At 31.1% G+C, this 57,671-nt stretch carries 42 protein-coding genes (2 of these 42 cut by a window edge); 20 read left to right on the top strand and 22 right to left on the bottom strand.

Annotation, left to right across the window (positions count from 1 at the left end; translation table 11 throughout):
- A protein-coding gene (locus tag ACFQ5N_RS03255; RefSeq protein ID WP_386807711.1) for a LamG-like jellyroll fold domain-containing protein crosses the window boundary here: on the top strand, positions 1-117 show its 3' portion. 5,256 nt of this gene lie to the left of the window's left edge; the window shows 117 of its 5,373 coding nt (coding positions 5,257-5,373); its start codon lies off the left edge, out of view; its stop codon occupies positions 115-117.
- A 14-nt stretch (positions 118-131) separates the two neighbouring features.
- Here ACFQ5N_RS03255 and ACFQ5N_RS03250 read toward each other — a convergent pair whose 3' ends face one another.
- Genes ACFQ5N_RS03250 through ACFQ5N_RS03235 form a run of 4 tightly spaced genes read right to left on the bottom strand, consistent with a single transcriptional unit; the run spans position 132 to position 5,959 of the window.
- Positions 132-1,211 carry a nucleotidyltransferase family protein gene (locus tag ACFQ5N_RS03250; protein WP_386807710.1) on the bottom strand — a complete coding sequence of 360 codons (1,080 nt, stop codon included), beginning with the start codon at positions 1,209-1,211 and terminating at the stop codon, positions 132-134.
- A gap of 48 nt (positions 1,212-1,259) precedes the next feature.
- Positions 1,260-2,402 carry a hypothetical protein gene (locus tag ACFQ5N_RS03245; RefSeq protein WP_386807709.1) on the bottom strand — a complete coding sequence of 381 codons (1,143 nt, stop codon included), beginning with the start codon at positions 2,400-2,402 and terminating at the stop codon, positions 1,260-1,262.
- A 30-nt stretch (positions 2,403-2,432) separates the two neighbouring features.
- A complete protein-coding gene (locus ACFQ5N_RS03240; protein WP_386807707.1) occupies positions 2,433-2,582 on the bottom strand; it encodes a hypothetical protein in 150 nt (49 codons plus the stop codon).
- Between the two features lie 8 nt (positions 2,583-2,590).
- Positions 2,591-5,959 carry a CBM96 family carbohydrate-binding protein gene (locus tag ACFQ5N_RS03235; protein WP_386807706.1) on the bottom strand — a complete coding sequence of 1,123 codons (3,369 nt, stop codon included), beginning with the start codon at positions 5,957-5,959 and terminating at the stop codon, positions 2,591-2,593.
- A 454-nt stretch (positions 5,960-6,413) separates the two neighbouring features.
- On the opposite strand from ACFQ5N_RS03235, the gene ACFQ5N_RS03230 reads away from it, so the two are divergent.
- Complete coding sequence (locus tag ACFQ5N_RS03230) at positions 6,414-11,006, top strand: LamG-like jellyroll fold domain-containing protein (protein ID WP_386807705.1); 4,593 nt, start codon at positions 6,414-6,416, stop codon at positions 11,004-11,006.
- A 100-nt stretch (positions 11,007-11,106) separates the two neighbouring features.
- Here ACFQ5N_RS03230 and ACFQ5N_RS03225 read toward each other — a convergent pair whose 3' ends face one another.
- Positions 11,107-11,691, bottom strand: coding sequence for a MarC family protein (locus ACFQ5N_RS03225; RefSeq protein ID WP_386807704.1), 585 nt, complete (start codon positions 11,689-11,691; stop codon positions 11,107-11,109).
- 91 nt (positions 11,692-11,782) lie between these two features.
- Between ACFQ5N_RS03225 and ACFQ5N_RS03220 the strand changes: the two genes are divergently transcribed.
- From ACFQ5N_RS03220 to ACFQ5N_RS03170, 11 genes are all read left to right on the top strand, one after another.
- Positions 11,783-12,349, top strand: a complete 567-nt coding sequence (locus ACFQ5N_RS03220) for a DUF3109 family protein (RefSeq protein ID WP_386807703.1) — start codon at positions 11,783-11,785, stop codon at positions 12,347-12,349.
- 88 nt (positions 12,350-12,437) lie between these two features.
- Positions 12,438-15,254, top strand: coding sequence for a hybrid sensor histidine kinase/response regulator transcription factor (locus ACFQ5N_RS03215; RefSeq protein ID WP_386807702.1), 2,817 nt, complete (start codon positions 12,438-12,440; stop codon positions 15,252-15,254).
- 169 nt (positions 15,255-15,423) lie between these two features.
- Positions 15,424-17,172 carry an OmpA family protein gene (locus ACFQ5N_RS03210; protein ID WP_386807701.1) on the top strand — a complete coding sequence of 583 codons (1,749 nt, stop codon included), beginning with the start codon at positions 15,424-15,426 and terminating at the stop codon, positions 17,170-17,172.
- A gap of 25 nt (positions 17,173-17,197) precedes the next feature.
- Positions 17,198-17,725 (top strand): hypothetical protein, encoded by a 528-nt coding sequence (locus tag ACFQ5N_RS03205; protein ID WP_386807700.1) that lies wholly within the window; start codon positions 17,198-17,200, stop codon positions 17,723-17,725.
- Between the two features lie 18 nt (positions 17,726-17,743).
- Complete coding sequence (locus ACFQ5N_RS03200) at positions 17,744-18,553, top strand: hypothetical protein (RefSeq protein ID WP_386807698.1); 810 nt, start codon at positions 17,744-17,746, stop codon at positions 18,551-18,553.
- Positions 18,554-18,564: 11 nt separating this feature from the next.
- Complete coding sequence (locus ACFQ5N_RS03195; RefSeq protein ID WP_386807696.1) at positions 18,565-19,743, top strand: hypothetical protein; 1,179 nt, start codon at positions 18,565-18,567, stop codon at positions 19,741-19,743.
- Positions 19,744-19,788: 45 nt separating this feature from the next.
- Positions 19,789-21,513, top strand: coding sequence for an MSCRAMM family protein (locus ACFQ5N_RS03190; RefSeq protein WP_386807694.1), 1,725 nt, complete (start codon positions 19,789-19,791; stop codon positions 21,511-21,513).
- Positions 21,506-22,057, top strand: a complete 552-nt coding sequence (locus tag ACFQ5N_RS03185) for a hypothetical protein (RefSeq protein ID WP_386807693.1) — start codon at positions 21,506-21,508, stop codon at positions 22,055-22,057. Before ACFQ5N_RS03190 ends, ACFQ5N_RS03185 begins: the two co-directional genes overlap by 8 nt.
- Positions 22,058-22,210: 153 nt before the next feature.
- A complete protein-coding gene (locus tag ACFQ5N_RS03180; protein WP_386807691.1) occupies positions 22,211-22,744 on the top strand; it encodes a hypothetical protein in 534 nt (177 codons plus the stop codon).
- 404 nt (positions 22,745-23,148) lie between these two features.
- Positions 23,149-24,123 (top strand): ribonucleotide-diphosphate reductase subunit beta, encoded by a 975-nt coding sequence (locus ACFQ5N_RS03175; RefSeq protein WP_386807689.1) that lies wholly within the window; start codon positions 23,149-23,151, stop codon positions 24,121-24,123.
- Between the two features lie 119 nt (positions 24,124-24,242).
- A complete protein-coding gene (locus ACFQ5N_RS03170) occupies positions 24,243-26,624 on the top strand; it encodes a ribonucleoside-diphosphate reductase subunit alpha (RefSeq protein WP_386807688.1) in 2,382 nt (793 codons plus the stop codon).
- Between the two features lie 79 nt (positions 26,625-26,703).
- On the opposite strand, the gene ACFQ5N_RS03165 is transcribed toward ACFQ5N_RS03170, so the two are convergent.
- On the bottom strand, positions 26,704-28,962 hold the full coding sequence (locus ACFQ5N_RS03165) for an inorganic phosphate transporter (RefSeq protein ID WP_386807687.1): 2,259 nt from the start codon (positions 28,960-28,962) through the stop codon (positions 26,704-26,706).
- A 412-nt stretch (positions 28,963-29,374) separates the two neighbouring features.
- Between ACFQ5N_RS03165 and ACFQ5N_RS03160 the strand changes: the two genes are divergently transcribed.
- On the top strand, positions 29,375-31,144 hold the full coding sequence (locus ACFQ5N_RS03160; protein WP_386807685.1) for a Na/Pi cotransporter family protein: 1,770 nt from the start codon (positions 29,375-29,377) through the stop codon (positions 31,142-31,144).
- Positions 31,145-31,195: 51 nt separating this feature from the next.
- Here the strand turns inward: ACFQ5N_RS03160 and phoU are convergent, their stop codons facing one another.
- From phoU to ACFQ5N_RS03130, 6 genes are all read right to left on the bottom strand, one after another.
- Complete coding sequence (phoU, locus tag ACFQ5N_RS03155) at positions 31,196-31,861, bottom strand: phosphate signaling complex protein PhoU (RefSeq protein WP_386807683.1); 666 nt, start codon at positions 31,859-31,861, stop codon at positions 31,196-31,198.
- A gap of 14 nt (positions 31,862-31,875) precedes the next feature.
- Positions 31,876-32,715 carry a phosphate ABC transporter ATP-binding protein PstB gene (gene pstB, locus ACFQ5N_RS03150; RefSeq protein ID WP_386807681.1) on the bottom strand — a complete coding sequence of 280 codons (840 nt, stop codon included), beginning with the start codon at positions 32,713-32,715 and terminating at the stop codon, positions 31,876-31,878.
- Positions 32,694-33,548 carry a phosphate ABC transporter permease PstA gene (gene pstA / locus ACFQ5N_RS03145; protein WP_386807680.1) on the bottom strand — a complete coding sequence of 285 codons (855 nt, stop codon included), beginning with the start codon at positions 33,546-33,548 and terminating at the stop codon, positions 32,694-32,696. Before pstA ends, pstB begins: the two co-directional genes overlap by 22 nt.
- Complete coding sequence (pstC, locus tag ACFQ5N_RS03140) at positions 33,541-34,419, bottom strand: phosphate ABC transporter permease subunit PstC (protein ID WP_386807678.1); 879 nt, start codon at positions 34,417-34,419, stop codon at positions 33,541-33,543. Before pstC ends, pstA begins: the two co-directional genes overlap by 8 nt.
- 166 nt (positions 34,420-34,585) lie before the next feature.
- Positions 34,586-35,536, bottom strand: coding sequence for a PstS family phosphate ABC transporter substrate-binding protein (locus tag ACFQ5N_RS03135; RefSeq protein WP_386807677.1), 951 nt, complete (start codon positions 35,534-35,536; stop codon positions 34,586-34,588).
- Positions 35,537-35,717: 181 nt separating this feature from the next.
- Positions 35,718-36,908, bottom strand: a complete 1,191-nt coding sequence (locus tag ACFQ5N_RS03130; RefSeq protein ID WP_386807675.1) for a porin — start codon at positions 36,906-36,908, stop codon at positions 35,718-35,720.
- A gap of 495 nt (positions 36,909-37,403) precedes the next feature.
- On the opposite strand from ACFQ5N_RS03130, the gene ACFQ5N_RS03125 reads away from it, so the two are divergent.
- A complete protein-coding gene (locus tag ACFQ5N_RS03125) occupies positions 37,404-37,751 on the top strand; it encodes a hypothetical protein (protein WP_386807674.1) in 348 nt (115 codons plus the stop codon).
- A gap of 71 nt (positions 37,752-37,822) precedes the next feature.
- Here the strand turns inward: ACFQ5N_RS03125 and ACFQ5N_RS03120 are convergent, their stop codons facing one another.
- The 3 genes from ACFQ5N_RS03120 to ACFQ5N_RS03110 all read right to left on the bottom strand — a co-directional run bounded on the left by ACFQ5N_RS03120 (position 37,823) and on the right by ACFQ5N_RS03110 (position 42,389).
- On the bottom strand, positions 37,823-39,022 hold the full coding sequence (locus tag ACFQ5N_RS03120; RefSeq protein ID WP_386807672.1) for a multidrug transporter: 1,200 nt from the start codon (positions 39,020-39,022) through the stop codon (positions 37,823-37,825).
- A gap of 35 nt (positions 39,023-39,057) precedes the next feature.
- Positions 39,058-41,889 (bottom strand): TonB-dependent receptor domain-containing protein, encoded by a 2,832-nt coding sequence (locus ACFQ5N_RS03115; RefSeq protein ID WP_386807670.1) that lies wholly within the window; start codon positions 41,887-41,889, stop codon positions 39,058-39,060.
- A gap of 116 nt (positions 41,890-42,005) precedes the next feature.
- Positions 42,006-42,389: a carboxypeptidase-like regulatory domain-containing protein gene (locus tag ACFQ5N_RS03110; RefSeq protein ID WP_386807668.1), complete on the bottom strand. Its 384-nt coding sequence runs from the start codon at positions 42,387-42,389 to the stop codon at positions 42,006-42,008.
- 160 nt (positions 42,390-42,549) lie between these two features.
- Between ACFQ5N_RS03110 and ACFQ5N_RS03105 the strand changes: the two genes are divergently transcribed.
- Positions 42,550-43,881: a deoxyguanosinetriphosphate triphosphohydrolase gene (locus ACFQ5N_RS03105; RefSeq protein ID WP_386809018.1), complete on the top strand. Its 1,332-nt coding sequence runs from the start codon at positions 42,550-42,552 to the stop codon at positions 43,879-43,881.
- Between the two features lie 3 nt (positions 43,882-43,884).
- Here the strand turns inward: ACFQ5N_RS03105 and dxs are convergent, their stop codons facing one another.
- Entirely contained in the window at positions 43,885-45,660 is a 1,776-nt protein-coding gene (dxs, locus tag ACFQ5N_RS03100) for a 1-deoxy-D-xylulose-5-phosphate synthase (protein WP_386809017.1), read from the bottom strand.
- A 60-nt stretch (positions 45,661-45,720) separates the two neighbouring features.
- Here dxs and ACFQ5N_RS03095 point away from each other — a divergent pair, with 60 nt between their 5' ends.
- Positions 45,721-46,170: a nucleoside deaminase gene (locus ACFQ5N_RS03095; RefSeq protein WP_386807667.1), complete on the top strand. Its 450-nt coding sequence runs from the start codon at positions 45,721-45,723 to the stop codon at positions 46,168-46,170.
- Here the strand turns inward: ACFQ5N_RS03095 and ACFQ5N_RS03090 are convergent, their stop codons facing one another.
- The 4 genes from ACFQ5N_RS03090 to aspS form a co-directional block, all read right to left on the bottom strand.
- Positions 46,171-46,416: a hypothetical protein gene (locus tag ACFQ5N_RS03090; RefSeq protein WP_386807665.1), complete on the bottom strand. Its 246-nt coding sequence runs from the start codon at positions 46,414-46,416 to the stop codon at positions 46,171-46,173.
- A 6-nt stretch (positions 46,417-46,422) separates the two neighbouring features.
- Positions 46,423-48,213: a chloride channel protein gene (locus tag ACFQ5N_RS03085; protein ID WP_386807664.1), complete on the bottom strand. Its 1,791-nt coding sequence runs from the start codon at positions 48,211-48,213 to the stop codon at positions 46,423-46,425.
- 265 nt (positions 48,214-48,478) lie between these two features.
- Positions 48,479-50,248 carry an APC family permease gene (locus ACFQ5N_RS03080; RefSeq protein ID WP_386807663.1) on the bottom strand — a complete coding sequence of 590 codons (1,770 nt, stop codon included), beginning with the start codon at positions 50,246-50,248 and terminating at the stop codon, positions 48,479-48,481.
- 66 nt (positions 50,249-50,314) lie between these two features.
- Positions 50,315-52,066: an aspartate--tRNA ligase gene (gene aspS, locus ACFQ5N_RS03075; protein WP_386807662.1), complete on the bottom strand. Its 1,752-nt coding sequence runs from the start codon at positions 52,064-52,066 to the stop codon at positions 50,315-50,317.
- Positions 52,067-52,412: 346 nt separating this feature from the next.
- Here aspS and ACFQ5N_RS03070 point away from each other — a divergent pair, with 346 nt between their 5' ends.
- Together ACFQ5N_RS03070 and rsmI are read left to right on the top strand one after the other, a co-directional pair.
- A complete protein-coding gene (locus ACFQ5N_RS03070) occupies positions 52,413-54,212 on the top strand; it encodes an AMP-dependent synthetase/ligase (protein WP_386807661.1) in 1,800 nt (599 codons plus the stop codon).
- A 24-nt stretch (positions 54,213-54,236) separates the two neighbouring features.
- Positions 54,237-54,911: a 16S rRNA (cytidine(1402)-2'-O)-methyltransferase gene (gene rsmI, locus ACFQ5N_RS03065; protein WP_386807660.1), complete on the top strand. Its 675-nt coding sequence runs from the start codon at positions 54,237-54,239 to the stop codon at positions 54,909-54,911.
- A gap of 158 nt (positions 54,912-55,069) precedes the next feature.
- On the opposite strand, the gene ACFQ5N_RS03060 is transcribed toward rsmI, so the two are convergent.
- Positions 55,070-56,104 carry a DUF481 domain-containing protein gene (locus ACFQ5N_RS03060; RefSeq protein ID WP_386807659.1) on the bottom strand — a complete coding sequence of 345 codons (1,035 nt, stop codon included), beginning with the start codon at positions 56,102-56,104 and terminating at the stop codon, positions 55,070-55,072.
- 139 nt (positions 56,105-56,243) lie between these two features.
- On the bottom strand, positions 56,244-56,573 hold the full coding sequence (locus tag ACFQ5N_RS03055) for a winged helix-turn-helix transcriptional regulator (protein WP_386807657.1): 330 nt from the start codon (positions 56,571-56,573) through the stop codon (positions 56,244-56,246).
- Between the two features lie 133 nt (positions 56,574-56,706).
- Here ACFQ5N_RS03055 and ACFQ5N_RS03050 point away from each other — a divergent pair, with 133 nt between their 5' ends.
- Positions 56,707-57,671, top strand: the 5' portion of a protein-coding gene (locus ACFQ5N_RS03050) for a YhdH/YhfP family quinone oxidoreductase (protein ID WP_386807656.1). The gene runs 34 nt beyond the window's last position; the window shows 965 of its 999 coding nt (coding positions 1-965); the start codon lies at positions 56,707-56,709; its stop codon lies beyond the right edge, outside the window.

Genomic DNA, 57,671 nt, shown 5'->3' with positions numbered 1-57,671 from the left:
CAATATTTAAATAAAACATATAAAGCATTACCTGTTAACATAAAAGCAACAGGAGTGTATGTTGTTCAACTACAAACTTCTACAGGTGTTATTACTAAAAAAGTATTAATAGAATAATTAAGTATAATTATTTATTTTTTAGCTTTTAACAACGACGTTTTCAAGTCGTTAATAATGCGTTTCCGATATTTAATAACACCATTCCTGTATTCTTTTTTAGTCATAAAATACCAAGATCTATTGATTAATTTTGAGAATAAATAATAATAAAATACAACAATATTCCAGTTTTTTTCATTGCTATGACTCCTTGTTTTAAATTTATATAATTGAAGGTGAACTTTTGATTGAAAGGATGGTTTTTTCAATTCAAAATCGTTAAAGTACAAGGCGTAGATTACAAAATAGTTTTGAAAATAAGACTTTGGGTACGCTTTTTTCAAATTTATAATTGGATTTTTATTTAATAAAACAATTGTATCATAGGCAGTTCTAAAATGCAGATATTTTCTAAAATTAGCACCATCATTAATTTGAAGGTTTAGAATATTATGTTCTAATAAATGTGTTTCACACAAAACAGGGATATTATTTACAAAACGTTTTTTTTGTAATAGAATAGATGGCTGTAAATAGTCAAAATAAGGCTTTTTAAGCACTTTTCTATGAATTTCTACTGCTGCTAACTCAGTTGCTTTAATAAGTCGTGTAAGGTGTTTGTGTTTAGGACCTGTTATAACGCTTCCAAAGGTTGTTTTACCTGGGTTATAACCTTTAGCCATTAATAGCTTATATGCCTGCTCTAATTGATTTTCGCATACCAATACATCAATATCTCCAATCATGCGCTCACAAGGGTCTACATAATAATTGGCAGCTAATAAGGCACTTCCTTTTAAAAAAACATGGTCTATATTATTATTTTTAAAAAGCTGACTTAGCCAAGTAATTTGTTTCAATAGCGTTAGGTTCCTATTTCTATTGATAGTTGCAATTTCTTCAAGAAAAATTGCTAAATCTTTTGGTATAAATTGTAAAAGTTTTTTTTGCTGAAGTTGTGAGTAAATTGCTGGTAATACCAAGTGTTTACTACCTACTTTTACAAGAGCATCCCAATCTATTTCATGATTTTTAATCTTACGCTCTAGTACTACTAAATCACTTTTGAAGCTTAAAATTTCGCCAACAGTTGTTAAAGTAGCTTTTTCCATAATTATTGTAAATAGTTTTGGTTTTAGACCATTTTTAAAACTTGTAGTCTAAAGTAGTTTCATAAATGTTGAAATAGCCTTACTATTATCATTATAAATTAATTCATAATAGGATACATCTTCAAGCCAATTTAAAAACTGTTTCGCATTTTCTTGTTTTGGAGAAATCCACGATTCAGGAATTAATGTTGGTAAAATATTTTTTGGGCTTGATTTAGTTAATTTTGTAACCTTTTTTTTGTCATACTTTACGTAAACAATTTTTGTACAAGGTAAGTGTCTTTTCGATTTTTTTTTGAATTTTTTTGGAGGAATATATTTTAGGAGCCCTTTTTTTGTACCACTTTCAAACGATTTTAAATTTTTGAAATTAGGGTAATAGTCATCCAATATTTCAAAGGCACCTTGTTTAATTGAAATTGCTGAAGGATAGCTGTAAACATGACCGTTTTCTGCAAGTATTGGTGTAATATCATCGGCTATTAAATTTAGTCCTGCAGCCATTAGTAATGCGCTAAATGTGCTTTTACCATTGCCGCTATCACCAACAAGCATTATTGATTCTATGCCGTTTGAAACTGTTGATGCGTGGAATGTACCTAACCAATCATTTTCCTGTTTGTTATACAAAACACACAATAATTCCATTGAAAATCTACCTTGTAATAAATGATAGTTTGATTTTTCAAAAGAAACTACAAAACAGTTGTTTTTAAATAAATAGAAGTTGTTTCCTTTGTCGTAAATATCAAAAATAGTTTCTGCTTTCTTTGTTGATTCAACTGTATTAGCAAGGTGCATTATTTTTGGATGAATCAATTCCTTTATAGCTTCTGAAGCATAATAAATTTCAAGGGTGTGTGTATCTATTTGATATGTTTCGTGGTAATTTCTGAATGAATTTTCAAAAGGAACCTCTTCAACTTCTGTAGAAATATTAGGTGTGTTTTGATCTTCTAAAAAATTAGAAATAGCATTGTAAATGGCTTGTGCTTTTTCAATACCTTCAGAAAATTTTTCACTCTGTGTGATTTCTTGAATAAACTGAATCTTATCCTTAACCTTTGTGAAAATTTCAACAAAGCTCATTAAAAAACCATCAATAATAATATAATTATTGGTTGATTTAAACCACAAAATGTAATTGTCACCAATTGGTTTTGCAAAGGTTGGAGCTAAATTATTTTTCAAAATAAATAAAGGTAAAGGTTAATTATAATTTTACCCCGGATCTTCTGGTGAAGACTCTGCATGTGCTTTTTTAGGGTTTAATATTAAAAAAGTACCCATTGCCGTTAAAGCTGCGTATTTTCCCATTTTTTGCAATGCTTCTTTACGGGTTATTTGGTCGTTGTTAGATTTGTTGTTCATTGTTAAAATTATCTAATAATTACTTTTTGAGTTTTGTAAATGGTATTGCTCTTTAGTTGAACAATATAAATACCTGTGTTAAATTTAGAAACATCAATTTCATTGCTAATTTTACTTTGATCTATTTTTTGTGAAAGTACTTTTCTTCCTTGAATGTCGTAAAGATTTAAAGTAGTTACACCAGTTAATTCACCTTTAACATGAATTGTTTTTGAGGTTGCTGCTGTATATATTTCTAGTTTTTCAGCTACAGCTATTTCTGCATCTATTTCTGAAATTTCATAAGGTTTTAAAGTTAAAAAGAAACGACCAGTGGTTGTTAAATCTTCTGTTGCTGTAAACACGTAACTTTCAGTATTTAATAAAACTACTTTATCTGTAGTTGTATCTTCTAAATATACCAAAACATCTTCAGGAAGCGTAGATTTTGAAATACCTACGGTAACTTCTTCACCAGCAGTTGCGTTAATTCCTAAAGGAATAATAACATCTGAAATACTTTTGTTGCTAAATGACTGAATTCCCATATCACTTCCAACATTATCATTTACCAAATGCGAATAAATTGCAAATTTTGGTGCTTTACTTCCATATACAGCGGCATCATAACCAGGATCTAAACCTAATGTTGAGTTGCTATTAAAGTAAAAATCTGTTTTATAAATTTTTGAATCGCTTGTAATTTGAAGTTTTAAGTTGGCGTTTGTACTGGTGCTTTTTCCTTGTATAATGTCGTCGCTAGTTCCTGTGCTACGCATTTCAGGGGTAAATTGAATATTACCTCCAGCTTCAGTTTTTGATGCAACAATAAAACCTTGTCCAGGTGCTAATAATTCAGTTGTATTTAAATTGTAAATAGTCCAAATTCCACCGTCATCAGTAGCGTTGTAACCGTAAATTGCTACAGTTTCATCTTCAAGTAAATCTTCATTAGCAGTATTGCTAAGGAAACCATTTTCACCGTCGTCTATTTTTAAATAAGAAGGGTAAGGATTTCCTATTAAATTCCATTTTTTACCACCGGCTGGGCTTGTAATTCCAACTAAAACATCTTCAGTATGAACAGTTCCGGTAAATGTAAAAGAACCATTATCTGTAGATCCAGTTCTATACCCAACTCCTGCTGTTAATGCGGTTGTATTTGTTGTTTTATCCCAAGACTCATAAGATGTTGGATTGCTGTTTTTATAAGGCCCAAAACGAACTAAATCTCCAGAAACAATTGCTATGTTAGTGTTTGCAGCTGCAAATTCATTAAAAGCTTGACCAGATAAAGGTGCTGAAATTAAATCGTTACCACGGCCATATGCTTCTGTGGTAGTATTATTTACATGGCGATTATAAGTGATGGTTCCCCAACCGCTAATTGAAGTTGGAATTAAACTTGGATATTGTGTTGAATTAGATACCAAAGAGATAGTTCCATTATTAGTTAATGTTCCATTGTTAGTAAATGAAGCAGTATTGTTTATAGTTAAACTTGATCCATCTTCAATTCCAAAATGTTTATCTGAAGCAATTAAAAGGTTTTGTCCAGTTGTTAAAACAGGGTAATTTGTTAATCCTGCAGGTATTGAAATATTTGTAGTTGGAGATAATCCAGGAGAAACTCCACCAAGCCAATTTGAATCATTTGTCCAGTCGTTATTTGTACTTCCCGTCCAAACAGCTGCTGTTGTTGGTAAAGTTGCACTTTCAGCAACCATAATTAATTCTGGTGGGTTTATGTTCTCAGAAAGACTTCCAAATTTATGCTCAATATCTAGATTTGTTGGTGCAATATCAAAAGCAACACTTATTTCCTGGCTTATGTTTGCTTGTGCATACTCAGTAATATTCCATTCATAGTATTTTCCCGTTTCAGTTAAATGTGTAGTTGTGATTGCATCTCCAAGTACTGGCGCGTTACCTGCATGTATTTCATCTTGTGCCCAATCATTACCTGTTTCATATACTGTTACTGGTCCACCTTTTACTGTTCTATCGATTCCTGTTAAACCTGTATTTCCTGTAAGCGAAGTGGTAGTTTTTAAATATAATCGAACTATAGCGTGTTCTATATTAGTGACTTTTGATAAATCGAATTTCATATAAATAGTTCTATCATCAGTTGAGCCTGCATTAGTTGTAAGGTTAGATAAATTATAAAAAGTACTTGCATTTGTCTTACCCTGTTTTATGTATGTAGCTTCTGTTGCTGTTAATGCAATATTTGTTATTGGTGTTTCATATAACCAAGCAATTCCAAGTCCTTTTTCTCCACTTCCTGAATATACTACATATAATTTTCCGTCAATATCTTCAAAAAAATATGGATCTCTTAGCTGATTTATATCACTCCCTGAACTTGATTCAGAAAAATCTAAATTAAGCTCTCCATCTTCCCAGCCAGGATTTGGTGCTAAAATCTCGTAAGGAGGATAATTAGGTGTCCAATCAGTCCAATCATCTGTTAAATCTATTATTGATAACTGAATTCGCTCTTGAATATCTCCTCTTTGTGAATAAAAAACATGTAAATCATCACCTACTACGCGTACACCAGTATGTCTCGCCCTTATTTCATCACTATCCAACCCTGTAACTGCATCAATTGCACTTTGAAACACACCAGATTTTTTATCCCATAATGTTTTTGTGTAATCATATGTTGTAGGGTCAGTATACCATGGGTTTTCTGCGTCTAAAGCTCTATTGTAATTTGCTCCATTATCTAAAGCATACATATACCCACCATGTTCAAAAACACGAAAATAAGAAACCCCAAAAAAAACTGATTCAATATTGTCGTAAAATTCTAAACCATAGGGAGATGTTGATACCCATGAAAGTTGAGTATTACCTTTATCCTCTGAGCCAATATAAGTAGTTTTTCCAGAATGAAAATACATAATAATACGTTTGTTTTCATGGTCTACATGAACATCTGGAGAAGCCAAATGGTTAAATCCGATTGTTATATCATTATCTAAAAAAATATCACTTTGATTATTATCTAAAACACCTCTGTTTCCTGATATTGCGTAATCATCATATAGAGTATACGGTCCTCCAATATTTGCTGCCCAAGCCATACGTATATATTCACCATCATGATGTGCGAAGTATAAATAATATTTTGCTGTTGGGTCTGCTCGTTCACTTGTTGGAATCCAATCTGGAATACGAATTAAGGATGGACCATTAATATTTTCACCATCTGTTTTAGTAGCGGAACTGAATGAGTCTTCATTAATAATAGGATCTCCATTATTCAATCTTATAGCTTGGTACGGAGAATCTTGAGCTAATGTAACTGTTGAGGTTAATAACAATACAGCAATTAAAGTTGTATGAACTAATCCTAATCCATTAATTAGGTTTTTAATTATTGTCATTTTTTGAGGTTTGAAGTATTAAAAATCTTATGGTTTTTACAAAAAAACTGTTCTTTTACTGCTTTTAATGAACGTAAAAATACATATTTTACAAGATTAAGCAATATTAATGTAATTTTCTAAACTTTTTAAGTTTATAAAAGTTTTTTCAAATCGACTTTTAATAATAAGGGTAAAAAAGATCAAACGCCTTATTATGCTTATAGAAATGAATGATAACACTTATTTTTTTTTTAAGGTATTAATTACTAATATTGTGCTAAACAATAAACCCTAATCTCAAAATACAATCTAAATGTTAATTCCATTGTGTTTAAAATCACAATAAACTGATATTCAACAGTTTAATATTGTTGGTTGTTTGAGAAATTGTTTTAGTGATGTAATAATTGTAGGTGTAAAAAAAGTTGTAAATAATTGAAAAATAGCTTTTTACCTTGTAATTTTAAGAGCTATGGATAAAAAAAAGAAATTTTATAAAAAAAATAGACTATTATTTTTAGTATTAATATTGTTGAATACGTCTGTGTTTTCACAAGTATTTATTGATTATAGTGATTTTGATACGGGAAATTATGGAGTAAAACCAATGTGGAATAGTGGTGGAACGGGAGTAGAAATTTCTTTTGGTAAATCTTATATACACGACAGCACCGAAACCAATCAAACCCAGTCAGTTCGAATAGCAGGGGATGATTCTGATGAATCATTTATATATACGAATCGAATTAATTTAACAAACTTTGAGGATGTTAATATTTATTTTGGTTATCGAGCAAATAATAACTTTTTAGGAGGTGATTTTAAGATTCAAATCTCCAATGATGATGGAATTACTTGGACTTCAATAAGCCCTAGCCCGTATTCACATGGTTCCGAATTTAATGAAAATATGATTATAAGAGATCAAGAAGTGAATATTTCTAATACAGCTTATGGTCCATTTACAAGTGAAACAAGGTTTAGGTTTTTAACAAATATTACATCTAATTCAAGTGGAAAATTATTGTTAGATGACATCACTATTGAGGGAAATTTAAAGCCAGGTGTTGAAACGAACGATTTAGAACTTTGGTTAAAAGCAGATGCAGGTGTTTACTCCAATGCTGGTGGTACAGTTGATGCTTTAGATACAGATGTGGTAGAAGTATGGGGTGATCAAGAAACAACAATTACTACAACAAATGCAACAAAAGCTGGAACAAGTAATAACGCTATGTATGTAAGCAATGGTATTAATTTCAATCCTGCTGTGAATTTTATAAATGGTGATAATGGTTATTTTGACTTAGATTTGGATGATTTAAATAATACTAATTTCAACATCATTGCTATCGTAAAAAGAGCCAGTGATAAATCTAGTAATTATATTTTAGGAACAACAAGTGATGAAGATTTTAAATCCTTGTCATTTGGATATATATATAATGCTTCAGATGGACCAAGAGCTGAGTTGAGTATAGGGTTTAGTTCTTCGAGGGAAAGTGTAGCTGCATATAACTCTCCAGAGCCTTCTGTATCATTATTAAGAGGGGAAACATTGGCAGTAATTGGAGGAAAAAAAACAATTTATGAATTAAGAGATGCTTCCTCAATAAAAAAAACTTTGACTAAAAATAATGCTTTGCAAGGCTACAACCCTGGTGTATTAGGAAGAGGAAATGGAACTAATGGTTTTCAGGGTTATGTATCTGAAGTAATAACTTATAGCACTACCTTAGATGATGCTGAATTACAAAAAATATACTCATACTTAGCATTAAAGTATGGGATGACGTTAGATAATACAGATGATGTTACCAATGGTGATTATATAGATTCTGATGGGGTTGTAATTTGGGAAGGTTCAAATAGGGATATAGATTATCATTACAACGTTACAGGTATTGGTAAAGATGATTTAAATCGTGGTTTATACCAAAAACAATCTACTTCTCAAAACGCAGAAGCAATAGATATTATTGTTGGGTTGGATGAAATAACAGATACAAATATTAATAATGGGGGGGCGTGTGATGACAAGGAATTTTTAATTTGGGGAAATAATGATGGTGACTATACAGAAACAACACCTTTAACAACTCTAAATTTAAGTGAAGGACTTGGTTCTATGGACCCAACAAATGTTGATTTTTTTAGAATTAATCGCATTTGGAAATTTATTGAAACAGGAAGCATTGATGAAACACAGGTCTATGTACCTGCAGAATTATTTCCTGAGACACCTACACTTGCATATTATATGATTGTTTCAAATGACGAAACATTTGACGAAACAGATGATATTATAGAATTATCAGACTATAAAGCTTCATACGATTTTACAGGTACACAATATGTTACTTTTGGCTATACTCCTTATACAGTTGAAAAGCGTTCTATTTATTTTGATGGAATTAATGATTATATTGATATGGGTGATGTGTTAAATTTAAACCCTTTAGCATTTACTATTTCGGCTTGGGTAAGAAGAGATGTTGGTGAATTAAATGGTTCAATTATCTCGAAAAGAGATCAACCATATGAGAATGGATTTGATTTTAGAATTTTCAAAGATAATTCAGGGAAAGTTCGTTTGAGAATGAGATGGGAGATAGCTAATTCTCACCAAAATTTGAACTCAAATACTGAAATTCCTGAAAATGAATGGCATCACGTAGCAGCAATTTATAGCGAAGGAACGTTGTATTTGTATATAGATGGTGTTGAAGATAAATCAGCTCCAAGAACTGCACTGGAAGATAATGATTTTTCATTTTTAATTGGTGCTGCCAATGGTGCTGCCCCAAATAATTTTTTTAAAGGGAATATCGATGAAGTAAGGATTTGGGATGTAGCACTTTCTGTAGGTGAGTTACGTTATATTATGAATCAAGAAATTGAAGCACATTCTGATGATACAGTAAATGGAACTATAATTCCACAGGATATAGAAAAAAATGATGTTAATACACGCAGTTGGACAACGGATTTAGCTGCTTATTACCCAATGTCTACTTATGCATACCCAGGAGTTTTGATTGATGATTCTGAAAATGGAAATAACGGTATTTTTAAAAATGGATTAAATACTGTTGATACACAATCAGCTCCATTACCTTATGTTTCTGAAAATGATGGAGATTGGGATAATGAAGGTACTTGGTTAAATGGTGATGTTCAAACATTTCCAGGTACAACTTCAATAGTTGATAATTCAGAAACGGTAAACTGGAATATTGTTCAAATCTCTCAAAATACAGTTGTTAATTCTAGCAGAGGAGATGGTAGTGAAATAGAAGTACTAGGCTTAATGATTGATGCTAAAAGTAATTCTTCTGATGATGATGCTGAATTAATATTGGAAGGAAATACTGATTCAGATGGTACTGGAGAAGGTCAAGGTTTAACAGTGACACACTATTTAAAATTAGATGGAATTTTAGATTTAGATGGTGAATCACAGTTAATTCAAACAGAAAATAGCACATTAGATGTAGGAGACTCAGGTGTGCTAGAACGAGATCAGCAAGGGACTGCAGATATTTATTCATACAATTATTGGGGGTCTCCAGTAGGTGTTGAAAAAGAGGCTACAGATAATTTAATAAATGATTACACTTATACTTTAGGAGATGTGTTGTATGATGGATCCGATAAGGTGAATTTTACTTCAAACCTTGATGCAAACCCTTTTAGTACTATATTAAGTGTGTCAACACGCTGGTTGTACAAATACAGTGATTTAACAGGAACATATGCTGAATGGCAACATATTGGTAATTTAGGATCATTAAACGCAGGAGAAGGATTCACCATGAAAGGTACAGGTAAAAATGGAGGTGCATTAGCGTCTTTTCAAAACTACACCTTTAAAGGAAAACCAAATAATGGTACTATAACCTTAGAGGTATCAGCAAATAATATTTATTTAGTTGCCAATCCATACCCATCAGCAATTGATGCTTTTTCTTTTATTAGAGAGAATGGTGAAAGTAGTTTTAAGGATGGTGTAATTTATTTTTGGGAGCAATATGCAAGTACAAGCCATGTATTGGCTCAATACCAAGGAGGGTATGCCGCATTGAATCTTGCAGGTGGAGTTACGGCTTCTATTCCGTTTGGTATATCACCTGATACAGATACAGATCAGGCTTCAAAAACACCTAAGCAATACATTCCGGTGTCTCAAGGTTTTTTTGTTAGAAGTGCCGATGAATCAGATGAAATTGAAATTGTATTTAATAATACACAGCGTGTTTTTGTAAAAGAGTCTGATGATGATAATGGAGATGAAGTATCCGTATTTATGAAATCTAGTAGTTCAAAATCAACATCAAAAGGTGATGTAAGTTTTAGTGATACTAGAGGGAAAATTAGATTAGGTTTTGAAGCACCCCAAGTGGCGCACAGGCAGTTGTTATTAACCATAGACGAAGAAGCAACTGATAGCGTAGATTGGGGATATGATGCCAAAATGTTAGGAGTGGTAGAGGATGATATGTTTTGGGACTTGGGTGATGAAAAATATGTGATACAAGCGACAAATAGCATAACTGGGGATAAAGAAATACCTTTAGGTATTTTGATGGGGAAATCAGGTTTAGCAACTATAAAAATTGATAACTTAGAAAATATTGATGCCAATGTTGAATTGTTTATTAAGGATAAAAGCACTTTACGATTCTATAAAATTAATGAAGAACCTTTTGAAATGAATTTAGAAGCAGGAGAATATTTAGATCGTTTTTCACTGACTTTTAAATCGTATAACAAAGATGAAGAAATTACTGAAGACGAAGGCGAAGTAGGAGGAATAGAAGTGGTTGCCAACTTATCTGTGGTTATGGATAATGATGCAAGTGAATTGCAAATTAGAAATACAACCAATTCAGAAATTACAGAAGTAAAACTATTTAATAGTTTAGGGCAATTAGTGGGCGCTTGGAACCAATATTTAAACAATAGCTATAAAGCATTACCTGTAAACATAAAAGTTACTGGCGTATACATTGTGCAGTTAAAAACAACTACAGGTGTAATAACAAAAAAAGTGCTTGTTGAATAAGAGTACTAAACAATAAAAAAAAGACTATTTTCATTGAAAATAGTCTTTTTTTTATGCAGTAATATTGTTAATTAATGTATAAATAGCAGTGTTTTTAGGTTTAGCTAGTAAATAATCCTTGAACGTTTGAAGCAAAAAGTTTTACTGAAATAGCCAATAAAATAACACCAAAAACTTTTCTAATAATTTTAATACCATTCTCACCAATTATTCTTTCAATTTTTGAAGATGTTTTTAAAACTATATACATGAAAATCATATTTAAAAGTATAGCTATGGCTATATTCATTGTTTCATATTCTGCGCGTAATGATAAAATAGTTGTTAAACTTCCTGGACCGGCAATTAAAGGAAATGCCAAAGGAAATACAGATACCGTTACGGCGTTTGTTTCTTCTTCTTTATAAAGCGAAATTCCTAAAATCATTTCTAAGGCTAAAAAAAATAAAATTAAAGCCCCGGCAACCGCAAAAGAATTCACATCAATACCAATAACATTCAAAATACTTTTCCCTAAAAATAAAAAAGCAATCATAATTATTCCTGCAACCAAAGCAGCTTTTTCAGACTGTATATGTCCTGCTTTTTTTCTAAGATCAATAATAATTGGAACATTTCCAATAATATCTATTACCGCAAACAACACCATTGTAGCGGTAAATATTTCTTTAAAATTTAAACCCATAGTACATTGTATTAAAATTTGGTCGGCAAAAGTAGTTAATCATTTGTTGCGTTTAACAAAAGTATATAAAAAAATAGTTTATTTTTGCGGCATGTTTCAATTAGGAAAAACCATAGTTTCAGAAGACATTATTGAAAAAGAATTTGTCTGTAATTTAAATGCCTGTAAAGGTACTTGTTGTATTGATGGAGAAGCTGGAGCTCCGTTAGAAGAAAATGAACTTCAAATACTGCTTGATATATATCCAAAAGTAAAACCTTTTTTAAGAGAAGAGGGTATTGCAGCCATTGAAGATCAAGGGTTGTTTATTACTTCTGATGGTGAATACGAAACTACTTTAATTGATGGAAAAGATTGCGCTTATGTAATTTTTGACGAAAACAACATTACAAAGTGCGGTATTGAAGAAGCTTATAATCAAGGTGTAATTAAATGGAAAAAACCTATATCTTGCCATTTATACCCGGTTAGAATTATGGAGTACAGTGAGTTTTCAGCTGTAAATTACCATAGTTGGCCAATTTGCGATGATGCTTGCGCTTTAGGAAAAGAACTTCAGGTTCCTGTTTATAAGTTTGTAAAAGAAGCTTTAATTAGAAAATTTGGTAAAGATTGGTATGCTGAATTGGAAAAAGTAGCTGAAACTTATAATAAATAATTTTTTTAATTTATTGATGTAAAGGTTGTTTGTCAACTAGTTACTCTTTTGTACTTTTACAAGTAAAGCTATAAAAGAGATTTTCATCATGTTTATAAACAATAAAAGTCTAAGTAGATTTGTCATTTTAAGTATTGCACTACAATTTGGACTTATTTCCTGTAATTTCACACCAAATATTCAATTGAGTAATACCGTTGCGGTATTGCGTGATAGCTCTAGTTCTAGCGAATTTATTTACAATGAGACTCATAAAAAATGGGAGCGTAATGCTATAAAAAATCATAAATTAGATAGTCTTGTAAAGCAAATAGAAGATTTAAACAACAAAGGAAGCGAGTATAGAGATAATGCACGCTTTAAAGATGCTTTAATTGTTCATTTTAACGCCTTACAGCTTGCTGAAGAAATAAATGATACCGTAAGTATAATAAGAGTTTTAAATAGCATAGGAACCGATTTACGTAGAACATCATCAAACATAGAAGCTTCAGAATATCATTACAGGGCTTTTGAGTTGGCAAGCTATAGTAATAAAAACCTAAAATCAAAAGCTATTGCTATGAATGGCTTGGGAAATATTTTTTTAGAATTGCAGAAGCCAAATGAAGCTGCAAAATATTTTGAAAAATCTTTAGCTATTGAAATTGAATTGAATAGTAAATTAGGTCAAGCTATTAACTACGCAAATTTTGGTGAAGTAATGCGAATGAAAGGCGATTTAAATTCGGCTTTAGACTTTTACCAAAAATCATTAGAAGAAAATAAAAGTATTGGTTCAAACATTGGAATTGCTATTTGTAAAAATGCCATTGGCTCAATTTATTTGGCGCAACAAAAAACAACCGAATCCTTAAAATTAATACGCGAAGCCGTTTCAATATTAGAAAATTCTAAAGATGCATTTCATAAGTTAGAAATGCAGGTTTCATTATGCAAGTCGTTAATTAGTTTAAATCAATTAAAAGAATCTAAATTGTTAATGCAGCAAATTTTTGAAACTTCAAAAAGTATAAATTCTTACAGTAGCCAGCAAACAGCTTATGAATTACAAACCTTATTAAGTAAAAAACAACAAGAATATAAAACTGCTTTAGCAGCAAAAGAGTTAGCTATTGCTTACAGAGATAGTACATTAACTTTAAATAATGAAGTTAAAATATTAGAAATTGAAAATAGGTATAAAAACAAAGAAGCAGTTCAACAAATAAAGTTTTTAATAAAAGAAAAAGCGCTTATTGAAAAAACAAATACCAACCAACGCCGAATTTTCATTCTATTTTCTTTATTAATGAGTTTAATTGTGGTGTTTACCTATTTTATGTATCGCAGTAGAAAACGTGTGAATTTAGAATTGAAAAAAGTGAACCAAATGAAATCTCGTTTTTTTGGAAATGTTTCACATGAATTTCGCACACCATTAACTTTAATTAAAGGTCCGTTAGAAAAATTGCTAGCCAGCAAATTAACTAAAAACCAGAAGGAAGATGCCAAAATGATGTATAGAAATACAGAGCGATTGTTGTATTTGGTAAATCAAATTTTAAACCTTTCAAAAATTGATACTGGAAAATTTAAAATTAAGGCGCAAGAAGCTAATTTGGCAAATGAATTAAAGGGAATTTCAGAATCTTTTGAGTACATAGCTCACACAAAAAAAATAGCATATACAGTTGATATTTTAAACAGTGATAATGTTTGGTACGATATTGAAATTGTTGAAATGCTACTTACCAATATGCTCTCAAATGCATTTAAATTTACACCCGAAAATGGACAAATAACAATTAACGGAGTAAAAGAAGCGGGAAATTATAAGTTGAATATTTCAAATACAGTTGATGAAGGCGTGAGCAAAAACATCAATCAATTTTTTGATAGGTTTTATACAAGCGGATCATCATTTCAAGTAGGAACCGGTATAGGATTGTCTTTAGTAAAAGAATTGTGTAGTATGTATAGAGCAAAGGTTTCCGTAGCTCAAAAAGATAAAAATACCATTGAATTTCAATTGATACTACCAATTTTAAAAGAACATTTTAATTCTTCAGAAATAAGTAACGAGCCTGTTTTCTTAAAAAAAGAAACAGCTATTTTAAAAATTAATTCAACTGACGAAACCAGCGTTGATAAGAACTCGAAAGATGAAATAATGTTAATTGTTGAAGATAATGAAGATATGAGAAGTTACATTGCTAGTATTTTTAGCGATTCATATCAAATTATTGAAGCTAAAGATGGAAAAGAAGGTGTAACGTTGGCACAAAATTATATTCCAGATATTATTGTGTCTGATGTAATGATGCCTAAAGTAAATGGAATTGAATTGTGCAATAGTTTAAAAACAAACTCAACCACCAACCACATTCCTATTATTTTACTAACGGCCGCATCTGAAGAAGAAATGATGCTAAAAGGCTTAAATGAAATGGCCGATGATTATATTACAAAGCCATTTGCAATAAAAATTTTAAAAGCAAAAATTCAAAATTTAAGTAAGGTTAGAAAAACGTTGGCTGCAAAATATAGAGAAGAAATTGTGTTGAAGCCAATGAATCAACTATTGAAATGGGGAAATAATTCGTTTTCAGAAACCTTGAAAAGAGTGTTAGAAAATGAAATTACAAATCCAAAGTTTGGAATTGAAGAGTTTTGTACAATTGCTTCTATGAGTCGTACCCAATTACACCGTAAATTAAAGGCAACTACCGGAATGTCTGCCACAGAATTTATAAGAGTTCATAGGGTTAAAAATGCTTCAGAACTGCTAAAAAATAAAGATGTTGTTATTTCTGAAGTTTGTTTTGCTTCTGGTTTTGAAAGTACCTCATACTTCTCAAAACAATTTAAAATTGTATTTGGATGCTCTCCTTCTGAGTATCAGAAAAAAATTCAAAACAGTTAAATTAAGAGTAAAAAGTATTTTTTATTCATTTATAAAATACTGTATTACAGTATTTTATATTTCAATACACATATGAACGTGCATTTGGAACATTTGGTATAGTACTATTTTTAAACCTAGCATACCTTTAATCTTGAAGATTTAAACAATTTTTAAAATTAAAGATGCCATGAAAACAAACACCAATTTTTACATTAAACTTTTTATTATTGGCTTTCTATTTTGTGCTCCGCAACAAATAGAAGCTCAATTTTTAAAAAAATTGCAAAAACACGCTGAAGAAAAAATTGAAAGAGAAGCACAAAAAAGAGCTGAAAGAAAAGTAGATGAAACTATTGATCAAGGTTTTGATGAAATTGAAGATACAATTGATGGTAAAAACACCTCAATAAATGGAAAAGGAAATTCTGAAAAACAGCAAAATTCTAATACTTCAGCTCCTAATTTTGAGGAAAAATCAACCAATTCATCTGTAAATAATGAAGCGAAAGCTGCAAGTCCGAATGTGGTTTGGAGCCGTTTTGATTTTGTTCCCGGAGATACCGTGATTTTTGAGGATGGACCTAGCATAGACGAAGAAAATGGCGAATTTCCAAGTCGTTGGGATTTATTTCAAGGAGGCGCAGAAATAATGGAAGTTGATAGCGAACCAGTGATAACATTTATTACAGATGTTGGTAATATGCACAGTAAAGGTATTGTACCATATCTAAAAAATTCTAAAGAAGATTATTTACCTGAGGTTTTTACTATTGAATTTGATCTCTTTTTTAATCCTAGTGTATATAATGAGCGTTACTATTTAACTTTTTATGATAGAAAAAATCAACCTAGAAGTGGGACATCTTTAATGACATTTTATGTAAACAAGATATTGTATAAAGCAACTGAAGGATCGTTATCAAATAAAGATAGAACTAATAAAGATGAAGTTGGTGGTTGGCGTCACGTATCAATTGCATATACCAAAGGAAAGTTGAAAGTTTATTTTGAAGATGAGCGTTTAATAAATATACCTCATTTAGAAGGAGATCCTACAGGAATAACATTTTCTGGAGGTTCAGAAAATATGTTTTTCAAGAACTTTCGTATCGCAAATGGTGGTGTAAAGTATTACGATAAAGTGCTTACTGACGGTAAAATTATTGTTAACGGAATTAAATTTGACACCAATAAAGCCACATTAAAACCAGAAAGTATTGGTCCAATAAATAAGATTTTTGAATTAATGCAAAAACAACCTGATCTTAACTTTAGTGTTGAAGGTCATACAGATAGTGATGGTGATGAAGCGCACAATCAAACCTTATCTGAAGAGCGTGGTAAAGCAGTAATGAATCAATTAATTACAATGGGAATTCAGCCTAATAGATTAAAATCTACAGGTTTTGGTGAAAGTAAACCAATAGATAACAACAGTACTCCAGAAGGAAAAGCTAATAATCGTAGAGTTGAGTTTGTTAAATTTTCAGGAAAATCAAACACTACTTCTGCAACTATAAATAGTAGTGAAAATACGGTTTTTGATCAGCTTACTGAAGCAACAATTGAAGCAAAAATGAAAGAATTACCAGATAGTTTTAATATTCCTATTTCCAATAATTCTGGAATTGTAAATGGCAAAGGAACTATTATTTTATACCAAACTTCAGTTGGAGATTATGGAAAATTACAAATTTTAGATGTAGATAAATATACCAATACACTCAACATAAAACATGTGACATATGCCTACAAAGGTGGTGTTAAAAGTAAATCTAACAATCTTCAAATTCAAGGAACTTACACTTGTGATTTAGACAAAGGAACCTCAGAAAATGTTTTACGAAGCGATGAAGACTTTTGGTTTCAAGTTAAAGACAAAAAAAACACGTCTATAAATCCAAAAGAATCAGCAATATTTAAAATTTTAAAATAAGCATTAATCAATTAAAAAAAACGTGATGAAAAAAACAATCAAATTAGTAGCAGCCATTTTATTAGTAAGTTTCACTTTCACATCTTGTGATGATGTAGAAGATCTTATTGATGTAGATTTTAAATCTTCAATTAGCGGAAAATACAACTTGAATTTTGAAGCAGAATCTGAGGAGAAAATTAGCGAATCTTTAACCTTAAATTTAGCTGACAATAGTGATGTTTCAAAATATTTAAGCAAGTTAAAAGAAGTTGAAATAACTAAAATTACCTATGAAATTACAAAGTTTACAGGTGATAATAATGTAGATATGAATGTTGGTTTTTATATGAATGGTAATACCATTGTAGCGCCAACAGAGTATAATTTAAGTAGTGAGTTAGGTGTAGTGTTTGAAATTACAGATAAAACTGTTTTAAACACTGTTTCAAGTACTTTATTAAGTAGTAAAAAAGTTGTTTTAGATCTTAAAGGAGAATATTTAAGTATGGCAGCAGCCACTGCAGAGCTAACTGTTGTAGTTTATTTTAATGCAACTGCAAATCCGCTATAAACATTAAAAACAAAAAAAATGAAAAATATATTTTTATTGGTAGTTGTGTTTCTATTGTCGTTAACATCGTGTTCGCAAAACAGTAAAACAGCTAAAAGTGGTTTTCAAAAATATCCATTTAAATCTGCAGTAATTGAGTATACTATTACAGGAAATTCAACCGGAACAAAAACCATTTATATTGATGATTATGGTTTTAAACAAGCTGAAATCTCTGAAATTACTACTAAAATAATGGGATTTAAAACCAAAGAAAAAGAAGAGGTAATTACCGTTGGATCTGAAATTTTTACAGTAGATCACGAAACAAATAAAGTTGTTAAAACAAACAATCCTTATGCTGAAAAATATGCCGAAAATGTAGGTGAAGATTATATTAAAACAGGTGAAGAGGTGTTAATTAGTTTGGGGTTTGAAAAAATTGGAAACGAAACTATTTTAGGTAAAAATTGTACTATTTGGAAAGGTATGAGTACAATTTGGGCTTGGAAAGGAGTGGTTTTAAAAAGCGAAACAAATTTAATGGGAATGCGTATTGTTGAAACTGCAACAAGTATAAAAACAGCTGTGAATATTGATGCAGATAAGTTTATTGCTCCCACAAATTATGCTGTTGAAGAAATTGAAATGGCAGGCGCAAATAATGTTTTTTCTGAATTTGAAAATGCAAATGAAAGCCTAACAGACGAGGATAAAAAAATGATGAAGGAAGTTCAAAAAATGTCTTTTGAAGATTTTAAAAAAATGATGAAAAAGGAAGATCCTGAAATTTCAGATGAAGAAATTAAGAACGTGTATAGAATGATGAAGACATTTGGAAATAATTAAAAAAGTAATCTATGAAAAACTATAAATTAACTTTCTTATTTCTATTGTTTTCAATAATGTTATGCGTTGCGCAAGAAGATAAAATTATTGGAGAATGGCTTTTAACAAAAGTTGAAGTTGGCGATAAAATTGAGCAACCTTACTATATCACAAACTTCAGTAAAAATGGTCATATGATTGTGATGGGAATGGGTGCCGGTACTTGGGAATTTGATAAAAAAGCGAATAAAATTGTAATGAAATCTGAGCTTGATAAAGATTTTAATGGAGACAATAGTATAATTTCTATTTCAAATAAAGAGCTTGTTGTTACAAAAGATGAAGCTAAATTATATTACCTTAAAGTTGACCAAAAGAACATTGAAAGTGAAAACAAAGCTTCTGGATTTGTTGGTGAGTGGAAATTGATAAATGAAACAAATCAAACGCAATTGCTAAAAATTGAACTTCCTAATTTGTTTACATTTAACGAAATATTAGAAGTTTCATCAACTACAACTACGGGAACTTGGATGTACAATTCAAAAGAAAAAAAGGTGATTTTTATTGGAAGAACACGCCTTTTTGATGGTGAAAGTACGGTGAAAGAAATTTCAGAAAATAAATTTATAATTGACCATAATGGGCTCGAAATAATGGGTGAAAAAAACACTTCAAATGTGACTATTGAGCGTTTAAACTTCACTTTTGAAGATTTACCTGAAGAGTCTACTGAAGATTCACCTTGGACAGATTTTGATGTTTTATTAAATAAATTAAGCAATGTAAAACACTTAAAATACAAACAAGGGCGACTAATAAACGGTACTAATTCTTTTGTTTATTCAACGTTGCTATCAACTGTCAAGGTAAATTCTAATGATAGAAGGGTGCATCTTAATAATTTTAGTATCACTCAAAATGACACATTGCAATACTCAGAAAGTGTTAAAGGATATTTATATAATGAGTATAACAACTTTTTTCCACAGGAAGAACCTTACCCTTTTAAAGTAATAAATACTGAACCAGTTACGGTTGCTGCAGGAACTTTTAACTGTAAAATTGTTGAAGGTTTTGAAGGTGATTCAAAAATTAAATTTTGGATGATTATTGATCAACCTGGTGTGTATGCTAAAATAATTCGAGAAGAGATTGATCCGTTTGGTGATCTAGATTATTTAGTGATTGAATTAGAAGAAATAAAATAAGCAACAAGTTTAGTCGTCCCCATTTAATTTCATTTTAAAAAGCCTATGAAAAAACTAATTTTTATGTTGCTTGCATTTGTTGTATTTCAGCACGAAATTAAATGCCAAGAAACAGCATTGGATTTTGAAATTCCTAAAGAATTTTTCAATGAAATGTTTAGAGATCCTTCAAGTCAGTATTTGGTAGCTTGGCACGGAGGTGTTCGTGCAATTGTTAAAAATCAATCAGGTCAAGAAATTCAAATTGATGGTGTTATTGGTATTGTTGAAGATTATTTAAATGCTGAACTTACCAAATTAAATAGAAGACAATTTAAATTCAATTTACAAACACCCGCTAAAAGAATTACCACGCCTAATGGTACAACTTGGGCAGCACATTGTGGATACAATCCTTACAGCGGAATATCTTATAATGATATTATGAGTGGTTCTCTTGCAGGTTGGCCTGCTGAAATTACTTCAGAAGTTTGGGCGCAAAATGTTTCAAAAAAGCACACAGTAAAAGGAACTTACAAAAATGCATCAACAGGTAAAACTGAAGCTGTTTCAGTGTATTTTAATGCCAATTCTACCTATTATTTTCATGAAATTAAACCACAAAGTTTAAAAGGAGAAATTAATCGTGACGATGATTATAACGCTTGTGGAAAAATTGCAATGAGGCGTTTAGGTCCTGGTAATAAAGATTTCAAAGATGAGACAGATGTGGAAGGGGGAAAATTTGAATTTACCAATCAGCTTTTTATGGGTGATTATCAAGTGCAATTTTTTTGGTTAGATGGAGTGTATCAAGAATTAGAAAGTTATACTGTGTATAACCCTTTTGGAGTGCTTCCTGAAGAGTTTACATATGAGCTTAAAACATTTGTAGGTGAAATTAATGGAACTTTAGTGGATGAGGAAACTAAAGACCCTGTAAAAAATCAAAAAGTAACCTTAAAACCTGCTTGTGAATCGTCTAATTTACCTAAAAAAGAGGCTGTATCTGATAAAGATGGAGAGTTTAAATTTACTGAAGTTCCAAACGGAGTTTATTGGGTGGTTACCAAAGGCGCCAAAGATACACAGGCCGGATTGACAAAAAGTTCAACTTTAAGATTGCCAGAAATAGAAGTTAAAAAGAATGCTAAATATGATATTTACGTTCATTATTATGCGCCTAAATTTGCGACTGTTAAACTAGTTTGGAGAAATGCTACAATTAAATTTCCTGAAGATGATGAGGAAATTCAATTTTTTGATATGATGGCATTTAGAAATAGTGGTGACTACGAAAATCCAACAGGAACGGATGGTGAACCATTAAAAATTCCATATGCAACGGTAATTCCAGGTATTGGTAAACAAACTTTATATGGTTGGCCAGAGAGTGAAAGTGCAACGCCAGAAATTATTTCTATTAGATCTTTAGGAGATAGTAAATCAATGATAAAATTTAAAGTAAACCTTGATGAAGACGCTTTAAATTCTTGTAATATTTCACAAGATAACAATGGCCCAATATACTTTGATTTAAATTTTGATCTTTTTGGTATGTATGATGCTGGTGAAGACCTTTGGATGCAAGTTGATGTTGGGTGTAAAGAAGATAAAGAATGGAATGCTACAAAAGGGAACTCTTTAAATGGTTACCCTTTAGCTTTTAAACGGCATAATTTTACAGATGCTGAAATTGAGAAGTTTAAAAATAGTGAAGAGTTAGCGGTATTTTTAACAGGACACAAAGCGACCCTAAAAATTGAATTTAAACCTTTAGAAAATGAATAAGATTATTTATACAATAGTTGTGTTGTTATTTACAACTTTGGGCTTTTCTCAAAAAGATAAAACCAATGAAAATATTGATGAAATTCAAGAAAACTATATGAAGTCAAACAAGAAAATGATTGATGAGGCTTCACCAATGATTGAGTTTTTCATGAAGTATCAAGATAGTACTGAAAATCCAACACAAGGAGATTTTAACAAATTAATGTCTGTTTATGGTGTAAAAAAACCTACAAAAGGAATGACAGAAGAAGATGCTTTTTCCTTGATCAATGGTTACATTACTGCTTCTGAAGGAGAAAAAAAACAAAAGGAAGATGAAGAAATTGATGAAACTCAGAGCATAAATGATTCACAAGACGAAAAAACAGAAGAGGAAAAATTAAAGGAAGAAGCTGAAGAACAATTGCCAGGGCAAATGAATGCTGTTATTGGTGGTATTTCATACGAAGATTTTAAAAAGCTGATGCTTACGGCAAACCCAAACGCCACAGAGTCTCAAATACGAAAAGAATATCAAAAATTACTAAATACTAGGTTTTAGGTTGATTTTCAGTTAATTATGTGTATATATTTGTAAAAAATAGATATTTTATTTAAAAATAATGAATTATATTTACCATACAATTTAAAGCAATACTTAATTTAATAAGTTATTGCATACAACAAATAACTACTAACTATAAAAACAAAAACTATGAAAACATTATTTAAAAATCTAGCAATTTTAGCCATTTTAGTAAGTCCAATAATCTCTTGTGATGAACTTGAAGACTTGGTTGATGTTGAAAAAAGCGTTGTATTATCAGAGAATTTTACGGTTGATTTAAAAGGAGGTGATGATTCTTTTGAATCTCAAGATTTAGACATTAGTATTTTAACAAGCGCGATTGAACCTTATGCAGATTTATTAAAAAAAGTAGAAATTGAAAAAGTTACATTTCAAATTTTAAATTACAGTGGCGATGATGCAGCTGAATTTGAAGTGAAGTTTAGTGGAGACGGAACTTTGTTTATGGATGAGAGTTTTGTAGCGTCTACAGCAGCATCTAATAATACAATTTTTGAAGTAAGTGATTCAACAGGATTGAATACTTTGGCCTCAAAATTATTAAACAATGATAAAGTAACTATTGCTTTTAGTGCTGAATCAAAAAATTTAGAAAATCCTGCGAGTTTTACAGTACAAGCAAAATTTTATATTGAAGTAACTGCAAATCCGCTTAATTAAGGTTTCGTTTTGTTATAAAAAATCTTTTAAAACGGGTTGTTTAAAAAGTGTGAATTTAAAATCTTATAGTACTAATAATTAAGTAGTATAAGAACCTAAAATAAAGTTTAGGTTGATAAAAATTATACTTTTTGAACAGCCTTTTTTTATGCCTTTTAGTTAAGTAAGCCCTTATTTTTTTGCTGTAATAAAACTATAAAAGTAGTGGTTTTTAAAAATTATAATTGATTGATAATCAATATTTAGGACTTATTAATCGTTTATTTAAAAACAGTTAAAAATGTTAAGAACTTACTTCTAAATGTGAATAAGTCTCGTAATTTTATATCTAAATTTTTCCAATCTTTGTTTCTCTCATTCGAGACCAATTTCAACTAACTAATTCAAAAAAAACAAGAGCTATAATGTCGTTTATTGAGCCTATCTTACAAGAAAATAAAGATCGATTTGTAATTTTTCCTATTCAACACCAAGATATTTGGGAATGGTATAAAAAACAAGAAGCAAGTATTTGGACTGCTGAAGAAATTGATTTACACCAAGATGTTATAGATTGGGAGCAAAAATTAAACGATGATGAGCGCTATTTTATCAAACATATTTTAGCCTTTTTTGCAGCTTCAGATGGAATTGTAAATGAAAATTTAGCCGAAAATTTTGTAAGTGAAGTGCAATACTCAGAAGCAAAGTTCTTTTATGGTTTTCAAATAATGATGGAAAATATACACTCTGAAGTATATTCATTATTAATTGATACTTATGTAAAAAATGAAGCTGAAAAAGATGAATTGTTTAGAGCAATTGAAGTTTTTCCGGCAATAAAATTAAAAGCTGATTGGGCTTTAAAATGGATTGAAAGTCCAAGTTTTGCTGAACGTTTAATTGCATTTGCTGCAGTTGAAGGAATTTTCTTCTCAGGAAGTTTTTGCTCTATTTTTTGGTTGAAAAAAAGAGGTTTGTTGCCAGGTTTAACATTTTCAAACGAGTTAATTTCCCGTGATGAAGGATTGCATTGTGATTTTGCGGTGCACTTGCACAACAATCATATTGTAAATAAAGTACCAAAAGAACGTATTAAAGAGATAATTGTAGATGCTTTAGATATTGAGCGAAAGTTTATAACAGAATCTTTACCTGTTAGTTTAATTGGTATGAATGCCAAATTAATGACACAATATTTAGAGTTTGTAACTGATAGATTATTGATTGAGTTTGGATGTGATACTGTGTACAATGTTTCTAACCCATTTGATTTTATGGAAATGATTTCTTTAGAAGGAAAAACAAATTTCTTTGAAAAACGTGTTTCTGAATATCAAAAAGCAGGTGTAAAAAGCGGTACAGGAACAGGAGAAATTAGTTTTGATGCTGATTTTTAAATAAAAGCTATTTAAATATAATTCAACTATAATTTGAATTTAATTCAATAAAAACCAATGTGTTGTACATACTTGGTTTTCAACCATATTAATTAACTAAAAAAACCGAAGTGTAACCTATGTTTGTATTAAAAAGAGACGGAAGAAAAGAACCTGTGATGTTTGATAAAATCACAGCTAGAGTAAGAAAAATGTGTTATGGATTAAATAGCTTAGTTGATCCTGTAAAAGTTGCAATGCGAGTTATTGAAGGTTTATATGACGGAGTTACAACTTCAGAATTAGATAACCTTGCCGCTGAAACTGCCGCAACTATGACAGTTCAACATCCAGATTATGCACGTTTAGCTGCTAGAATTGCCGTTTCTAACTTACATAAAAATACCAAAAAAACATTTTCTGATGTTATGACGGATTTATACAATTATGTAAATCCTAGAACCGGAAAAAAAGCACCATTAATTTCAGACGAGGTGTATAAAGTTATCATGGATAACGCAGCAAAACTTGATTCAACCATTATTTATAATCGCGATTTTGGGTACGATTATTTTGGGTTTAAAACCTTAGAGCGTTCTTATTTGTTAAAACTAAATAGTGAAATTGCTGAAAGACCACAGCATATGTTAATGCGTGTTGCCGTTGGAATTCACCTAAATGATATTGATGAAGCCATTGAGACATATGAATTAATGTCTAAAAAAATATTTACGCACGCTACACCAACGTTGTTCAATTCTGGAACTCCAAAACCACAAATGTCATCATGTTTTTTACTTCAAATTCAAGATGATAGCATTAATGGTATTTATGACACTTTAAAACAAACAGCTATGATTTCGCAATCTGCTGGAGGTATTGGGTTGTCTATTCATAATGTACGTGCAACCGGTTCTTATATACGTGGAACTAATGGAACTTCAAACGGAATTGTACCAATGCTAAAAGTGTATAATGATACGGCTCGTTATGTAGATCAAGGTGGTGGAAAACGTAAAGGTTCTTTTGCAATTTATATGGAACCTTGGCACGCTGATGTTTTTGACTTTTTAGATTTACGCAAAAATACGGGTGCTGAAGAAATGCGTGCGCGTGATTTGTTTTACGCTATGTGGATACCAGATTTGTTTATGAAACGTGTTGAGCAAAATGGAGATTGGACATTAATGTGTCCAAATGAATGTCCGCATTTATTTGATACGTATGGTGATGAGTTTGAGAATTTATATACCGGTTACGAAAAAGTTGGAAAAGGGCGTAAAACTATTAAAGCACGTGAACTTTGGGAGAAAATTTTAGAAGCTCAAATTGAGACTGGAAACCCTTATATGCTGTATAAAGATGCTGCAAATAGAAAGTCAAATCAAAAAAATTTAGGAACCATTCGTTCTTCAAATTTATGTACTGAAATTATGGAATATACAGCAAAAGATGAGGTTGCTGTGTGTAACTTGGCATCTATTGCAATACCAATGTTTATTGCTGAAAATGAGAATGGCGAGAAATTTTTCGACCATAAAAAACTATTTGAGGTAACTAAAAAAATTACACGAAATTTAGATACAGTAATTGACCGTAATTATTATCCGGTAAAAGAAGCTGAAAACTCTAATTTCCGTCATAGACCAGTAGGTTTAGGAATTCAAGGTTTGGCTGATGCTTTTATAATGTTGCGTTTACCATTTACTAGCGATGCAGCTAAAAAGTTAAATGAAGAAATTTTTGAAACTATTTATTTTGCTGCAGTAACTTCTTCTATGGAAATTGCAAAACTAAAAGGAACGTATTCAACATATGAAGGTTCACCAATGTCTAAAGGAGAATTTCAGTTTAATATGTGGGGCGTTTCTGAAGACGATTTAAGTGGTCGTTGGGATTGGAAAGCACTTAGAGAAAAAGTGTTAGAAAATGGCGTTAGAAACTCGTTATTAGTAGCGCCAATGCCAACAGCATCAACTTCGCAAATACTTGGAAATAACGAAGCTTTTGAGCCGTATACGTCAAATATTTATACACGTAGAGTTTTAAGTGGTGAATATATTGTTGTGAATAAGCATTTGTTAGAAGATTTGGTAGAGCTTGGCTTATGGAACAACGAAATGAAAGAGAGTATAATGCGCGCTAACGGATCTGTTCAGCATATTGATGTTATTCCTCAGGAATTAAAAGATCTGTACAAAACGGTGTGGGAAATGAGTATGAAAGATATTATTGATATGTCTCGCCAAAGAGGTTATTTTATTGATCAATCTCAATCGTTGAATTTGTTTATGCAAGATGCCAATTACTCTAAATTAACATCTATGCATTTTTACGCTTGGAAAAGTGGTTTAAAAACAGGGATGTATTATTTAAGAACAAAAAGTGCAGTGAACGCTATTCAATTTACAGTTTCAAAAGAAAAGAAAGTTGAAGATGCGCCTTTAACACCTCAAGAGTTAAAAGAAATGCTAATAGCTTCACAAAACAATCCTGATGATTGTGAAATGTGTGGTTCATAAATAAGTGATCTAAAAACGTAAAAAACCCTGTTAACTACAACTGTTAACAGGGTTTTTTCTTTTAAAAGTTATGTGGCTTTTATTTCTTATTTGAATACAATTCTAATAAGTCCATAGTTGCTTTTATTAAATCTTCAGTTTCTAATAAAATACTAAAGTAAAGCGTAGTGTTTTTAGGGCTAGATTCTGTTGTTCTAGTACGTTCAACTTGTTTTTGAGCGTAAGCAGAAACATCATTTAATAAGCCTTGTTTTTCTTCAATAAGAGCTTCAATTTTATCAAATGCTCTTTCATCAAAAATGGTTCTTATTTTACCAAATAAATGATTTAGTTTTTCATCTATTTCTTTTAATTCTTTAGCTTGATTTACTTTTAAACCTTTGTGGTTATTGTTAATGTGTTTATGGCTTACTTTTGAAATAAACGAAACAGATTGTGCAATATCTTGTAAATCTCCAATTACATCAATATAAAATTTACTTGCGCTAATTGATGATTCATCAAGGTTTTTAATAAAATAGAAAATATTGTTTTGTAAATCTTCAATTTCATTTTCTAATTTAACAACTGTATTTTTAGCTTTTTTAAGTGTAGATAAATTTTCTTTAATTAAACCGTTAATAGTGTTTTCATTAATTTTACTTACACGTTTTAATACTTTTGAAATATTATCGGCGCTTTCTTCAATAACTCCTTTTACAGATTTACTTTCAGCATTACTTAAGCTATCTTCAGCTTTAATTTCTTTTGTTTTTTTAAGGTGGTTTAAAGAGTTTCTAATTAATAAAACAACAGCTATTAATAATAAAATAGCAATCATTGTAGCACCTCCTAAAGAAATTAAATAAGCAGCAATACCTGCAGCCATAAATGCGCTTAAAGCCGTAAAAAACCAACCTCCAATAACATTTAATACACCTGCAACTCTATACACTGCACTTTCAGTTCCCCAAGCTCTATCTGCTAATGAAGTACCCATAGCAACCATAAACGTAACGTAAGTTGTAGATAACGGTAATTTATATGATGTAGCAATTGATATTAATACACCTGCAACCATTAAGTTTACCGCAGCACGTACTAAATCAAATGCAGGTAATTCATGAGTTTTACCTTGTGTTAATTTAATAACAGGTTTTTCAAATTGTTTTTCAATTTTATTTTGAACAGCATCTGGTATAATTGCTGAAAAATATCTTGAAGTTAAAATAGAACCTCTAACTAATATTCTTGATAAGAAAGTAGGTTCAAATCGTTCTTTTGTATCACTTTGGCTAGATAAATCTAAAGAAGTTTTTACCACATTTTTAGATTTTGAAGAAAACCATAATGTTAATACCATTACCATTCCGGCAATAAATAATAACAAGGTTGGAGTAGGTACTTTTTTACCTAAAATATCCATTGCAAATTCAGTTGCAGGAACTCCTGATCCAATCCAAGCTTCATATGACTGCCAAGCAGCAATAGGAACTCCAATAAAGTTTACTAAATCATTACCAGCAAATGCCAATGCCAATGCAAAAGTACCAACTACAATAATAATTTTATAAATGTTAGTTTTAAATACTGTTATTAAAAGGAAAGATAAAGCAGACCAAATAACAAAACTTACAGCAACAATTGAAATTACATTATTTTCTAAAAAATCTTTTATAGTAGCACCACCAATTATATCAAAACTTTGTTTTGCTATATCAGCTCCTTTAATTCCTTTCATAAGAATAAAATAAACAATAGCAGTTAATGCAACTCCACCAAATAAGGCTCCTACCCATTTTGCTTTTTTCTCAAAATTAAATGATAATAATATACGTGAAATATATTGTACCAATGCACCAACAGAAAATGCAACTACTACAGAGAGCAGAATTCCAAAAATAATCTGTGTAGCTTTATCGGTATTAATGTAATTAGTAACTCCAGAGAAATCACCTCCATCAGCACCAATTTTAATCAATGCAACTGCTACAGCAGCACCCAATAACTCAAATACAATTGAAACTGTAGTTGATGTTGGCATACCTAATGAGTTGAAAAAATCTAGTAATAAAATATCAGTAATCATTACGGCCATGAAAATAATCATGATGTCACTAAACATAAACATGCCGGGATTAAAAATACCTTTACGAGCTACTTCCATCATACCGCTTGAAAAAACGGCCCCGCAAGCTATACCAATACTAGCAACTATCATTATAGTTTTAAATGATACCGCTTTTGAACCAATTGCTGAATTTAAGAAGTTTACAGCGTCATTACTTACTCCCACAACTAAATCGGCAATAGCCAAAATAGCAAGAGCAACAATCATTAATAAATAAATGTTATCCATTTTTAAGATTTTTAAAAAGTAAATGTAATAAGTTAATTGAATTTATACTAAATAAATACCCTATATGTTTGAAATTCATACAGAAGAAGTTGGTTGAAGAATTTATAAAAATCCCTTTTGTGGTTTTCAATTTAGTACGTGTTATTTAAAAAGCAAAGAACTAAAAGATTTATGGATCTAATGTTAACTTTACGTTAACATTAGATCTTAATTATGTTGCATGACAAAAAGGTGGTCTTAAAAAAAAGCCACCTAAACTTTGGTTCATTATTCATCAAATATCAATTAAATTGTAGATTTAGATGTAACCTAAACATTAAATGATTATTAAATTCTTGGTTGTAACTTAAAATAATTTGTGTTTTATAATTTAATTTTTAGCTGTAAGTTTATACAACTCATTCCCTGATTTATGATTCGAAAATTTATTTTTATTGCTTTTTTAGTTGCCTTAGGTGTTTTATTATTTTTTAACCCTAATTTTAAAACAATTGCAGCGGGTATTGCTATTTTACTATTTGGAATGATTTTGTTGGAAGAAGGTTTTAAAGTTTTTACCAAAGGACCTCTTCAAAATTTATTAAAAAATGCAACTAATAAATTATATAAAAGTATAACGGTTGGGGCTATAGTAACAGCATTAATTCAGTCAAGTTCATTAGTTTCAGTAATTACAATTTCATTTATAAGCGCTGGGTTAATTGGTTTATCAGGTGGTTTAGGGTTAATTTTTGGGGCAAATATTGGTACAACGGCAACTGCGTGGTTGGTTGCAGGTTTTGGGTTAAAAGTTAAAATATCTGCACTAGCAATGCCTATGTTGGTGTTCGGAATTATTTTTTCATTTCAAAAAACAAAAGCATTAAAAGGTGTTGGAAATGTATTGGCTGGTTTGGGGTTTTTCTTTTTAGGAATTCACTTTATGAAAGAAGGGTTTGATGTGTTTAAAGAATACATAGACCTCACCCAATTTGCAATTTCTGGTTATTTAGGAGTGCTTGTTTATGCAGGAGTTGGAATTATTATTACCACTATTTTACAATCAAGTAGTGCTACTTTAGCTTTAATTTTAACAGCATTGGCTGCTGGGCAAGTTGAGTATGAAAATGCACTTGCTTTGGCAATTGGTGCCAATGTTGGTACTACAATTACAGCTGTTCTTGGTTCGTTAAGTTCAAATATTGCAGGAAAGCGTTTGGCTATGGCGCATTTAATATTTAATCTAGTTACAGGTTTAGTGACTTTGGCACTTATTTTTCCTTTGGCAAATTTAGTTGATTATTTATCGAATAAAATGGGAATCTCTGCAACTGATTATACTCTGAAATTAGCCTTGTTTCATACTATTTTTAATGTGTTAGGTGTGCTAATTATGATTCCGTTTATTTCAAGGCTAGAAACCTTTCTAATTCGGTTTTTAAAAGAAAAAACAGCCAAAGATATAAGTACGCCAAAGTATTTAAATGAGTCTATTCTAAATTTTCCAGGTACGGCAATTTATTCATTGTTTAAAGAATCTAGATATTTATTTAAAAATGCCATTTTTGAAGCTGTTTCGCACGGTTTAAATATGCATAGAAATGATATTAAAGGAGACGAGAAAATTAAAACTATTATAAAAAAATCTACCAAAAATTTAGAGGTAGATGTTGATGAGTTGTACTATAAAAAGGTAAAAACTATTTATGGCGAAATTTTAAAATATGCTACCACAGCACAAAGTGATTTAAAACTCACTAAAAAACAACAAAAAGCGCTTATTGAAATTAAGGTTGCAAATAGAAAAATGGTTGAAATAGTGAAGAATGTGCGCGAACTTCAAAAAAATGTTGATTTAGCTAAAGGCAGTAATAATGCTCATTTACTAAAACAGTATAATAATTTTAGAAAAAAAATAACAAAAGTTTTACGTGTTATTTATTTGTTTAGTACTGAAGAAAATACTTCAAAATACGCTGAAAAACTAGCTAGGTTAAAAGTTGATGCGCAAGAGCATATACGCAAAAGCAACAAGTCTATTGATAAATTAATTAGAGATGATTTAATTTCAACAGAAATGGCTTCGTCATTATTTAATGACTTTTCAAATGTGAATGATATTAGTAAAAAGCTTATTGAAGTTGCTGAATTATTATACAGCCAAAAAGATTCTTTGTTTGAAAATGGTGACACAAAGAAATAAATAAAAGGTTGTTTAAAACTTAAGTTTCAAACAACCTTTTATTTGTAAATATTATTTCTTCTTTTTATGTTTTAATACTTCGGCATCAATATAAAAGATAATTTCTTCAGCAATATTTTTCACCAAATCACCAACGCGTTCAATTTTTTTAATTACACCAAAAAGCAATAAAGTTTGATCTATTACATCAGGGTTTTTCTTTATTTCGTTTTCAATAATTTCAAAAGATTGTACGTTTATTTTATCTAAAATTTTGTCTTGTTTAAAAACTTTTCTAGCGGCTTTTACATCGTTGTTTTCAAAGGCTTCAGTAATGTTTTCAAACATTGCTGTAATAGTTTCATACAATACATCAAATTTCAACACTTTAAATAAGTGGGGATCAATTTTTTTGTTTTGGTCTACAATGTATTTTGAAATTCCAAAAGCGTGGTCTCCAATGCGCTCTAAATCAAAATTTATTTTTAGTGTAGCCATTACAAACCTTAAATCAATAGCAACTGGGTTGTACAACGCTAAAAAATGTTCACAATCCCTTTCAATTTTTATATCTAAAGCGTTTACATGTGTTTCAGTGTACATTACCTGTTCAGCCAAGTCTATATCATGAATTAAAAAAGCATCTGTAGCTTTTTCAATTTGAGAAATACACAGCGTAAGCATTTCTAAAACAGTTTTATTTAACTCTCTGCGTTCTTGTTCTGCATTTACAATCATAATTCTATCTTTTTTTATCCAAAACGACCTGTAATGTAGTTCTCGGTTTGCTTTTTTTCAGGGTTTGTAAAAATGGTTTTTGTTTCATTGTACTCAATCAATTCTCCTAGGTAGAAAAAAGCAGTGTGATCACTAATTCTACTTGCTTGTTGCATATTGTGAGTTACAATAATAATAGTGTATTTTTCTTTCAATTCAAAAATTAAATCTTCAATTTTTGCTGTAGAAATAGGATCTAAAGCTGAAGTTGGCTCATCCATTAAAATGATGGCTGGTTCAACAGCTAAAGTACGTGCAATACACAAACGTTGTTGTTGACCACCTGATAAAGCCAACGCAGATTTTTTTAGATCGTTTTTTACTTCTTCCCAAAGGTCAGCTTGTTTTAAAGCTTTTTCTACACGTTCACTTATAAACTTTTTATCGGTAATTCCTTGAATTTTTAATCCGTAGGCAACATTTTCAAAAATGGATTTTGGAAACGGGTTTGGTTTTTGAAAAACCATTCCAACGTTTTTTCTTAACTCTTCAACTTGTATCTTTTTTTTGTAAATGTTAGTACCTTGAAGTTTAATTTTTCCTTCCATTCTAAACTCTTCAACATAATCATTCATTCTATTGAATAGGCGAAGGAAAGTTGATTTTCCACAACCTGAAGGCCCAATAAAAGCTGTTACGGTATTTGGTTTAATTTTAATGCTAATTCCTTTAATTGCTTGAAAATCTCCGTACCAAACTTTTACATCTTTGGCTACAATTTTTTCAGCATGATTTTCATCTTCAATAATTGCAGGATTGTATGCTATTTTTGTATCTATATTTTTGCTCATTGCTATTTCAATTTCTTTTGCCATCTATTTCTAAAATATACGGCGATACCATTCATTACGAAGGTAATTAATAATAAAATAATAATTGCTGCTGCAGCGTTTTCAACAAAACCGTGTTGAGGTCTTGAAATCCAATTGAAAATTTGAATTGGTAATACTGAAAACTCATCTAACGGGCTTGATGGTGCAAAAGGTACATACGCCAAAGCGCCCACAACAATTAACGGAGCCGTTTCACCTACAGCTCTTGAAAGTGCTAAAATTACACCTGTTAAAATACCACCGCCTGAGGCTGGTAATATTTGGTTCCATATAGTTTGCCATTTTGAAGCTCCTAATGCATAAGAAGCGTCTCTAATTGAATTTGGAACAGCTTTTATGGCTTCTCTTGTAGCAACTATAACAATAGGAAGAATTAAGAGCGATAATGTTAATGCTCCGGCTAAAACACTTGCGCCTAAGTTCATAATTCTAACAAAAACTTCTAAGCCTAATAAACCATAAATTATGGAAGGTACACCGGCTAAGTTTGAAATGTTTATTTCTAATAAGGCAGAAAGTTTATTTTTTTTGCTGTATTCTTCTAAATAAACACCCGCTGCAACTCCAACAGGAAATGCAATAATTGTGGTTAAAATTAAAATCCAAATACTTCCCATTAAGGCTGTAAATATTCCAGATTTTTCTGCTTTTCTTGAAGGTAAATTAATAATAAACTCCCAGTCAATTCTTTGAATTCCGTCAATTAATATATTTCCAATAAATATAGCTAAAATAACTAAACCAAAGAGTGTACAAGCTATTCCCCATATTTTGAATAGCTGATCAAATAATCTGTTTTTTTGTAAACTATTCATATTTTTCTTGGTATTTTTTTCTAATTCTGTAGCTTAATGTATTTAGTAAAAATGTAAATACAAACAGTGTAATACCGGCTGCAAAAATGGTACGATATTCTATTGAGCCGTGTTGCACATCTCCCAAACTAACTTGTACAATATAAGCTGTAATAGTTTCTACTGGTACAGTTGGGTCTAAAGTTAATCTAGGTTGTTGACCTGCGGCAATGGCTACAATCATTGTTTCTCCAATTGCACGTGAAATGGCTAAAATAACAGAAACAATAATACCCGATGATGCAGCTGGAACAACTACTTTAAAGGCGGTTTGCAATTTTGTAGCGCCCATTCCGTAAGAAGCTTCTCGTAATGCTTTTGGTACAGCGTGTAGCGCGTCTTCGCTAATAGATGACACAAACGGAATAATCATAATTCCCATAACTATACCTGCAGATAAAGAGTTGAACCCTGATAAATTTGGAATGATTTGCTGTAAATAAGGTGTTACAACTATCAATGCAAAAAAACCATAAACAACTGTTGGTACAGCGGCTAAAAGTTCTAATAATGGTTTTACGGTTTTTCTAAAACTAGCAGGCGCATATTCACTTAAATAAATGCTAATGGTTAATCCAATTGGCAGAGCCACAGAAATAGCTATAAATGAAGTTAATAATGTTCCTGATAAAAGAGGTAAAATACCATAATGTTTATCTGTAAACAAAGGAGTCCATTGGGAGTCTGTTAAAAAGTCTAAAATTGAAACTTCGCTAAAAAAACGAAAAGCTTCAATTGCTAAAACAGAAATAATCCCAAAAGTAACTGCAATAGTAATTAAAGCACTCGATAAAAGTGATTTTTCAATTACAAGTTCTTTTATTTTACGCATTAAAGGATTGGTTGTTAAAGATTTTCGAAAGATTTAAAGATAGTGTCATTCTGAATGTGGTTTTTACGAATTGAAGAATCTTCCATTTACTTTTAGGTAAGATTTTTCACGAACGTTCAGAATGACATTATCAATTTTTTATCAAGTAATCTTCAAATGAAAATTATTATTTATTACTTTCAACAAAAGCATTAAAGTTTGCTTTTTGTGTTGCGTAGTTTTCAGCTGGTAAAGGAATGTATCCTACATCTTCAGCTAATTCACCTGCGTTGTCTATGTAGAAATCTACAAATTTAATAACCTCTGGAGATTTCACAGAAGTACTGTTAACGTATAAAAATAAAGGTCTTGATAAAGGTCTGTAAGTTCCGTTACTTACTGTTTCTAAAGTAGGTTTTACCACTTCTTCACCATTGTGAACACCTATTAACGTTAATTTGTCTTTGTTTTCAGCATAATATGCTAAACCAAAAAATCCTAAAGAATATTTATCTCCTGCAATTCCTTGTACCAATACGTGATCATCTTCACTTGCTGTAAAATCACCTCTACTAGATCCGCTTTTTCCAACAATAGCTTCTGTAAAATAATCATATGTTCCTGAAGCAACTCCAGGTCCAAATAAATGAATTTCTTCATTTGGCCATTCAGGACGAATTTGGTTCCATTTCATAATTACACCTTGTGCAGCAGGTTCCCAAATCATTTTTAATTCTTCAACCGTAAAATTATCAACCCAAGTGTTTTCAGGGTTTACTAAAACTGCCAAACCATCGTAAGCAACTTCTAACTCTAAGTAGTTAATATTGTTTTCAGCGCAGGCTGCTTTTTCTTTATCTTTTATTGGACGAGAAGCATTTGATAAGTTAGTTTCTCCTCGTGAGAATTTTTTAAATCCACCTCCAGTACCAGAAACTCCAATGGTTACTTTTACTCTAGGTTCTTCAGTTCTAAATTCTTCAGCTACAGCTTCACTAATTGGGAAAACGGTACTTGAACCGTCAATTTTAATAGTTCCAGATAAGGCTGTTGAATTAGTAGTTTCATTTTTGTCTTTTTTGTCTCCGCAAGCCGATATTAAAAAGGCAAGGGAAAGCATAATTGCTAATTTTTTCATAATTTGTTTTAGTCTAAATTTTGTATTACAAAGAAAATCTATACTTGTTAAGTTAGTGTTAATTGAAAGTGAAGAATGTGTGATTTTTAAGCGGTTTTTTTATGGAAATTGAAACCGTTTTTTGTATTAAAAAAGGGGAGGCATTTAATGCGTTCCCCTTTGTTAATTGTTTTTCTAATTTTTAGAAATGGATATCAAATTGTAGTCTCCACATAATAATATCGTTTGCAGGATTGGTGTCTAAAAAACTAACATCAGTTTGTATTTTTAAACTGTGTCCAACAATATATTTTGAAACTCCTAATGTGTATTGGTTTTCAGGAACTTTTCCTGTAATAGCTTCGTCTAATTTTACATTAGAGTATCTTCCTGAAATTTCCCAGTTGTTTTTAAATAAGTATCCTGATTGGAAATTGTATGCTTTACCAACTTGTACAACATCACCAGTTTCTGTTCCGTCAGAGTTTGTTGCAAAAGGGTTATCGGTATTTCTATCAGCATATTCAGCCATAAAGCTAAATCCGTTATATTTAAACATAGCATCAACAAAAACACTGCTAATATTTGTTTCGTAAAAACCAGTGTCAGTTGTCATATATGAACCTTGATTTCCTCTTGTTTTTACGGCATCATGGTTAAAGTTGTAGGTTGCACCAATTGCTAATTTTGGTTTAGGTTCTCTTTTTAAATCTGATCCAGAATAATCACCTTTGCTTGTGAAGTTACCCATTGGTAAAAACTCAACACGACCAGTATATTGTAAACCACCAATATTTCCTGTAACTACGTTACGTCCTTCACCTTGCGAAATAGCTAAAATTTCACGTACTACAAAATTGTCAGCAATAGTGAAGTGATGTCTTAACTGAATTCCCATATCTCTATCAATATTGAATCGAGCATTTAATATGGAACGATCTACCATTTGCATGTTTGCTGAAGATATTACACGCTCTCTGTTTCCTGGTAGTTTAGTTTGACCAAACCAAAACTCAAAGTTTTTGGCGAAATTATATTTCATAACGGCATCTAAAATAATTCTAGGAGCATAGCCTGTGTAAACTGAAGATCCGGCAATATCTCTGTTAGATAAACCTAACTCAATTTTATATTTTAATTTAGGTGTAAAAGCAAAACCGCTAAATTTTAAACGAGCTCTACGTACTAAAAAATTAATATTGTTAGCTTCTCCTTCTTGCCAAACTGAAGTTCCTAAAAACTGCATTCTAGCACCTATTTTCATAGACCAAGTGCTGTCTTGAGCCATTAGGTTAAAAATCCCTTTTCCAAATTTTGGTACTTTTGTTTCTTGAGCACTTAGAGATAGGCATGTAAATGCAAATAACACAAGAAGTGTGTTTCTTAATTTCATTTTTAAATAATTTAAATTTTAGTCACTGCAAATTACCAACGCAAATGTTAATTTAATGTTAACCTAGCGTTACTATAAAACTAAAGTTTAAAAAAAGAAAAAGCTACCTTTTAAAATAAAAGATAGCTTTACATTTCAAAATTAAGTCGACTAAAACTAAATTATTATTTTATGAAATGTTGTGTGGTTGCATAGCACAACGCACAGCGCAAATATCTATTCAATAGTTCAATTTTATATCATGTAAGCGTTACCAAATCATTAAGAATTGAAAAATGATGAAATTTTAATTTTAGAAAGTTTGAAGTAGTTATTTTTAAATATGCAAATTTTTGAAGGTTTTGGTGTGTAATTGTAATTTGCAGTAAATCAGTAATTTGAGTGTCATTTTAAAAAACTTAATGTAAACTTAATGTTAATAAATGGTAAAACTAAGGTAAATAACATATTTTTGAAGTAACAAATAAACAGATTATTCACTTAAAATATATAGATATGAAAAAATTAATGTTTGCAATGGTGTTGCTTTTTAGTGTTACCGTATTTTCACAAGAGCAAAAAGTAGATTATAAAAAAATTGATAATGAGGTTGTACAAGCAACTTATTATTTTGCTGATAATAATACAGTAGTTGAAAAAGTAGGGTTTTTTAATAAAGAAGGAAAATTACACGGTACTTGGATAAGTTATAATGAAGCAGGAAAAGAAACTACCATTGCCAATTACAATAATGGAAAAAAAGAAGGAGATTGGACGTACTTTAAAGAAGATAAAGTAAGTGTTGTAACTTATAAAGATAATAAAATTGTAAATGTTGATACCAAAGCAGTGGTGGTTAACTAAGTACAAAGACTTTATATAACATAAAAAAGGCAGCCAATTGGCTGCCTTTTTTTATAGAAAATAGTGAGTTGTTATTCTACTGTCCAATCTGCTCCCCAAGTTGCATAATCAGTTCCTGTAGCATTTCCATCTCCTGAGATAAATTCAGCTTCAGTAAATGTAAAACCTGTATCATTTTTTAGTTTTGTTGTTACGTTGTTAAAAGTAACATCAACAACTTTTAAAACACCGTCTAAAACACCTTGTCCTGTTGGGTTGTTTCCATCTGTATCACCATCTAAATCAAAACCTTCAGCAAAATCGTTTAAAACAATGTTTGTGAAAACACCTTGTGTTCCAGCTCTTAATCTAATTGCTTCACTAGCATCATTAGCACTTACAACAGTTACATTTGTAACTTCAGGAGCAGACCAAAATATTGGGTTAGAATTGTTTCCAATATCAGTATTGTAACCATCACACTCAAATGCTTTATCGTGATCAGCACCGTGTTGTACATATGCGTTTGTAACTTTTCCGCTAAAACCTTCTGTCCAGTCAATAGAATCATCTTGTGCGTTTATTACTGAAACGTAGTTTACGTTAACTGTTCCACCAAAAAATTCAAGTCCGTCATCTAAACCTTCGTACATTTGAATGTATTCAACAGTAGTTCCGTTTCCAACACCGTAAAAAGAGAATCCATTGTTTTCTGAAGATCCGTCAGCTTTTCCACCAGAATATTGTACACGTACATAACGAAGTGTTCCAGAATTATCAGCTTCATCAGTTCCTCCGTATGGTAAACTTCCAATTTCAGAAGTTGAAGTACCAGTTGCAACAGAGTTGATTGGCGCTTTTCCTAATAAAATTAATCCTCCCCAATCACCAGCTTTTGGTGCAGTTGAATTAGATGTCATAACAATTGGGTTAGCAGCTGTACCATTAGCTTCAATTTTAGCTCCTTGTGAAATAGCAATGTAAATATCAGATCCTGATGCTAATGCATTAATTTGAGTACCTTCTTCAATAGTTAAGGTAGTTCCGTCTGTCATTACTAAGGCTCCGTTTAAAATATAAGTTTTTTCAGAAGTTAATTCTAAATCTTCTACATATGTACCAGAAATATAAACAGTTTCATCTGTTGGGTTTGATGGGTCAGTAGTGTCTCCATTGTTATTAATGGTTGTAGAATTATCAGTATTATTAATAATAATATCAGCAGTATCATCTTCACCGCAAGATATAAATAGCGTTGAAGCTATTGCTAATGTTAAAAAGGTATTCTTCATTGTTTTAGTTTTATTTAAGTTCATGATTTTATTTTTTATAATTTGTATTTTAATTGTAATCCGAAATTCATTCCGTATTTATAGCTTTCTAGTACAACTTCTTGATTGTTTCTTGTTTCTCTAATAATGTTCACATTTGGGTTTAATAAGTTTTTTGCTCTAAAGTTTAGTTCAAAGTGCTCACCAAATTCATTTTTCCAAATAAAGTCTAATGATGAAAAACCTTGTTCAATTTTATTTCCTAATTGTCCAGATCCTAATGCATAAATTCTGTCTGAAAAGTAACTGTACACTAAGTTCATTGTTGGTTTTACCTTTTCACCAAAATTTGGTGAGTAATTTAAATCAGCATTAATTAGTAGTGGAGAAGCTCCTTGTAATTGATCGCTTTCACGGTTGAAAGCTGTACTGTAGTTTCCTTGAATTGAACTGTATAAATCTTGTTCTGTGTGCATGTATGAAATGTTGAAGCCAGTTGATAACGTAGTGTCATCTTGTGCGTTTTTTAGCACATCTTTTTTAATTTCTAATTCAACACCATAAATTGAAGCTTTGTCTCCAGTTCTAAAAAAACGTTGTGTTCCGGTAGCATCATTTGCTACTACTAAGTTTACAGGGTCATTAATTTCTTTAGCAAAAACACCTAATGAAATAATTTCACTTCTACTCATAAACCATTCATATTTCAGATCTAAGTTGTGAATATTTGAGTATGCAATATCTTTTACATTTACATAGTTTACACCTTCTTGGTGACCTAATAAATCTGGGTTTCCACCTATTCTTTGTGTTACACCTTCGTAAACATAAGGTGCCATTTCTTTAAATTCTGGGAAAGAAACTGTATTGCTATATGAGAAACGAAGGTTCATATCATCATTTAAAGCATATTTTACGTTAATACTAGGCAAGTATAAGTTTTCAGTTACTTCGGCAACTCCAGGATTGTTGATTAAGTTAATAACATCGTATTCAATTTTTTGGTTGAACCACTCTGTTCTAATTGCAGGAACAAATAACCATTTTTCTCCTAAATTTATTTCGGCTGAAGCGTACCCAGAAACTACAGAAAGTTCTGCATTGTATGTGTTTTCTGGTAATCCAGGGTTGTTTGTTGGTCCAATATGAAAAACACCTTCACCTTCAGGATAAATTGGGTTAAATACATCAGTTTCGTATAAACCATTTACCCAGTTTTCATAGTTAAAAATGGCATCGAAATTTGTAGGGTCTACAATTAAAGAATCATCAATGTTTTTATATCCGTAACGTATGTTTTCAAAATCACGTTTTTTATATCTATCACTAGCACCAATGTTTAATGTGAATGCTTCTGAAAATAGAATTTTAGCATTAAACCTACCATTAAACTCTTCGTCAATAATTTTTTCAAAATAGCGTTGGTTGTCAAAAGAGTTGTTGGTGTAAAATGATGTTTGTGTTGATGGGTCGTTGTCTAAATAATTATAGTATTGCTCTAAAGACATACGTTTTCTGTCTGGTTCGTGTGCAAATAAATTATTGTATCCTAATCCCCAGTCAAAAATAATTTTATCGTCGTTTATTTTGTGTGTCCCTAATAACTGATTTACAAAAACCAAGTTTTGGTTAAACTGTACATTCATTTGGTAAAACCCAGCATCAGTATCTAGTTGTGCATCTCTGTTTGTTCCTAAACCTTTTACACCGTAATAACCAACTTCATCTTTTCCGCTATTAATAAACATTGAATTGTATGAAATTTTATGGTTGTCATTTATTTTATAAATAAAATTACCCATAATATTTGTGGTTGTTTGGTAGTTGTAGATGTCTACATTTGGATACGATTTTTTTAACACATTTGTGTAATCAGCTTCGGTTCCTTGTAAAAAAGAGTATTCATTTTGAAAAGACCCTGTTAAGAAAAAGCTAAACCTTCCGTTTTCACCTACGTCGAATGATTTTCCTCCGGAAGCACTAATTTTTGAGTTTACTGGTGTATATCCATCAATAGGATCTGGTCCGTGAGATAATACAACTGCGTACGGATTGTGATCATATCTTCCGTAAAAACCAAAGAAACCAGTACCGCTGTTTTTCACAAAGTTTTCACTAATAGCATTGGTGTTTACACCAGTTTCTACCGTAGCTTCAAAAAAACCGTCTCCAGTATATTCTTTTGAAGTAATGTTTACATTTCCGGCAGCAAAATCACCGTAAAAGTTTGCAGCATACGCTTTGCTTACTGCTACATTTTGAATTACATCAGATGAAAATAAGTCTAAATCAATGTTCTTTTTATTAATATCGTTTGAAGGCATTGTTAAACCATTTAACGATGTGTTTAAATAGCGATCACCCAATCCACGAACATATACGTTGCTTGATCCTTCTTTTGAGATTCCTGAAATTTTTGTAATTGCTGTTGCGGCATCGCTAACTCCTTTTCTTGAAAGTTCATCAGCACCAATACTTTGTTTAATTTCAACAGCCTTTTTTTGATCTGTTAATAATGCAGTTTCAGACTCTTTTTTTGTAGAACCTGAAATTTGAATTTCATTTAATGAAACTCCTTGACTAGCGTTCATAGTTTTATTTACAACTACATTTTCGCCTTCTTTAACAAGAATATTAGGCACTTCAATTGTTTCATAACCAATAAAACTAAACACTAATGTGTACGTTCCAGGCGCTACTTGTAATGAATAAGTACCTTCAAATTCAGTGGTTGTTCCTGTGGTTGTTCCTTTAATAAATACATTTGCAAAAGGAAGAGGTGCGTTGTCAAACTCTTTATCAAAAACGGTTCCTGAAATACTTCCTTTGGTTTGGCTAAATGTTATTGTGGTAACAAGTAATAATATTGCGATAAAAATTTTCTTCATTTTCTATTAATTTCTTGCTGCAAAGAAATTGTACTAGCGTAAATGAAAAGTTAAGTGGCGGTTATAAAAAGATAACCAAAAAGTTAAGGGAATGTTAATGAAGTTTTAAAATAGAATTACTTCATTTGCGAAACCACTAAATTGGGTTGTAGTTGTAACGCGCTCATTATTTGATTGCACGTAGAAGTTTTATTTGCTGAAATATGAATTCCAGGAATTTCAATAGTTTTATAGCCTGTAAAGCTAAAAATAAGTGTGTAGTTTCCTGGTTTTAAGTTAAATGAGAAAGATCCGTCAAGATCTGTAGTGGTTGATAAATTAGTGTCTTTAATTTCTACAGTAGCAAAAACCAGTGGTTCATTCTCAAACTCGTGATCTAATACAACTCCTTTAATTTCACCGTTTTGGCTTATTTCTTTTACAAGTGAAGTCATTTCAAAAGACTGTCCGTAAAACTGTAAACTAAAAAGTAAAGCAAAAGCTAAAAATAATGGTTTCATAGTACATTGTATTTATCAATTACAAAATACGTGCTCGTATGTTAATAAAAGGTTATTTGTAAATTATAAAAAGGTAAGGCAAAGGTTAAGTTTTGCTGTTTTCAAAAACATTTTACGATGAATATTTAAGTATATTGCAGCAAATTATTTTAAAATGAAAATGAACTGGAGTCAATTGTTATCTCTTAAACGATTTGGAGATGTAGAACCAAGATTAAGAAAAAATCAAAACGAAACTAGATTAGGATTTGAAGTTGATTATGATCGTATTATATTTTCTGATTCTTTTAGAAGTTTACAAGATAAAACACAAGTTGTTCCGCTTTCAAAAACCGATTTTGTCCATACGCGTTTAACGCATAGTTTAGAAGTAAGTGTTGTGGCGCGCTCTTTAGGACGCATTGTTGGTGAAAAAATTTTAGAAAAATACCCTGAACTGTCGGCTGAAGGCTACGGAATTAATGATTTTGGCGCAATTGTAGCGTGTGCTGCTTTGGCACATGATATTGGAAATCCACCTTTTGGACACAGCGGAGAAAAAGCTATTGGAGAATACTTTAAAAATCGCGAAGGTAAAAAATACAAAGCGCAACTTTCTGCAAAAGAGTGGCAAGATATTGTTGATTTTGAAGGAAATGCCAATGGTTTTAGAATATTAAATGAAAGCAAACAAGGAATGGATGGTGGTAACAGACTGTCATACGCAACTTTGGGCGCATTTATAAAATATCCTAAAGAATCTTTACCTAAAAAACCTACCAATAATATTGAAGATAAAAAGTATGGAATATTTCAATCTGATGTTCCATTTTTTAAGGATGTAGCTGAAGAATTAGGGTTAATTTCAACAGGAACTAACGGAAATGTATCTTATAAAAGACATCCTTTAGCGTATTTGGTAGAAGCTGCAGATGATATTTGCTATACTATTATAGATTTTGAAGATGGAATAAATTTAGGTTTAATTGATGAGGAATTTGCTTTAGAATACTTAATTAAATTGGTGAAAAACACCATTGATTCAAAAAAATACCATCAATTAGAATTCAAAAAAGACAGATTAAGTTATTTAAGAGCGTTGGCTATTGGTACTTTAATTAATGAAGCGGCTGTAATGTTTTTAAGTAATGAAGATCTTATTTTAGAAGGAAAATATCCGCACGCATTGTTAGATAAGTGTAATTATGAAGCACAAATAAATGACATTATAAAAATAAGTGTCGAAAAAATTTATAAAAGCCGAGAAGTTGTTGAAAAAGAATTGGTTGGGTATTCAGTAATTGCAACATTATTAGATGTTTTTTTAACAGCTATTAACCGAAAATATGAAAACACCTTAACCAATTATGATAAGTTGGTTTTAAATTTATTACCAGAAAGTTTGCAAAAACCTAAAGACTCCTTGTACCTTAGAATTTTATCTATTTGTGGCTATGTAGCCAGTTTAACTGACGGTTCAGCATTGCAATTGTATAAAAAGTTGAAAGGATAATTTTTAAGATAGCTCTTGAAGAATTTGTTTTTTTAATTCATTTTTAGAAAGGTGTAAGCTGCTAAAAAGTTCATCAACAGTGCCATGTTCTATAAATTGATCTGGAATACCAAGTGTTTTAATAGTATTGTTTTTATAGTTGTTGTTAGCTGCAAATTCTAAAATAGCACTTCCAAATCCGCCAACAATAGTGCCATCTTCAATAGTAATTATGCTATTAAATTTTTTGAAAATTTGATGTAGTAATTCAGTGTCTAAAGGTTTTACAAAGCGCATATTGTAATGTGCTACCTCATTTTTTGGAAATTCAGGTTGCAATTCAATAATTTTATTTCCAATAGTTCCAATTGTTAAAACGGCTATTTTATTGCCTTCAGAAATACAATTACCTTTTCCTATTTTTATGGTTGAAAAAGGTTGTTTCCAGTCTAACATAAATCCTCTTCCACGTGGATAACGAATAGCTAACGGAAAATTAATACCTAATTGAGCAGTGTACATAATGTTTCGTAACTCTACTTCATTTAAAGGTGCAAAAATTGTTAAATTAGGAATGCATCGTAAATAAGCAATGTCAAAAACACCATGATGTGTTGCACCGTCTTTACCAACAATTCCAGCACGATCTATACAAAAAATAACGGGTAGATTTTGTAGGGCAACATCATGAATTATTTGATCGTAGGCGCGTTGTAAAAACGTTGAATAAATAGCACAAAACGGAACTAATGCTTGTGTAGCCATTCCGGCTGCCAATGTTACGGCGTGTTGTTCAGCAATACCAACATCAAAAGCTCTTTCTGGAAATTTATCAATCATTAATTTTAATGAAGATCCTGTTGGCATTGCAGGCGTAATGCCAACAATATGTTTATTTTTTTCAGCCAATTCTACCATAGTTTCACCAAAAACATCTTGAAATTTTGGTGGCTCAATTAGCGTACTTTTAGCTTCTAACTCTCCAGTAATTTTGTCAAATTTTCCGGGAGCGTGGTATTTTACTTGATCTTTTTCAGCCTTTTCTAAACCTTTACCTTTGGTGGTAATTATATGTAAAAATTTGGGTCCTTTTATGTTTTTTAAACGTTCTAATTCGGTAATAACAGCTTCAATATTATGCCCGTCAATTGGTCCAGAATAATTAAAATTTAAGGCTTCAATTATGTTGTTTTTTCTAACTTTTTTACCTGCTTTTACATTGGTAAAATAATTTTTTAAAGCGCCAACACTTGGGTCAATTCCCATCATATTGTCGTTTAAAATAATTAACAAATTAGCGTTTGTTACACCTGCGTGGTTTAGGCCTTCAAAAGCCATTCCGCTTGCAATAGAAGCGTCACCAATAACAGCAATGTGTTGTTTGTTAAAATCACCTTTAATGTTTGAAGAAATAGCCATTCCTAACGCAGCAGAAATTGAGGTTGAAGAATGTCCAGTTCCAAAAGCATCGTATATACTTTCACTTCTTTTTGGAAACCCTGAAATACCACCTAATTGTCTGTTTGTGTGAAACAACTGTTTTCGTTCAGTTAAAATTTTATGGCCGTAAGCCTGGTGACCAACATCCCAAATTAATAAATCGTTGGGAGTATTAAACACGTAATGCAGTGCAATTGTGAGTTCAACCACACCTAAACTTGCACCTAAATGCCCTTCTTTGGTTGCAACAATATCTATAATAAAGTCGCGAAGTTCCTTTGCAACTTGTGGAAGCTGCTCTTTAGAAAGCTCTCTAAGTTCTTTCGGACTATTAATATGTGCTAATAAGTTTGTATTCACCTCATGCAAAACTACACTATTTAAATTGTATGTTGAAATAATAAAAATTACTTTTGAAGTATGATAAATCCTTTTGATGATGTTTATTTTATGAAGCGAGCTTTGCAAGAAGCACAAATGGCTTTTGATAAAAATGAAGTTCCTGTAGGTGCAGTTGTTGTAATGAACAATCAAATAATTGCCCGTGCGCATAATTTAACCGAAACCTTGAATGATGTAACTGCACATGCCGAAATGCAGGCCTTTACTGCCGCAGCTGATTTTTTAGGAGGAAAGTATTTAAAAGAATGTACGTTGTACGTAACCTTAGAACCTTGCCAAATGTGCGCAGGCGCTAGTTATTGGACCCAAATAGGAAAAATAGTATATGGCGCTTCAGAAGAAAAAAGAGGCTTTAGAAACTTAAATACTACGTTACATCCAAAAACTAAAGTTGTAAGTGGTGTGTTAGAGAATGAATGTGGAGATTTATTAAAGCGTTTTTTTATAGAAAAACGAAACTTAAATTAACTACTTGCTTTCTTCTTTTTTATTGTGGGCAGCTAAATCTTTTTGGTATTTATCAAAAGTAAAATCTTTAAGATTTTTATCCTTATATCTATAATAAATAAACAAAGGCATAAAAATAAAAGCAATGGCTAAAACACAAATGCCAATAATAATTTCTCCTTCACCATTTGCAGTTTCTTTAATGTAAAAACCATAGGTTAAAGTTCCAATAATTATAACTAGTAGAAATATTAAAATAGATTTCATAATTGTTTAAGCTGTTACGTGTATTAATTTTCTTCTATATGCAGTAAGAAGCCTAGATTTTGAAATAAATCCATAGTATTTACCATCTTTAATTACAGGTAAATTCCAAGCTACAGTTGTTTTAAATTTATTCATAATTACTTCCATAGAATCCTTATCGTAATTAATAATATCAGGAACACTATGCATTAAATGTAATACTTTTTGCTTGTCGTATAATTTGGTGTTAAACATAATACTTCTAATATCATCTAAAGTAATAACACCTAAAAATTCGTTTTGAAGACTTACCACAGGGAAATGATTTCGAGATGATTTTGCAACTGCATTGTTTACTATTTCACCCAATGTCATTTCTGGTGTAAGTACAATAAAATTAGTTTCAATAACTTTGTCAATATCCATTAACATTAACACATTTTTGTCTTTATCATGTGTTAATAATTGTCCTTTTTTAGCCAACTCAGAGGCGTAAATATTATGTGGAATATATTTTTTAGTAACTAAATATGAAATGGATGAAACTATCATTAACGGAATAAATAATTCATAGCCTCCAGTTAATTCAGCAATTAAGAAAATTGCGGTTAATGGAGCTTGTAAAATCCCGGCCATTAAGCCGGCCATTCCAACCATTGCAAAATTTGTAGATGATAATTGATGTCCAAAAATTTGACTGTGATTAATAATGGAAGCAAAAATATATCCTGAAATACTACCGGTAAATAGAGTAGGTGCAAACACACCACCAACACCACCAGCACCAAACGTTAAAGAAGTTGCTATTACTTTAAAAGTAACTAAACCAACTAAAAGAGCTGTTATTATTAAAAAATTATCAGGTTCAATATGAAAAATATTGTTTGATATAATTGGTGTAATGTTTCCTTTTAAAACATTGTTAATAGTTGCGTAACCTTCACCAAATAAAGGCGGAATTAAAAATACCATTATTCCTAAAGATATTCCTCCAAAAAGTAAGCGTTTGTGAGCGCCTTTCATTCCTTTAAAAAAGGCTCCTATTTTAAAATATACTTTACTAAAGTAAATTGAAGTAGTTGCAGATGTTACGCCTAATAAAACATAAAACAAAACATCATTTAAATGGAATTTATCTTCAATGCTAAAGTGTAATAATACATCGTCTCCAAAAAAGAAATATGAAGTTAATACCGCTGTAATTGAAGCTAGTAATAACGGAATCATAGAAACCATTGTTAGCTCTAAACTAAAAATTTCAACCGCAAAAATAATGGCTGCAATTGGAGCTTTAAATATAGAAGACATTGCGCCTGCAGCTGCAGCTCCAATAAGTAAAGTTCTGGTAGTTTGGTTTACGTGCATTAACCGAGCAAAATTAGATCCTAAAGCAGCGCCTGTAGCTACCGTTGGACCCTCTAATCCCACAGAACCTCCAAAACCAACCGTTAAAGGTGCTGTTAAAATTGATGACCACATTTGGTGGCGTGGCATAATTCCTTTTAATTTTGAAATAGCAAATAATGTAGAAGGAATTCCGTGACCTACTTTTTTCTTTATACCGTATCTTTTAATCATACGTACAAAAAACAAACCTAGTAGAGGAAAAATAAAGTAAAAAGCTACGTGAATATCTTTAATAAATTCACTTTCTAACATATGTTGAAAAAAGTGCGTTAAGTTTTTTAAAGTTACCGCTCCTAATCCTGCTAATAAACCAATAATTGCACTTGCAATTCTTACAAATTGTTTGTCAGAAATATGTTGGTATTTCCAAATTAGAAATCGTTTAAGAATGTATTTTAATTTAATTGACATTGGTTTTGTTCTAAAAAAAGAGTTTGCAAAAGTATCTAATTTATAGGATTAAATAATCCGTTTTGGACATTTTTTACATTTGTTTTCGCCTTTTTTCTTGTATTTTTTACAACATTCGTCTTTAAAATCTTTTTTCGCCTTTTTTTTAATTAAAGTAGGCCAATCAAAGTCATATTTAAAAATGGACGCGGTTTTAGTTTTGTTCACGGTTATGTTTTCGTTTGATTTTTAATTTACAAAAATGTTTAAATTAACATGTTGTAAATTAAATAATTAATCGTACACCACCTAACTCTTCAATTTTATAAGGAAATTTATCGCTAGGAGAACCAATAAACATAAAGTTTACAGGAATCTTCCATTTTTTTGAAAGCTCTTTTATAAGTTTTGGACTAAATTTTCCATCAATAATAACAAATTCAATTTTAATTTCAGGGTATTCTTTATCTAAAAAATCAACTTCCATAGTTAGGTTTGGAGGTATTTCTTGTCCTTTTTCTAAGGCTAAAACAATTTTTATTTTTTTGGTATGCTCGTTTTTAATAATGTAAAGCATAACTTTATTTAAGGTAGCAATGTTGTCTCCTTTGGTAAAAAACACAAACTCTTGAGAGTTAATTTTATCTATGGTTTTCATAATTTTTTTATCAGTGGATAAAACAAAATTACGTATCGGATCAAAAATGGTGTGAATAGCATTTAATAGAAATTTTAACAACAATGTTCTATTCAACATGATGGCAATAAAAATAATTGACGGAATAAAATAATCTAAAAATACCACTAAATTACTTGGAGAATCACCCGCAGGTTCTACAATAATATTTCCTATTAGCGCTATAATTACGGCTGTAATTGCAACAATTATTGATAGCCAAGAAGCTGTTTCAGGCCTTGGTAGTGATTTACGTTTTACTTTCAACAAAATATTACCAAAACCAAACAATGCCATTACAGATAAAAAAGAAATGGTATAAACGCCGGCTAATAATTTTACATCACCATTGGTAATTAATAACACCGATACTGATAAAAAGAAAAACATTAATATAATTCTATACGAACTTCCTCTAGAACTTTTCTTTAAGAAAAATTGTGGCATAATTCTATCTAAAGTCATACGTTCTAACAATCCAGAAACACCTACAAAACTTGTTAAAACAGCACCGCTTAACACTAAAAATGCATCAACAGCAATTAAAATGGCTACCCATTTTCCACCTACGTGATTCCCCATTTCAATTAAAAGTGTGTTTTGAAATTCACTACTTTGTAACATTGGAATAGTAAATAAAGCCAATGCAAAAACAGCCATTAATGGGTTTATTATACTTACAATTGCCCACATGTTTTTTAGCGTTTTTGGAAAAACGCCTTTTTCTTGTTCTTCAACAAAATTTGCTGAACTTTCAAACCCCGAAACACCTAACATAGATGCAGCAAATCCTAATAGAATTGCTTTTGTTATGCTTCCGCCAGTAACCGGAAAATGCCAGTTTTCAAAAAACATGCTGGTGCCATTTTGTATAAGAAAGTAAATTATAAATCCACTTAAAATTGCTAAAGAACTTAAATGAAACAAAAATATTCCAATGGCAACTTTTGATGATTCTGTAATTCCTCCAATGGTAAGTGCAGCAAAAAAAGCTAACAATACAATTGTTGAAATAATAATAGGCATTGCAGGAATTAAATGATGTAAATAATGGATAGCTTCGTTAGCTGAAATTACGGCTGTTGCCATATAGGAAAGCAATGTTAACGTAGCGGCAAATGATGCTGTACTTTTGCTAGTTGTGTTTAATAGAGCGTTGTAAGCACCTCCGTTTAATGGTAAAGCACCAACTACTTCTCCATAAATTTTTCTAAAAAGAAATAATACAAGTGATACAATTAATAAAGTAATCCAAGCGTATTGCCCTGCAAATGCAATGGCCAATGCTGATACGTATAATACAGATGAGCTAATATCATTCCCGCAAATAGCTGTTGAAGCTAACTCATTTAATTTTTTGTGAATTTGTTTCGGTTTCAATTTTCCAATTTTTAATAAATAAAGATATAAAAAAACCTCGATAAAATTTTATCGAGGTTTTTAGTGTTATTCTAAACTAAGTTTTAAGCTTAATTCTTTTAGTTGTTCATCGTCTATATTTGATGGGGCGTCAATCATAACGTCTCGTCCACTGTTGTTTTTTGGGAATGCAATAAAGTCACGAATAGTTTCTTGTCCGCCTAAAATAGCTACCAATCTATCCAATCCAAATGCCAAACCACCGTGCGGAGGCGCACCATATTCAAAGGCGTTCATTAAAAATCCAAATTGTTCTTTTGCTTCCTCAGGTGTAAATCCTAAATGGCTTAACATAACAGCTTGTGTTTCTTTATCGTGAATACGAATTGAACCACCACCAATTTCATTTCCATTCAATACTAAATCGTAGGCGTTTGCTCTTACTTTCCCAGGATCTGTATCTAACAAGTGCATATCTTCTGGTTTTGGAGAGGTAAACGGATGGTGCATTGCGTGGTAACGTTCTGTTTCTTCATCCCATTCTAACAAAGGAAAATCAATTACCCATAAAGGTGCAAATACCTTTGGATCACGCAAGCCTAAACGTTCTGCCAATTCCATACGTAAAGCGCTTAATTGAGTTCTAACTTTATGAGTTGCACCACTTAAAACACAAATTAAATCTCCTGGTTTTGCTCCAGTAACTGCTGCCCATTGTGCTAAATCTTCTTGGTCGTAAAATTTATCTACAGATGATTTAAACGTTCCGTCTTCGTTACATTTAACATACACCATACCTAAAGCTCCAATTTGCGGACGCTTTACCCAATTAATTAATTTGTCAATTTCTTTACGTGTATAGCTCGCTCCACCAGGAACAGCAATACCAACAACCAATTCAGCATTGTTAAATACACCAAACTCTTTGTGTTGTGCAACGGTATTTAATTCTCCAAACTCCATTCCAAATCTGATATCTGGTTTGTCGTTTCCGTATTTTTTCATGGCTTCATCATACGTCATACGTGGAAAATCAGCAATATCAACACCGTTTACTTCGCTTAGTAAATGACGTGTTAAACCTTCAAATGTATTTAAAATATCTTCTTGCTCTACAAACGCCATTTCACAGTCAATTTGTGTGAATTCTGGTTGTCTGTCTGCACGTAAATCTTCATCTCTAAAGCATTTTACAATTTGAAAATATTTGTCTAATCCACCAACCATAAGCAATTGCTTAAATGTTTGTGGCGATTGTGGTAAAGCGTAAAACTGACCTTCGTTCATTCTACTTGGTACAACAAAATCACGGGCACCTTCAGGTGTAGATTTAATTAAAACAGGTGTTTCTACTTCAATAAAATCAATGTCTGATAAATATTTACGAACTTCAATAGAAACTTTACTTCTAAAAATTAAGTTGTCTTTTACTGGGTTTCTACGAATATCTAAGTAACGATATTTCATACGTAGTTCATCACCACCATCAGTTTCATCTTCAATAGTAAAAGGAGGTGTTAATGAAGCGTTTAAAATAGTTAATTCTTTTACTAAAATCTCAACTTCACCAGTTGGAATATTTTTGTTTTTTGAAACACGCTCAATTACTTCACCCGTAATTTGAATTACAAACTCACGACCTAAAGTTTTGGCTTTTTCTACCATTTCTTTTGGAGTACGCTCTTCGTCAAAAATCAATTGCGTAATACCGTAACGGTCACGTAAATCAACCCAAATCATAAATCCTTTATCGCGCGATTTTTGCACCCAACCTGCCAAAGTAACTTCTTGGCCAACATTTGCTAATCGTAATTCTCCGTTTGAATGTGTTCTATACATTTTCTATTGTTTTTAAGAAAGTGCAAATTTAGTTAATTAAACAATAGATTTAAATGATATGTATATTTTTTTGGCCGTACTATCTGGTTTGGCAAATAGCAGGCTTTTGCTATTCGTTTTTTTATGGCTAAAAAGGTATAAAGTGCTCAAAAAATGTTTGTACTGAGTGAAGTAGAAGCGCTTAATTTTTAACGCAAAACACTTGTTTTTAGGTTTAAAACGGTAAAATTTAGTTAAATAAGTAGTTGTATTTCCATCTGTTTAAGTACTTCAACTAAATTATTTGTAGCTTTGCGGGCTTTGAATTAGGTAATTACGAAATTACAATTTAGAAACTTAACCGCTTATGAGTTACAAACATCTTGGTATTGAAATAAAGAAAAACGTGTTGAAGTATCAACAAAAAAATGCCATTCACTATAAAAGTTCAACAACTAATAAATGGATAGGAATATCTTGGGAAAGCTTTGGTAAACAAATTCAGCAAGTTTCAAGAGCACTTTTAAATTTAGGAATTAAACCACAGCAAAACATAGCTATTTTTGCACAAAATATGCCAGAATGGATTATTGCTGATATTGGTATTATGAGTATTAGAGCAGTAACTGTACCTGTTTATGCAACCAATTCTAAAAATGAAACTGAATACATTATAAATGATGCTGAGGTTAGTGTAATATTTGTTGGAGACCAAGAAGAGTACGATAAAGCGTATGAAATTTCTAAAACAAATAGCTATTTAGAGTTAATTGTTGCCTTAACATCAACCGTTAAATTTAAAGAAGATGGTAATGCTGTTTATTTCACAGATTTTATTCAACAAGATTTTGACGATGCTATTGAAATTGAACGTCAAAAAAGAGAGTACGAGTTAGATTTAAATGATTTAGCTAGTATTATTTATACTTCAGGTACTACCGGTGAGCCAAAAGGTGTAATGTTAGATCATAGCAACTTTTCAACATCTTTAGAAGCGCATGAATATGAATTGAATGTTGATGATACCGACTCATCTTTAAGCTTTTTGCCTTTAAGTCATATTTACGAACGTAGTTGGGTGTTTTTCTGTTTACATATGGGAATGGAGGTTTATTTTAACCAAGATCCTAAACAAATTGCCGAGGTTTTAAAAGAAGTAAAACCTACAGTTATGTGTACGGTTCCTCGTATTTTTGAAAAAATTTTCTCAGCAATTCAAGAAAAAAGAAAAGAAGCTTCACCTACCAAAATGAAAATGGCAAGTTGGGCTTTAGGAATAGGAAATAACTATTACAACAAACATAAAAGACTTGATAAAAAAGTACCATTTGCTTTAAACCTTAAATACAAAATAGCTGATAAGTTAGTGTTGAGTAAATTAAGAGAAGTTTTTGGTGGTCAAATTAAGTTTATGCCTTGTGGAGGTGCGCCTTTAGCAGCTGACATGGTTTCGTTTTTCCATTCTTTTGGTTTAAATATTAAATGTGGTTATGGTTTAACTGAAACTACTGCAACAGTATCTTTATTTGGTTATCAACACTTCGAATTTAATTCTGCCGGAAAAGCAATTCACGGCACTCAAATTAAAATTGGTGAAAATAATGAAGTGTTAGTTAAAGGACCAGGAGTAATGCGTGGTTACTATAAAAAGCCAGATGCAACTATTGAGGTTTTTACTGAAGATGGCTGGTTTAAAACAGGTGATGCCGGTAAAATGGATGCTGAAGGAAATTTGGTGATTACAGATAGAATTAAAGATTTAATGAAAACTTCAGGCGGTAAATACATTGCACCTCAAAAATTAGAATTGGCTTTGGTAAATGATTCTTTTATTGAGCAAATTGCCGTAATTGGAGATCAACAAAAATATGTTACAGCCTTAGCAGTTCCTAGTTTTGAAAACATTAAAAAATATGCTGTAGAACATAGTATTAGCTTTAAAGATATTGAAGAACTAATTAATCACAATCAAATTAAAGATTTGTTTGAAAAACGATTTGAAGAACTACAGCAAGAATTCTCTATGTTTGAGAAAATCAAAAAATTTACATTGTTGCCTAAAGAGTTTAGTATTGAAGCTGGTGAAATTACAGCTACGTTAAAATTAAAACGAAAAGTAATTCAGCAGAAATACAAAGAGTTAATTGATAAAATGTACGCTGAATAAAGTATTTTAGTAAAAATATACACATTGGATTCAAAATTATATTTAGTACCAACACCTATTGGAAATTTAGATGATATGACTTTTAGAGCCGTTAAGGTGTTAAAAGAAGTAGATTTAATTTTAGCTGAAGACACACGTACAAGCGGAAAATTATTGAAACATTTCGAAATTTCTACACACATGCACAGTCACCATATGCATAATGAGCATAAAACAGTTGACAATATTGTGCAGCGCATAAAAAATGGCGAATCTGTGGCGTTAATTTCTGATGCAGGAACACCAGCAATTTCAGATCCTGGATTTTTATTAAGTCGTACTTGTTTAGAAAATGGTGTTGAAATTGAATGTTTACCAGGCGCAACAGCCTTTGTACCTGCTTTGGTAAATAGTGGTTTACCAAATGATAAATTTGTGTTTGAAGGTTTTTTACCTGTTAAAAAAGGAAGACAAACAAGATTGAAATTTTTAGCAGAAGAAACTCGAACTATGATTTTTTATGAATCACCTCATAAACTACTAAAAACCTTAACGCATTTTTCTGAATATTTTGGCGAAGATCGTTTAATATCTGTTTCTCGTGAGTTAACAAAACTATACGAAGAAACAGTAAGAGGAACCATTGCTGAAGCTATTCAGTATTTTACAACTAAACCACCAAAAGGTGAATTTGTGGTGGTTGTAGAAGGAAAAAAATAGATGATATAAAGTTTTTAAAGCTTTTAGAATATTGGCTTCTGTTTTACAATTTACACTAGCCAATTAAATAAGTTGGAATAAAAAAAGGAACTTCATTTCTGAAGTTCCTTTTTTACTTTTTTGATATCTATAATTAGGATTAAAACTGAGTTTTTAAATTACCATTCCCAACCAAAACCGGTAGTGAAAATATAATCTGTTTCAGTACCCTCAACAGCCGGACGATTATCGTAGTTTAACGTGAAACCAGCTCTAATATAAAGGTCTTTGATAAAAATATCATCATACTTTGCATCAAATCTAAAATCGGTACGAAAACGACCAGATTCAACTGATTCATCAGGAACAATAGTTGGGTATAGAATTACACTAGTAAAAAGGTTTAAATCACCAATATCATACATGTTTAATTCTGTTCCAAAAAATCCCTCCATTGAATTTCTATTTCCACCATCAGAAGAATAATTTTCATTGTTATATGCAACACCCGCAGACAAATTCCAATATAAAGAGTTTGTATGAATTACATAATTACCAAGACCAATTTTGGCAGTGGTACGTAAATCTAAAGATTGTTCTGTATTAGAAAGTAACGTTAAATCTCCAGTTAAATTCCAGTCTTTAGGAAGAAAATAATTAAAGCCAACACCTGCATCATTTCTTTGAATGTCATCTACGTCATCTTGTGTTGTAAATAATGTGTTATAATATAGTTCTGTAGACCATTTGTCTGCCAAATAAGCCATTCTAAAACTACCATTTAATTGTCGTTGATTGTTTGCTTTTGTTAAAGAGAAACCGAAGTCAATATTTGCAGAAAGTCTACTCAAAAAACTGTCGTCTACGCTGTTTATATAAACAACTTCATGTTGCTCAACTGTTCTGTCTTCACCTTCATCATTTTTAATAAATATTTTTCCGTCATCTGTAGTATTAAAGGTTCCATTAATTCGTTGCCCATCAGAAAGGGTAATTAAGTAGCGTTGTGTCGCTTTTATTGTTTTAATATCTTCCCAAGTGATTTTAAAGTCTGAATCAGAATAAGAAGGTTCAATGGTTAAAACACCACGATCCATACTTTTTAAATCTCCAACAATTACATCTCGATTGTTTAGTACTAAGGTGTCATTTTGTGCAAATCCTATGCAGTGAATTGCAAAAAGAAAAAAAATAGAAGTGTAAAATTTATTCATAATAATTTTGTTTTAATATTATGTAAATGTAACGGTTTCTATTAAGTTTTCAAAACTATTACGTACCACAATTTGTAACTATTTGATGCATAGTGTTTCATGGAGAATCGCCAAATGTTTATGGTTTTTATTAGGTTTTTCAACCTTTTTCTTGGGAATCAATCATTTTTTCAAAAATAATTCCACCTTTAAACATTCCTTTTAAATACGGGTGAATTTCTTTACCTAGTTTGGTTAAGCTATATTCAACTTTGGGAGGTACTTCAGGAAAAATTTCTCTGTTAATTAAATGGTCAGCTTCTAATTCTTTCAATTGTTTGGTCATCATACGCTCACTAATGTCTGGAATAAGTTTTACCAACTCATTGTATCTCTTATTTCCTTGAGAAAGATGTAAAATAATGGTGCTTTTTCGCTTTCCTTTAATCACATTTATAAAAGTGTCTATTGGGCAGTAACTTTTTTTCATTTTTTTTTAGCTTTAAAACCCAGTGTTAATACAAAACAGCACAAAATGTTCGTAAGCGTATAAATTGTAAGCTCTTGTGTACACCAAATTATTGGTTGAAATTTGCCGCAAAAGTAACAAAAAGAAAGAAGAAATGATGAACGATAACAAAACCTTCAAAGCTTTTAGAGTGGAAGAAGAAAACGAAAAATTTGTTTCGGCAATAAAAGAAATGCCTTTTGAAACAATTGAAGAAGGAGAAGTATTGATAAAAGTTCACTATAGTTCTCTAAATTATAAAGATGCCTTATCGGCTAGTGGAAATAAAGGAGTCACTAGAAATTTTCCGCACACACCTGGAATTGATGCTGTTGGTGTAATTTTTGAATCAAAATCTGAAAAATTTAAAGTTGGAGAAGAAGTGCTAGTTACCAGTTATGATTTAGGAATGAACACGAATGGTGGTTTTGCTGAATATGTAAAAGTTCCTGAAAATTGGGTGGTAAAACGACCTAAAAATCTAAGCATGAAACAGGCTATGATTTTTGGAACCGCTGGTTTAACAGCAGGTATGTCGGTTTTAAGATTGGTTGAAACAGTAAAACCTGAAGATGGAACTATTGTGGTTTCTGGAGCAACTGGTGGCGTTGGTTCAGTAAGTGTACAAATCTTAAATAAGTTGGGGTATAAAGTTGCTGCTATTACAGGAAAAGAGGCTGAAAAGCCATATTTATTAGATTTAGGAGCTTCTGAAGTGATTTTGCGTAAAGATTTTGAGGCACTTCAAAAAAGACCTTTGTTAAAACCATTATTTGCTGGTGCAATTGATACTGTTGGAGGTGTAATTTTGGAAAATATAATTAAATCTGTAAATCCGTTAGGTGTGGTTACAGCTTGTGGAAATGCAGCTTCTATAAAGTTAGATTTAACAGTATTTCCGTTTATTTTAAGAGGAGTTTCATTAATTGGAATTGATTCTCAAAATTACCCAATGAGTTACAGAGAACAAGTTTGGAGTAAGTTAGCAGATGCATGGAAAGTTGAAGGTTTAGAGGCAAATAGCACTACCATTGGTTTTTATGAATTAAGTGAAAAATTAAACTTAATGTTAGCAGGTAA

The sequence above is a fragment of the Lutibacter holmesii genome (assembly GCF_042679665.1).
Classification (GTDB): Bacteria; Bacteroidota; Bacteroidia; order Flavobacteriales; family Flavobacteriaceae; genus Lutibacter; species Lutibacter holmesii.
The sequence above is the reverse complement of the archived record's forward strand: the minus strand, read 5'-3'. Positions and strand labels throughout refer to the sequence as shown.

Bases quoted from the DNA above. Each gene is read 5' to 3' on its own strand.
- ACFQ5N_RS03250 (WP_386807710.1), bottom strand. From the start codon at position 1,211: ATGGAAAAAGCTACTTTAACAACTGTTGGCGAAATTTTAAGCTTCAAA.
- ACFQ5N_RS03240 (WP_386807707.1), bottom strand. From the start codon at position 2,582: ATGAACAACAAATCTAACAACGACCAAATAACCCGTAAAGAAGCATTG.
- ACFQ5N_RS03235 (WP_386807706.1), bottom strand. From the start codon at position 5,959: ATGACAATAATTAAAAACCTAATTAATGGATTAGGATTAGTTCATACA.
- ACFQ5N_RS03230 (WP_386807705.1), top strand. From the start codon at position 6,414: ATGGATAAAAAAAAGAAATTTTATAAAAAAAATAGACTATTATTTTTA.
- ACFQ5N_RS03225 (WP_386807704.1), bottom strand. From the start codon at position 11,691: ATGGGTTTAAATTTTAAAGAAATATTTACCGCTACAATGGTGTTGTTT.
- ACFQ5N_RS03220 (WP_386807703.1), top strand. From the start codon at position 11,783: ATGTTTCAATTAGGAAAAACCATAGTTTCAGAAGACATTATTGAAAAA.
- ACFQ5N_RS03215 (WP_386807702.1), top strand. From the start codon at position 12,438: ATGTTTATAAACAATAAAAGTCTAAGTAGATTTGTCATTTTAAGTATT.
- ACFQ5N_RS03210 (WP_386807701.1), top strand. From the start codon at position 15,424: ATGAAAACAAACACCAATTTTTACATTAAACTTTTTATTATTGGCTTT.
- ACFQ5N_RS03205 (WP_386807700.1), top strand. From the start codon at position 17,198: ATGAAAAAAACAATCAAATTAGTAGCAGCCATTTTATTAGTAAGTTTC.
- ACFQ5N_RS03200 (WP_386807698.1), top strand. From the start codon at position 17,744: ATGAAAAATATATTTTTATTGGTAGTTGTGTTTCTATTGTCGTTAACA.
- ACFQ5N_RS03195 (WP_386807696.1), top strand. From the start codon at position 18,565: ATGAAAAACTATAAATTAACTTTCTTATTTCTATTGTTTTCAATAATG.
- ACFQ5N_RS03190 (WP_386807694.1), top strand. From the start codon at position 19,789: ATGAAAAAACTAATTTTTATGTTGCTTGCATTTGTTGTATTTCAGCAC.
- ACFQ5N_RS03185 (WP_386807693.1), top strand. From the start codon at position 21,506: ATGAATAAGATTATTTATACAATAGTTGTGTTGTTATTTACAACTTTG.
- ACFQ5N_RS03180 (WP_386807691.1), top strand. From the start codon at position 22,211: ATGAAAACATTATTTAAAAATCTAGCAATTTTAGCCATTTTAGTAAGT.
- ACFQ5N_RS03175 (WP_386807689.1), top strand. From the start codon at position 23,149: ATGTCGTTTATTGAGCCTATCTTACAAGAAAATAAAGATCGATTTGTA.
- ACFQ5N_RS03170 (WP_386807688.1), top strand. From the start codon at position 24,243: ATGTTTGTATTAAAAAGAGACGGAAGAAAAGAACCTGTGATGTTTGAT.
- ACFQ5N_RS03165 (WP_386807687.1), bottom strand. From the start codon at position 28,962: ATGGATAACATTTATTTATTAATGATTGTTGCTCTTGCTATTTTGGCT.
- ACFQ5N_RS03160 (WP_386807685.1), top strand. From the start codon at position 29,375: ATGATTCGAAAATTTATTTTTATTGCTTTTTTAGTTGCCTTAGGTGTT.
- phoU (WP_386807683.1), bottom strand. From the start codon at position 31,861: ATGATTGTAAATGCAGAACAAGAACGCAGAGAGTTAAATAAAACTGTT.
- pstB (WP_386807681.1), bottom strand. From the start codon at position 32,715: ATGGCAAAAGAAATTGAAATAGCAATGAGCAAAAATATAGATACAAAA.
- pstA (WP_386807680.1), bottom strand. From the start codon at position 33,548: ATGAATAGTTTACAAAAAAACAGATTATTTGATCAGCTATTCAAAATA.
- pstC (WP_386807678.1), bottom strand. From the start codon at position 34,419: ATGCGTAAAATAAAAGAACTTGTAATTGAAAAATCACTTTTATCGAGT.
- ACFQ5N_RS03135 (WP_386807677.1), bottom strand. From the start codon at position 35,536: ATGAAAAAATTAGCAATTATGCTTTCCCTTGCCTTTTTAATATCGGCT.
- ACFQ5N_RS03130 (WP_386807675.1), bottom strand. From the start codon at position 36,908: ATGAAATTAAGAAACACACTTCTTGTGTTATTTGCATTTACATGCCTA.
- ACFQ5N_RS03125 (WP_386807674.1), top strand. From the start codon at position 37,404: ATGAAAAAATTAATGTTTGCAATGGTGTTGCTTTTTAGTGTTACCGTA.
- ACFQ5N_RS03120 (WP_386807672.1), bottom strand. From the start codon at position 39,022: ATGAAGAATACCTTTTTAACATTAGCAATAGCTTCAACGCTATTTATA.
- ACFQ5N_RS03115 (WP_386807670.1), bottom strand. From the start codon at position 41,889: ATGAAGAAAATTTTTATCGCAATATTATTACTTGTTACCACAATAACA.
- ACFQ5N_RS03110 (WP_386807668.1), bottom strand. From the start codon at position 42,389: ATGAAACCATTATTTTTAGCTTTTGCTTTACTTTTTAGTTTACAGTTT.
- ACFQ5N_RS03105 (WP_386809018.1), top strand. From the start codon at position 42,550: ATGAACTGGAGTCAATTGTTATCTCTTAAACGATTTGGAGATGTAGAA.
- ACFQ5N_RS03095 (WP_386807667.1), top strand. From the start codon at position 45,721: ATGATAAATCCTTTTGATGATGTTTATTTTATGAAGCGAGCTTTGCAA.
- ACFQ5N_RS03090 (WP_386807665.1), bottom strand. From the start codon at position 46,416: ATGAAATCTATTTTAATATTTCTACTAGTTATAATTATTGGAACTTTA.
- ACFQ5N_RS03085 (WP_386807664.1), bottom strand. From the start codon at position 48,213: ATGTCAATTAAATTAAAATACATTCTTAAACGATTTCTAATTTGGAAA.
- aspS (WP_386807662.1), bottom strand. From the start codon at position 52,066: ATGTATAGAACACATTCAAACGGAGAATTACGATTAGCAAATGTTGGC.
- ACFQ5N_RS03070 (WP_386807661.1), top strand. From the start codon at position 52,413: ATGAGTTACAAACATCTTGGTATTGAAATAAAGAAAAACGTGTTGAAG.
- ACFQ5N_RS03060 (WP_386807659.1), bottom strand. From the start codon at position 56,104: ATGAATAAATTTTACACTTCTATTTTTTTTCTTTTTGCAATTCACTGC.
- ACFQ5N_RS03055 (WP_386807657.1), bottom strand. From the start codon at position 56,573: ATGAAAAAAAGTTACTGCCCAATAGACACTTTTATAAATGTGATTAAA.